General features: G+C 59.4%; 39 protein-coding genes and 2 pseudogenes (1 of these 41 only partly in view). 29 read left to right on the plus strand and 12 right to left on the minus strand.

From position 1 onward, the window contains the following. The 5 genes in view from ASD02_RS11825 to ASD02_RS11845 are tightly spaced (at most 53 nt apart) and all read left to right on the plus strand, a layout consistent with a single transcriptional unit that may run on beyond the window. Positions 1-943, plus strand: the final stretch of a protein-coding gene (locus ASD02_RS11825; RefSeq protein WP_244494206.1) for a TonB-dependent siderophore receptor. Its footprint begins 1,106 nt before the window's first position; only the last 943 of its 2,049 coding nucleotides appear in the window; the start codon falls outside the window, past its left edge; it ends in the stop codon at positions 941-943. A gap of 4 nt (positions 944-947) precedes the next feature. After that, positions 948-1,844, plus strand: coding sequence for an iron-siderophore ABC transporter substrate-binding protein (locus tag ASD02_RS11830; RefSeq protein WP_057209713.1), 897 nt, complete (start codon positions 948-950; stop codon positions 1,842-1,844). Next, positions 1,841-3,805, plus strand: a complete 1,965-nt coding sequence (gene fhuB / locus ASD02_RS11835; protein WP_057209712.1) for a Fe(3+)-hydroxamate ABC transporter permease FhuB — start codon at positions 1,841-1,843, stop codon at positions 3,803-3,805. The genes ASD02_RS11830 and fhuB overlap by 4 nt, the downstream gene beginning before the upstream one ends. Then, the gene (gene fhuF / locus ASD02_RS11840; protein ID WP_082523719.1) at positions 3,802-4,521 is read left to right on the plus strand and encodes a siderophore-iron reductase FhuF; all 720 of its coding nucleotides are present in this window, start codon (positions 3,802-3,804) and stop codon (positions 4,519-4,521) included. Before fhuB ends, fhuF begins: the two co-directional genes overlap by 4 nt. A 53-nt stretch (positions 4,522-4,574) precedes the next feature. Next, complete coding sequence (locus ASD02_RS11845) at positions 4,575-5,390, plus strand: ATP-binding cassette domain-containing protein (protein WP_057209708.1); 816 nt, start codon at positions 4,575-4,577, stop codon at positions 5,388-5,390. Between the two features lie 242 nt (positions 5,391-5,632). Here ASD02_RS11845 and ASD02_RS11850 read toward each other — a convergent pair whose 3' ends face one another. Continuing rightward, positions 5,633-5,842, minus strand: a complete 210-nt coding sequence (locus ASD02_RS11850) for a hypothetical protein (protein ID WP_057209705.1) — start codon at positions 5,840-5,842, stop codon at positions 5,633-5,635. Further along, positions 5,839-6,939: an LLM class flavin-dependent oxidoreductase gene (locus tag ASD02_RS11855; RefSeq protein ID WP_057220896.1), complete on the minus strand. Its 1,101-nt coding sequence runs from the start codon at positions 6,937-6,939 to the stop codon at positions 5,839-5,841. The genes ASD02_RS11850 and ASD02_RS11855 overlap by 4 nt, the downstream gene beginning before the upstream one ends. A 437-nt stretch (positions 6,940-7,376) precedes the next feature. Here ASD02_RS11855 and ASD02_RS11860 point away from each other — a divergent pair, with 437 nt between their 5' ends. Continuing rightward, positions 7,377-9,002: an ABC transporter substrate-binding protein gene (locus ASD02_RS11860; protein ID WP_057209721.1), complete on the plus strand. Its 1,626-nt coding sequence runs from the start codon at positions 7,377-7,379 to the stop codon at positions 9,000-9,002. A 66-nt stretch (positions 9,003-9,068) separates the two neighbouring features. Next, on the plus strand, positions 9,069-10,295 hold the full coding sequence (locus ASD02_RS11865; protein ID WP_057209702.1) for an acyl-CoA dehydrogenase family protein: 1,227 nt from the start codon (positions 9,069-9,071) through the stop codon (positions 10,293-10,295). Positions 10,296-10,858: 563 nt separating this feature from the next. Here the strand turns inward: ASD02_RS11865 and ASD02_RS11870 are convergent. From ASD02_RS11870 to ASD02_RS11885, 4 genes and pseudogenes are all read right to left on the minus strand, one after another. Then, positions 10,859-13,192: a glycosyltransferase family 4 protein gene (locus ASD02_RS11870; protein ID WP_057220883.1), complete on the minus strand. Its 2,334-nt coding sequence runs from the start codon at positions 13,190-13,192 to the stop codon at positions 10,859-10,861. Beyond that, positions 13,189-16,311: pseudogene (locus ASD02_RS11875) on the minus strand (glycosyltransferase). The gene ASD02_RS11870 and the pseudogene ASD02_RS11875 overlap by 4 nt, the downstream one beginning before the upstream one ends. Before the next feature lie 59 nt (positions 16,312-16,370). After that, complete coding sequence (glf, locus tag ASD02_RS11880; protein WP_113567105.1) at positions 16,371-18,605, minus strand: UDP-galactopyranose mutase; 2,235 nt, start codon at positions 18,603-18,605, stop codon at positions 16,371-16,373. Between the two features lie 147 nt (positions 18,606-18,752). After that, positions 18,753-19,928: a glycosyltransferase gene (locus ASD02_RS11885; protein ID WP_225906345.1), complete on the minus strand. Its 1,176-nt coding sequence runs from the start codon at positions 19,926-19,928 to the stop codon at positions 18,753-18,755. 826 nt (positions 19,929-20,754) lie between these two features. Here ASD02_RS11885 and ASD02_RS36975 point away from each other — a divergent pair. After that, the gene (locus ASD02_RS36975) at positions 20,755-21,327 is read left to right on the plus strand and encodes an MOSC domain-containing protein (protein WP_234908113.1); all 573 of its coding nucleotides are present in this window, start codon (positions 20,755-20,757) and stop codon (positions 21,325-21,327) included. A gap of 454 nt (positions 21,328-21,781) precedes the next feature. Here ASD02_RS36975 and ASD02_RS38970 read toward each other — a convergent pair whose 3' ends face one another. Then, complete coding sequence (locus ASD02_RS38970; protein ID WP_162249752.1) at positions 21,782-22,087, minus strand: hypothetical protein; 306 nt, start codon at positions 22,085-22,087, stop codon at positions 21,782-21,784. Positions 22,088-22,158: 71 nt separating this feature from the next. On the opposite strand from ASD02_RS38970, the gene ASD02_RS11900 reads away from it, so the two are divergent. Further along, on the plus strand, positions 22,159-22,422 hold the full coding sequence (locus ASD02_RS11900) for a hypothetical protein (RefSeq protein ID WP_156407939.1): 264 nt from the start codon (positions 22,159-22,161) through the stop codon (positions 22,420-22,422). 264 nt (positions 22,423-22,686) lie between these two features. Here the strand turns inward: ASD02_RS11900 and ASD02_RS11905 are convergent, their stop codons facing one another. Then, entirely contained in the window at positions 22,687-23,925 is a 1,239-nt protein-coding gene (locus tag ASD02_RS11905) for an FAD-dependent oxidoreductase (RefSeq protein ID WP_057220884.1), read from the minus strand. 24 nt (positions 23,926-23,949) lie between these two features. Then, positions 23,950-24,774 carry a M55 family metallopeptidase gene (locus tag ASD02_RS11910; RefSeq protein WP_057213648.1) on the minus strand — a complete coding sequence of 275 codons (825 nt, stop codon included), beginning with the start codon at positions 24,772-24,774 and terminating at the stop codon, positions 23,950-23,952. Positions 24,775-24,885: 111 nt separating this feature from the next. On the opposite strand from ASD02_RS11910, the gene ASD02_RS11915 reads away from it, so the two are divergent. From ASD02_RS11915 to ASD02_RS11955, 9 genes are all read left to right on the plus strand, one after another. Beyond that, a complete protein-coding gene (locus ASD02_RS11915) occupies positions 24,886-26,343 on the plus strand; it encodes a M81 family metallopeptidase (RefSeq protein ID WP_057220885.1) in 1,458 nt (485 codons plus the stop codon). A 315-nt stretch (positions 26,344-26,658) separates the two neighbouring features. Continuing rightward, positions 26,659-27,291, plus strand: a complete 633-nt coding sequence (locus ASD02_RS11920; protein WP_025430711.1) for an XRE family transcriptional regulator — start codon at positions 26,659-26,661, stop codon at positions 27,289-27,291. 91 nt (positions 27,292-27,382) lie between these two features. After that, entirely contained in the window at positions 27,383-28,954 is a 1,572-nt protein-coding gene (locus ASD02_RS11925) for an ABC transporter substrate-binding protein (protein ID WP_244494207.1), read from the plus strand. Positions 28,955-29,096: 142 nt separating this feature from the next. Then, complete coding sequence (locus ASD02_RS11930; RefSeq protein WP_057220887.1) at positions 29,097-30,110, plus strand: ABC transporter permease; 1,014 nt, start codon at positions 29,097-29,099, stop codon at positions 30,108-30,110. A gap of 2 nt (positions 30,111-30,112) precedes the next feature. Further along, the gene (ddpC, locus tag ASD02_RS11935; RefSeq protein WP_057209688.1) at positions 30,113-31,021 is read left to right on the plus strand and encodes a D,D-dipeptide ABC transporter permease; all 909 of its coding nucleotides are present in this window, start codon (positions 30,113-30,115) and stop codon (positions 31,019-31,021) included. Next, complete coding sequence (locus tag ASD02_RS11940; RefSeq protein WP_057209719.1) at positions 31,021-32,040, plus strand: ABC transporter ATP-binding protein; 1,020 nt, start codon at positions 31,021-31,023, stop codon at positions 32,038-32,040. The genes ddpC and ASD02_RS11940 overlap by 1 nt, the downstream gene beginning before the upstream one ends. Further along, on the plus strand, positions 32,037-33,029 hold the full coding sequence (locus ASD02_RS11945) for an oligopeptide/dipeptide ABC transporter ATP-binding protein (protein ID WP_057220888.1): 993 nt from the start codon (positions 32,037-32,039) through the stop codon (positions 33,027-33,029). Before ASD02_RS11940 ends, ASD02_RS11945 begins: the two co-directional genes overlap by 4 nt. 356 nt (positions 33,030-33,385) lie before the next feature. Continuing rightward, positions 33,386-34,210 carry a creatininase family protein gene (locus tag ASD02_RS11950; RefSeq protein ID WP_057213664.1) on the plus strand — a complete coding sequence of 275 codons (825 nt, stop codon included), beginning with the start codon at positions 33,386-33,388 and terminating at the stop codon, positions 34,208-34,210. Between the two features lie 118 nt (positions 34,211-34,328). Further along, positions 34,329-35,891: an ABC transporter substrate-binding protein gene (locus ASD02_RS11955; RefSeq protein ID WP_225906352.1), complete on the plus strand. Its 1,563-nt coding sequence runs from the start codon at positions 34,329-34,331 to the stop codon at positions 35,889-35,891. Positions 35,892-36,006: 115 nt separating this feature from the next. Here the strand turns inward: ASD02_RS11955 and ASD02_RS11960 are convergent, their stop codons facing one another. Next, positions 36,007-36,396 (minus strand): nuclear transport factor 2 family protein, encoded by a 390-nt coding sequence (locus ASD02_RS11960; protein WP_057220889.1) that lies wholly within the window; start codon positions 36,394-36,396, stop codon positions 36,007-36,009. A 1-nt stretch (position 36,397) separates the two neighbouring features. After that, positions 36,398-37,483, minus strand: coding sequence for an aldehyde reductase (locus tag ASD02_RS11965; RefSeq protein WP_082555526.1), 1,086 nt, complete (start codon positions 37,481-37,483; stop codon positions 36,398-36,400). Between the two features lie 98 nt (positions 37,484-37,581). On the opposite strand from ASD02_RS11965, the gene ASD02_RS11970 reads away from it, so the two are divergent. Together ASD02_RS11970 and ASD02_RS39740 are read left to right on the plus strand one after the other, a co-directional pair. Continuing rightward, complete coding sequence (locus ASD02_RS11970) at positions 37,582-38,193, plus strand: TetR/AcrR family transcriptional regulator (protein ID WP_057220890.1); 612 nt, start codon at positions 37,582-37,584, stop codon at positions 38,191-38,193. A gap of 114 nt (positions 38,194-38,307) precedes the next feature. Beyond that, positions 38,308-38,489 (plus strand): annotated as a pseudogene (locus ASD02_RS39740) (hypothetical protein); the annotation flags it as partial. Positions 38,490-38,815: 326 nt separating this feature from the next. Here the strand turns inward: ASD02_RS39740 and ASD02_RS11975 are convergent. Next, positions 38,816-39,562 carry a FadR/GntR family transcriptional regulator gene (locus ASD02_RS11975; RefSeq protein ID WP_057213676.1) on the minus strand — a complete coding sequence of 249 codons (747 nt, stop codon included), beginning with the start codon at positions 39,560-39,562 and terminating at the stop codon, positions 38,816-38,818. Between the two features lie 471 nt (positions 39,563-40,033). Between ASD02_RS11975 and ASD02_RS36985 the strand changes: the two genes are divergently transcribed. The 9 genes from ASD02_RS36985 to kdgD all read left to right on the plus strand — a co-directional run bounded on the left by ASD02_RS36985 (position 40,034) and on the right by kdgD (position 49,700). Continuing rightward, positions 40,034-40,507, plus strand: coding sequence for a RidA family protein (locus ASD02_RS36985; protein ID WP_082555527.1), 474 nt, complete (start codon positions 40,034-40,036; stop codon positions 40,505-40,507). Positions 40,508-40,531: 24 nt separating this feature from the next. Next, positions 40,532-41,287 carry an amino acid ABC transporter ATP-binding protein gene (locus ASD02_RS11985; protein ID WP_057209677.1) on the plus strand — a complete coding sequence of 252 codons (756 nt, stop codon included), beginning with the start codon at positions 40,532-40,534 and terminating at the stop codon, positions 41,285-41,287. 15 nt (positions 41,288-41,302) lie between these two features. Next, positions 41,303-41,971, plus strand: a complete 669-nt coding sequence (locus ASD02_RS11990) for an amino acid ABC transporter permease (RefSeq protein ID WP_057209675.1) — start codon at positions 41,303-41,305, stop codon at positions 41,969-41,971. Positions 41,972-41,981: 10 nt separating this feature from the next. Beyond that, positions 41,982-42,632, plus strand: a complete 651-nt coding sequence (locus tag ASD02_RS11995; protein ID WP_057213682.1) for an amino acid ABC transporter permease — start codon at positions 41,982-41,984, stop codon at positions 42,630-42,632. A 41-nt stretch (positions 42,633-42,673) separates the two neighbouring features. Then, the gene (locus ASD02_RS12000) at positions 42,674-43,519 is read left to right on the plus strand and encodes a transporter substrate-binding domain-containing protein (RefSeq protein ID WP_057220891.1); all 846 of its coding nucleotides are present in this window, start codon (positions 42,674-42,676) and stop codon (positions 43,517-43,519) included. Between the two features lie 176 nt (positions 43,520-43,695). Beyond that, positions 43,696-45,786, plus strand: coding sequence for a hydantoinase/oxoprolinase family protein (locus ASD02_RS12005; protein WP_057220892.1), 2,091 nt, complete (start codon positions 43,696-43,698; stop codon positions 45,784-45,786). Positions 45,787-45,800: 14 nt separating this feature from the next. Next, positions 45,801-47,438: a hydantoinase B/oxoprolinase family protein gene (locus ASD02_RS12010; protein WP_057220893.1), complete on the plus strand. Its 1,638-nt coding sequence runs from the start codon at positions 45,801-45,803 to the stop codon at positions 47,436-47,438. A 71-nt stretch (positions 47,439-47,509) separates the two neighbouring features. Beyond that, the gene (locus ASD02_RS12015; RefSeq protein WP_057220894.1) at positions 47,510-48,712 is read left to right on the plus strand and encodes a pyridoxal phosphate-dependent aminotransferase; all 1,203 of its coding nucleotides are present in this window, start codon (positions 47,510-47,512) and stop codon (positions 48,710-48,712) included. Between the two features lie 82 nt (positions 48,713-48,794). Further along, entirely contained in the window at positions 48,795-49,700 is a 906-nt protein-coding gene (kdgD, locus tag ASD02_RS12020) for a 5-dehydro-4-deoxyglucarate dehydratase (RefSeq protein WP_057209666.1), read from the plus strand. The last annotated feature ends 186 nt before the right edge of the window (positions 49,701-49,886 follow it).

A 49,886-nucleotide genomic window follows, 5' to 3' on the forward strand; every position in this document is an offset into this window, starting at 1 on the left:
CTTCTACCAGGCGACACCGCTCGACGTGCGTTCGCCAAGCTATGGCGAACCGATCCGGCTGATCGCGCCGACGCTCGACACGACTGTCGACAGCGAGCTTTCCCAGCTTGGTGTCTACGTGCAGGACGAACTGGCGCTTGGAGGCTGGCGCGCGACGTTGGGCTTCAGACAGGATTGGACCAGCAGCGCGGGAACGTCGCTGAATGGACTGACACGCGTTTCACGTCCGCTCGACCAGGACGATCACGAACTGGCCGGCAGGGCCGGCCTCAGCTATATCTTCGACAACGGCATTGCGCCCTATGTCAGCTATTCGTCGTCCTTCGAGCCGGTGATCGGCGCAGGGCCGGACGGGAGACCATTCGAGCCGACCTCGGGAGAGCAGGTCGAACTCGGTGTGAAATACGAACCAACCGACTGGAACGGCTTTTTCACAGCAGCCGCCTACGACCTCAAGCAGAAGAACGTGCTTCGCACCATCGCCGGCATTTCGTCGCAGATCGGCGAGGTTAACGTCCGCGGCCTGGAACTCGAAGCCGTAGCGAGCATAACGCAAGGGCTCGATTTGCGGGCGTCCTACACCTACACGGATGCTAGGATCGCCTCCGGCGCCGATGACGGCAACCGCGTCGAAAACGTCCCGGAACACATGGCGAGCCTTTGGGCGAACTACACTTTCCAGGAGGGCACGGCGCTCGAAGGGCTCGGGATCGGGGCGGGCGTGCGCTATGTCGGCCAGCGCTATGGTAACAGCGCCAACACCTTTAACCTGGATTCGGTCGTACTGGCCGATTTCGCGCTCTCCTTTAAGAAGAATGGTTACAAGGCGTCGCTCAACGTTCAAAATGTCTTTGATAAGGACTATGTCGCAAGCTGCAGCTCCTTCGGCTGCTACTACGGCGACGGCCGCACGTTCATGGGGAAGCTGACCTATAGCTGGTAGCGAAATGAGAGAGCGGGCATTGGGTCCTTTTATCGGTCGCCGGGAGCTGCTTCTCGGCGCAGCGCTTTTGCTCGCCGCGCCTGATGTCAGGGCCGACATGCCCTTGCGCATTGCTGCGATCGACTGGGCGATGTTGGAGACGCTGTGCGTACTCGGCCTCATCCCGGTTGCGGCGACGGAACTCATACAGTTTCGAAGCAATGCGGTAGAGCCGGAGTTGCCAGCCGATGTCGTCGATCTCGGATTGCGCGGCTCGCCCAATTTCGAACTGCTTCACCTCCTGAGGCCCGATCTCATTCTCATCTCGCCGTTCTACGTGCGCCACGAGGCTGCGCTTAGCCGGATCGCGCCGCTCTTCTCCCTGCCATTTTACGTGCGGGGCGAGCCGCCCTTTGAAAAGGCGCTGGCAGCGGTCGAGGCGCTCGGCGAGCGTCTCGGGCGGTCTGACAAAGCGGGAGCGCTGCTGAAGGAGATTGCCGGCGAAATCGAAAGTTACCGGCAGACGCTGGCTCCCTTGGCGAATAGGTCTACCTACGTCGTCAATATCGGCGACGCGCGACATGTCCGCGTCTTTGGTTTCGACAGCATGTTCGGCGACATGCTCGTCCGGCTCCGCCTGCCGAATGCCTGGACCGATCGTTCACGGTTCACCTTTGCGGCACCTGTCCCGATCGAAAACCTGGCGGCCGATCCCGATGCGCGCATCGTCATCGTTTCCGAGGTGCCCGTCGAGGCGCGCAGCGGCCTTCGAAACAGCATCATCTGGAATTCGCTGGAGCCGGTCCGTCAAGGACGGGTCATCCAGCTCGCCAACGTCAACCCCTATGGTGGCGTGACCGCAGGCCTGCGGTTTGCGCGCCTCTTCGCCGAAGCGATTCTTACGGAGGATCAGCGCGGATGACGATGCGGACATGGTCCTTCCTGTCGGCTAGCGTGCTCGCTGGCCTCATCCTCTTCGCGCTGGCCGCATCGAACCAGGTCCCGTTTGCGCAATGGGGAGACCTGTCTGCCCCTCCCGCAGAGCTCGGCCTCGACAAGATCATCCTGGCCTACAGCCTGTTCCCGAGAGCGGCCGTCGCTTTGGTCGCGGGCGCAGCACTCGGTCTTTCCGGCGCGCTACTCCAGCAATTATTGCGCAACCCGCTCGCCGATCCATCGACTCTGGGCATCTCCGCGGGCGCTCAGCTCGCGATCGTCGCGGCGACGCTCTATGTCCCCGAAATCGTCGATGGCCACCGAACCTTGGTCGCGCTCGCCGGGGCCGCGGGGGCAGCGGCGATCGTCTTCGCGCTCGGTTGGCGTCGGGCTTTCGAGCCGGTGACGATGGTGGTCTCCGGCCTGCTTGTGGGGGTGACAGCCGCAGCATTTTCCGCGGCGATTACGCTCGCGCGGGGCGAGTACCTCATGTCGCTTGTGACCTGGAACGGCGGATCCCTCACTCAGCAGGACTGGTCAGTGTTCCAAAACCTTGGCTCGGAGTTGGTGCTTCTTGGCCTGCTTGCCGGCCTGTTGATCCGCCCGCTGATGGTCCTGGGCCTTGGTGACACGAGCGCACGTAGCCTTGGAGTCAATCTCGGCGGCATCCGTTTTGCCATTGCCGCGATCGCCACGGCGCTTGCCGGCTCCGTAGCAGCGGCCGCCGGCCTGGTAAGCTTCGTCGGCCTTGCCGCCCCGGCATTCGTGCGCGCCTGCGGTGCTCGCCGGCCGGCGATGATCGTAGCGCTGTCGCCGGTTGCGGGGGCGCTTTTCCTGTGGCTCTGCGACGGCATCGTGCAAACCGTTGCTCGCGCGTCGAGCGAGAACTTTCCGACGGGTGCGGTCACCGCACTCGTTGGCGGTCCCTTGCTGCTCTGGCTTCTGCCCAGGGTGCGAAGCATGGAAGTGCCGCACGAGGCGCGTGAAAACGTCCATCGCAGTCACCTGAAAACAGCATTCGCCGCCTTTCTGTTTCTCGTGCCGGTCCTTGTCGCGATCGCATTCTTCATCGGGCCGTCCGGACATGGCTGGAAGATCCTGAACTGGTCGGAAACGCTCGACCTGGCACCGCTTAGATGGCCTCGGCTCTTGGCGTCTGCCGCGGCGGGCGGCCTCCTCGCGGTGACCGGCGCGGTACTCCAACGCATGACCGGCAATGCGATGGCCAGCCCCGAAGTCGTCGGCGTAAGCGGCGGTGCCGGTCTTGGCTTTGCCGCAGCGCTGACCTTCGCGCCTGATGGCGGCACGGTCGCGGTCTTCACTGGCTCCGGGCTCGGCGCGCTCATAGCCATGCTGGCGGTTCTGGTGTTCGCCAGCCGCCGGCATCTGCCGCCGGAAAAGCTGCTACTTGCGGGCGTGGCCGTTGGTTCCTTCAGCTCTGCCGTTTTGTCGGCGCTGCTTGCGATCGGCGATCAGCGGTCGTGGCAAATTCTCTCCTGGCTTGGTGGTTCTGCATCCACGGCAACGCCGGCGACCGCAATATTCCTTTGCGCTCTCTCACTGCTCGTCCTTGTTGCCGCGCTGATATTGAGCCGCTGGCTCACGATCCTGCCCTTCGGTCCTTCGATCGCCCTGTCGCTTGGTCTTTCGGTGCGGTTGAGCCGCGTGGTTCTCCTGCTTCTCTCGGGTGCTGCGACGGGCGCCGCGTCCCTGCTCGTCGGCCCTCTGAGCTTTGTCGGGCTCGTCGCACCGCACATTGCTCTGCGCGCCGGTCTCGTCACAGCGCCGCAGCACCTGGCAGGCTCGTTCCTGCTCGGCTCGATCCTGATGGCCCTTGCCGATTTCGGCGCCCGCACAGCGACCTTTCCCTACGAGCTGCCGCTCGGCCTCTTCGCTGCACTCGTCGGCGCGCCCTACCTCATTTGGCTCCTGGGGCGGCAGAAATGATGGTGAACCAGCTTCCGACGCTTCCCACGCCGTTCGCGGATGCAGCCCTGAGCCACGCAGTGCCAACGGAAAATGGTAATCTCGTCAGTCTGGACAGCATTCTCAAGCCAGGGCCGATTGCGAACGCACTGGATGGCCTGTTGCAGCGGTGGGGACCGGGTGATCGCCGGGCCGCGGCGTCGCTGTGGACGCAAGGTTATTTCGGCCGGCTGCTCCGACCGGTTATTGCCTATGGTCTCGTTCACGACATCTGGTTTTCGTTGAAGTTGTCGGATATTTACGTCGGCCTGTCTGATTTGGAGACGCCTGTCCGGTTCGTGCTGAAACGCGCTGCGCCGGCTCCGGTGAGCGAGCACCTGGGGCGGATTGTCGAAGACAATGTAAAGCCCTTGATCGTGCGGATGGCGAGGGTGACAGCCACGTCCGAACGGGTGCATTGGAGCAACGCGTCCTACACGTTATGCCGCGCTTGCGGCCATGTCCGGGATCTCTGGCAGCAGGAGACGATGCCGGCTGATGTCGCGGTGCGCTTGCGTGAGATGGAGATGCATATGTCCGCCGTCCATCCGCTGTTCCGTCTGACGCACATGGTTCCAGATGCCGCGCGCGGTATCTGCCTCCAACGAAAGGTTTGCTGCATACGCTACAAGCTCGATGGCTTGAAGAAATGCGGCACAGCCTGCCCAATCAATGCCCCGACCTTTTGCCGTCGATAATATCTATCAATGAGACGAACAGCAGGTCCAGGGATCCGCACTGGAACGAAAAGATGCCGAACCACCTCACTGAAACTCCACCCATCGCCCGCGACCAGGCCGTCGTGACGCTTCATGATGTAAGCTTTGCGATTGGTGATCGCAACTTGCTGCATCCGCTGACGTTGCAGATCCCCGCAGGACACTCCATCGCGCTGATAGGCCACAATGGTTCCGGGAAGTCGACGCTGCTCAAGCTCATCGGGCGGCAGCTTGTGCCGACCTCGGGCCGTATCGATTTCGAGGGCAAGCCGCTTGCAGGCTGGGGCACACGGGCCTTCGCCCGGCGGCTCGGCTATTTGCCGCAGAGTACGCCGCCAGCACCTGGTATGCTTGCCCGCGAGCTGGTCGCACTCGGTCGCTATCCTTGGCACGGCGCGCTCGGCCGCTTCGGTTCGGCCGATAGGGCAAAGGCGGAAGAAGCAATCGAGGTCACCGGCATCGGCCCGTTTGTTAACCGCGAGGTCGACAGTCTGTCGGGGGGCGAGCGCCAGCGCGTGTGGCTTGCCATGCTCGTCGCGCAGGATGCCATCTGCCTGCTGCTCGACGAGCCGATCTCCGCCCTCGACATCGGTCATCAGCTCGAGGTGCTCGCGTTGACTCGCGATCTCTGTCGGGACAAGGGCATCACCATCATTTCGGTACTGCACGAGATCAATATGGCAGCCCGTTTCTGCGATCGCATCGTGGCACTCCATTCGGGCCGTCTCATTGCCGAGGGGACGCCTTCCGATGTGATGACTTCGGAAGAATTGGCGCGGATATACGACGTGCAGATGGATGTACTGGAACAGCCCGGCAGTGGGCGGCGCGTCGCGCTGGCACGGTAACCCCCAACGTTCGCTCGTGGCGTGAACACTCCCGGCCCTGCAGGGTCGGGCTTCGCGTCCACCGATGGCCATGGTGTTGGGCAGGAGGAAGGCGTTTGTCACTAGGCGGCTCGGCCTCACGCGCGCCTTCCTCGCCTGCAAAGGCGTGGACGACGCCAAAGCCGGCCAGCATCGGATGATCGCGCGACAGGGTCGTCAGCCAGTCGTTGGCTTCCCGTAACGCGGAAAGCGGCACGGTGCGTTCAAGGCTGAACAGGCTCTCGATCGTCGCGATGACGACCGCCAGCGATATGCCGACGGCCAAATTCGTCAACCAGCGCATGCGGAGTGGTGATCTTGCGATAGATCTCCGGTGAGAAGCCGCCGGTGGGCTTGGCGCATCTTCCGCCTGGTTCCCAAGCCGGCGGCCAGATATGGACATGGATGTCGACGATATCGAGCGGTACGGTCATTCGGCGGCTACCTTTCTGGCTTCGCGCTCGGCAATGCCGGCTTTGACGAGCGGCACTACGTCCCGTCCGTAGGTCACGGTGTCCTCGGTCGGGTAGAAGCCGCGCACGAGGAAGTTGGAAACGCCGGCATCGTAATAGTCGAGGATGGCGTCTGCCACCTGTTCCGGCGTCCCGACCAGAGCGGTCGAGTTGCCACCCGCCCCGCTTGCCTCGGCGACCTCGGTCCACAGCCGCTTGTCCAACACCTTGCCGCGTTTGGCAGCCTCGCGCAGGCGCACGGAGCCGACGTTCGAGGGTAGCTTCTCGCCGTTGCCGCCGGCCGAACGCGCTTTCTGTGACTTCACCTTCTCAAGGATATCGCCGGCCTTTGCCCATGCGGCATGTTCCGTCTCGGCCACGACGGTGCGGAAGGCGAGGGTGAAGCGGACGTCACTGGCCGACCGGCCATTGGCAATAGCGGCTGCACGCACCTTGGCGATTGTCTCTTTCGCTCCGTCCAGCGGTTCGCCCCAGAGCGCATAGATATCGGCGTGTTTGCCGGCGACCGCGATCGCGGCATCCGACGAGCCGCCAGAGGAGATCGGGATCCGCGGCTTCTGATAGGGCTTGACCTGGCTGAAGGCGCCCTTGAACTTGTAGAAGCGTCCTTCGTAGTCGAAGGGCTCGTCGCTCTCCCAGGTCTTCTTCAGCACCGACAGATATTCGTCGGTGCGGGCATATCGGGTGTCATGATCCTCGAAATCGCCATCGCGAGCCTGGTCGCTGTCGGAACCGCCGGTGATGATGTGCACCCATAGGCGACCCTCGGAGAACTGGTCGAGCGTTGCGAGCTGCCGGGCGCCGAGCGTCGGAGCCATCAGGCCAGGCCGATGGGCAAGTAGCGCCCCGAGCCGCTGTGTCTGGCCGAAGACGAAGGCGGCGATCTGGTTGTTGTCTGGCCACTGTGCGAACTGGCCGATCAACAGCCGGTCTATGCCGGCGGCTTCCGCTGCCTGCACGTGACTGCCAATATACGCCTTGTCGATGATCGGGCCGGTCGCCGGAACGATATCGGATCCCTCCCTGTTGGACGTGTGGCCGATGAATTCTGATGACATCGAAAACTCCTTGAAACTCACAGTCAGCGTTGCTCCTTAGTCTATTTAATAGATCGATAATGTCGATTGCGTTTTGGGTGCCGATCTTGGGATGAGTTTTCAACGGCTTGCCAATGTCGGGATTTTTCGTTCAACCTCCTGCCCTGGGACGGTGGCCGATGCGTCTGGTACCAGGACGCAGATGGACATGCCCGCCGATGATCGTCGCCGCCATTCATCAGAGGATGTCCAAACCTCGTAAATTCGAGAGAGCATGGCTCCGACGTGAGATATTCCGTCGCGGTGTCCCCGGCCGTGCAGCATTTTCCAAAAGCCAGCGTGACTTTAGAAATCTATTATCACCATAAATTTGATAGATTATATATCGTGAAACGGATCACCCAATGATGGGTGCACGAAAACAAACCAGCGCTCTGCGTCTGCTTGGGGATATCCTGATGACATCAACACCTATCAGCCCACCGAAACCGACACGCCGCGCCTTTCTGCTCTCGTCCGTTGCGTTGGCGGCCGTCGTCGCCGTCGGGGCTATTCCGGAGATCTCGTTTGCCGCGGAAGAGCCGACACGCGGCGGTAGCGTTTCGATCAATATAGGCACCGAACCGCCGGTCCTTGTTCTGATCGCCCACAGTGCGGGCGCTGCCTACTATATCAGCGGCAAGGCGACCGAAAGCCTGCTGACTTATGACCGTGATTTCAACCCACAGCCATTGCTGGCGACCGAGTGGACGGTCAGCGAGGACGGCCTGCGCTACTGGTTCAAGCTGCGCCAGGGTGTTCGCTGGCATGACGGCAAGGATTTCACCGCCGAGGATGTCGCATTCTCTATTTTGGCGCTCAAAGAGCACCATCCACGCGGGCGAGCGACGTTCGCACATATTCAGAAGGCAAACGTCCTCAATGCCCATGAAGTGGAACTGATCCTTTCCAAGCCTGCTCCCTATCTGCTCACCGCCTTTGCGAGCTTCGAGGCGCCGATCGTGCCGAAGCACCTCTACGAAGGCACGAAGATCGCGGAGAACCCGCACAATGTCGCGCCGGTTGGCACCGGACCCTACAAGTTCGTCGAATGGGTGCGCGGCAGCCACGCGCTTTTTTCGCGCAACGAGGACTATTGGGGATCTCCGAAGCCCTATCTCGACCAGATCATCTTTCGCTTCATCATCGATCCGGCGGCAGCGGTTGCCGCGATCGAGACCGGTGAAGTGCAAGTCTCCACCGCCAACTTGCCGCTGACCGATATCGAGCGCCTGAAGGCGAACCCCAATCTCGTCGTCGATACCGATCCGGCGCCCTATTCGCCGAGCATCGCCCGAGCCGAGTTCAACCTCGAGAACAAGTATCTGGCCGATATCAAGGTGCGTCACGCGATCGCCCATGCAGTCGACAAGGACTTCATCGTCAACACCGTCTATCTCGGCTATGCGACGCGACTGGACGGTCCCGTCAGCGCCGACCTTGCGAAATTCTACACGCCGGACCTTCCGAAGTACGAGTTCGATCCTGCCAAGGCGGAGAAGCTCTTGGACGAGGCCGGCTACGCGCGAGGCGCCGACGGTTTCCGCTTCAAGCTGTTCATCGATCCCACTCAGCCCTCCGGCCCACCCAAGCAGACGGCGGAGTATATTGCCCAGGCACTTGCCAAGGTCGGCATCAAGGTTGAACTGCGCACCCAGGACTTTGCGACCTTCGTGAAGCGGGTCTTCACCGATCGCGATTTCGATATCGCCATCGAAGGCATGAGCAATCTTTACGATCCGACCGTCGGCGTGCAGCGCTTATACTGGTCGAAGAACTTCAAACCGGGCGTGCCGTTCACCAACGGGTCTAAATATTCCAACCCGGAAGTCGACCGGCTCCTCGAGACCGCCGCCGTCGAAATCGATACCCGGAAACGGTTGGAGCTCTTCAACGCGTTCCAGAAACTGGTCGTGGAAGATCTGCCCACGCTCGACATCGTCACCCCGGCGGTGATCACCGTCTACGACAAGCGGGTGAAAAACCTCAAGCTGGGTGTCGAGCATCTCTGGGCCAACGGTTCCGACATCTATCTCGACGAGTGATCGATGGCACGGTGCAGTCTGCGGGAGATCCGGCTGCACCGGTTTCTTCAGTCTCGGAGTTGACGAGTGACGACACTAACCAATGTGCAGACTGCTTCACGCCCGACACGTGCGGAACTTCTTGCGCGCGTTCCTGGGTTCGCGGCGGAAGTCGCCACGGGCGCGGCCGAGCGCGACCTGTCGCGTGAACTTCCTTTCAAAGCCTTCGAGCGCTTTCGCCAGCTGGAACTTGGAACCCTGCGGATTCCGGTGGCGCTCGGGGGTCCAGGCGGTTCGGTTGCCGACTATATCGAGATGATCGCGGCGATCGGCGCTGCCGATTCCAATGTTGCGCATGCGCTCCGGTCGCACTTCAACTATGTCGAAAACGTCATTCTGAGTGAACCGCGGGAGAGGGATGCGGGTGCGATCGAGCTGATCCTCTCGGGAAAGCTCTTCGGCGGCGCCCACACCGAACAGGGTACCGCTCGGCCCGGCCAGGTGACGACGACGATCGTCAGGCAGGGCGATACCTATAGGCTCAATGGCCGCAAGTGGTATGCAACGGGAACGGCATTCTCCGATTTTGCCTCGTTCAGTGCGCTGGACGAGCACGGGCAGGCGGTCGGCGTTCTCTTGCCCGTCGATAGACACGGCATCACCATTCTCGACGATTGGGACGGAATGGGTCAGCGGCTGACCGCCAGCGGTGGCGTGATCCTCGAAAATGTCGAGGTGTTCCCGCACGAGTTTACCCGGCGCTCGCTCGACAATCTTGTCGGCCGCCATTGCTCGACATTGCGCCAGTTGCATCTCGCGGCAAGCGCTGCCGGTGCCGTCCGCAATGTTCTTTCCGACGGGCTTAGCTACGTCAGCCGCCAGGCGCGTTCCGCCGCCCACAGCATGGCGGAAACCGCGACCCAGGACCCCTTCGTCCAGCAGGTCATCGGCGAAATCGCCGCCAATTCGTTTGCCATCGACACTGCGGTGGCTGCGGCCGCCAGCGCCCTGGATCGGACGGTTGCGGTTTTAAACCGGGGCAACGAAGCGGAGATCGAAGATGCCCTCATCGCAAGTGCGCTTTCAACCGCCCGCGCTCAGCTTGTCCTTGGCCAGCTTGGTCTGCGAAGCGCCGAGCGCTTGTTCGATCTGGGTGGCGGGTCAGCGACGTCCCGTAACAACAACTTCGACCGGCATTGGCGCAATATTCGCACGGTGCTCAATCACAATCCGCTGCTGCACAAGGCGCGCGTCGTCGGCGACTATCTCCTCAATGGTACGACCATCCATCTGAAGGAAGGGAAGGTCTTCTGAGGGGATTACTCCAATTGACCGCCACACCGGACATCAGCTGGAGGGGCAGTGCATCGCGCGCGGCAGTCGACGCCGGTTAGGCCCCGAAGGCTAGGCAGAAGAGCCCATAATGTGGGGGTATGCAAAAAATCCGAGCGAGGGAATTGCCGTCATCGATACGCAGCTTCAGTAGCAGGTGCGGATGATCGAAAGATTGCCGTTTGGATGCGGATACCGGACAGCGCGTCAATGTCGTGGCCATCTCCGGAGGAAAAGTAGGTCTAAATTCTGCGGCCGAATGGAGCGCGGCGTTTGACGATCGTTCCAAAGCGTTCAACCAGAGTGGCGCATTGTCGCCAAGGCGGCCTATTTGGGCAAACAAGACTTTGCTTTTGGCTGCTGTGGCGGAGTTCGAGCAGACCGTAGCGGCGATCCGAATCGAAGACCGCAGGCAGCATAGCGCGGACCTTTTTGGACCGAAGACTGCCCGAGAGCTTTGGAGTACTTCTTTATATTGAATTCTCAACTGAACCGACACGCCTCTTCCGGCAGTTCGGGACTACTGGAAGAGGTCCAGGGTGGCGTCAAATTGCCAATGGTCCCTTCGTTTGGCTAATGTCTTCCAGGCAGGCCCGTTTCATTGAATCCCCAGGTATGTGTTCGATAAAGGCCTCGGTCACCTTTATTTCATGCCCAATCTGGCGTGCCAGGGGAGAGTAAAGCGTGCGTCCCAAATCCGTCGGTTCCATCGACAGCAATCCGTTCTCGCATGGCCGATCGTCGTCCCATCCCAGATGGTCCAGGATTGGGTAAAGACACACGCCCTCCACAGGTACTCCCGCCTTCATTGCGGCTCGTGTCTCTTCCGCCACATATTCGAGCCAATCCGGACGACGCTCACCCTCAATGCCGGTTTCAGCAATCAGCATCGGTCTTCCGTAACGGGCATAAGTTTCGACAAGGATTTTCCCGAGCGGCTTGTGGAGCGGGTGGTCGACGTCAATGTGAGAGCCGCCGTGGACCCATTGATTGTTGTGATAGTAGTTGACGCCGATGATATCGAGGTATCGTTCTGCGCCGCCGAGCTGCGGCCACAGGCGGCCGGCGATCATGTCCCACCCCTGGAATTGAGAGAGCCGATGCCCCTCGGCAGCGCCGCGGTCCTGCGGTCGATCAGGTGCTGCGACAATATTGATGACGGGGTCGCAATGGACGAATCGCGCGCGAGGGTCAACGCCCAAAATGGCTTTCATAGAAGCAAGTGATGACCGTGCGAGTTGCGCCTTCAACTCAAAACCCCTGCGCGTTGCCCACGGGTTGAGGTAGCCAACCTCGCCGCCAGCCCAGGACAAGAATGAGATTTCGTTAACCGGCGCATAAAATGGGGGAGCTTCGATTTCCTCTCGCATTACTTTGGCGACGGCGCCGGCAAAGAGGGCAAAACGTTCGACGAAAGCGGGCGACCAGATGTCGATATGATCCGGCCAACCGTAGTGGAGTAGATCCCATACGACCTGGGTGCCAGTGCGCCGGTTGGCCCGAATCATCGGCAACGCACTGTCCCACTCGTATCGTCCCGGCGATGGCTCGATGAGATGCCACCGCAATCCATCACGGACAGTGCGCATTCCGAGCGCATGCAGTTGGCGATAGTCGTTCTCCACGTAAAGGTCGTGTTTCGTTGATGCAATTACGTCGAGCCTTCTGTCGGGCTGCCCCTTGCTCCTGGCTCGGATTCGATGCGTCGAGCATTCGAAACCGGCTTGGAAAAAAGACGAAAACAAACCGGTTGGACCGCGTGCAATTCTCTCGGCGAGTACGTCGGCGAGCAATTTTTCCCACTGGGGAATGACCGCCTCCACGCTATAAAACTCTTCGACATGGGCGCGAAGCCGTCGGCCGAGCCGGGTGCGCAGGGTGGGCGAGTTCGCGAGAAGCATGATCTTTTCGGCGACCGCCTGCGGATCATCGTGCGGCACGAAGTACCCCGTGACGCCATGTTCGATTTGCTGGATCGAGCCATTATCCGCTGTTGCGACCACCGGGAGGCATGCGGCGCCTGCTTCTGCGAGGACATGAGGCATGCCTTCGCCACTAGAAAGCCAGACCAACATGTCGATCGAGACCAAGATGTCCGACACATCGGCTCGATCGCCGAGGAATGTCAAAGCGGAATCCAGCGCAAGTCCGTGGGTTAGGGCGCGCAATAGCTGCGCATATTGCGGAAAGAATGCATCCGGGCCGCCAACGATCAGGAAGCGAACATGAGGGCAATGGTCACGAACGATCGAGGCTGCACGTATGAACGTCTCGACGTTTTTCTTCGGATCGAGGCGTCCCACCCACCCGACGAGGATCTCGTCATCCGAAAATCCAAGCTGACGACGCATTGCGGATCGCCTCACCGGATTGAACTCCTTCAAGTCGACCATGGATGGGATTTCAATGGCGTGATGTTCTCGTCCAGGCATTCTGGAGGCTGCTGCCTCGCGGATGGTACGACATACCCCTACATACCGGCTGGTGAAATGCTTCGGACCACCCAATGCTTCTGAAACCAGTCCGCCATGCTCGATCAAGGGCGGACGCAAGTGAAGGCGTTCAAGAGCTGGGTAGAGGTCGGCAACGTTTTGACAGGAGACGACGATATCGTAGGACGGGATCTTGTCGGCGAGGTAGACGACGGTATCCTCCAACGAAAGCCCGTAGGGCGTCGTGTCCACTTCGACGCCCATGGCACGAAGCTGCTCGTGCGTTTGCTCGGGCATGTCGTCCTTTCGCAGACATGCAACAACTTCGATCTTGTAGAGGGAATGGTCGAGGTTGGCGGCAAGCAGGCGGACCTCCGTCTCTTCCCCGCCAACGACAAGCCATCCAAAGACGAAAAGCACGGTTTTCGGGCGCTCGGGCTCCTTCATTTCTGCACCTCGAATACAATCTGCAGGAACTCGAACTGCCGCGCCAAAACGCTTGAAAGAAATGCTGGAGCATCGTTGAATGGCACCACGTGAGTAATCAGATGTTCCTTGATCAGGGCGCCTTCATTGCGCAATAGCTTGATCGTCTCTTCGGCGAGACGACGCCGATCCCAGTGAGGAGAAAGCCCGCGAGGAACACGATTGATTTGCGCGCAAAGGATGTTCAGTCCGTTATGGTGGAATTCCTCGCCCAACCGCAGCGCGTCTGCGCCCGACTGGTAAAATGCGAGATCAATCACGCTTGCCTGCGGCCTTAGAGCTTTCAAGGCGACGTTGAGGCTTTCCGAATGCGCCCGTGTCTGGAAGACCAAATCGGCGCCCCGGTCACCACCGCCGTTGTGCCATCGTGCTTTTGCATACTGCCAAGCGTGATCCTCACTCATCCCAAGAATGCCTAAGGCCTCCGCTTTGCCGCGACGAAACTTCGACGGGTCGGCGATGACGATCTCCGTTGCACCAAGCGACTTGGCAAAGAGCGCAGTCAACAGGCCGACGGTCCCGGCTCCGACAACGAGAATCCGTCGCCCGGCCAGGCCGCTTCCGAGCGAAGGAACAAAGGTCCCGAAAGAAGCCGCATCGGCATGCAAGATGCCATTGGCGGCGATGGGACCCATTTGTGCGACGAATATCCCAAGAATGGGTTCAATCGCGGGGGGAAGAGGAACGAGAAGATCGTGATACGGGTTGGCTGTGTGGCCGGTCTTATGCGCGTAGGTCGTCGCCACGACATCGCCTTTTGCATAGCCCACAGACTTGCTGTCGGCGACGCGTGCCACTTCCATGTAGCCAAGAAATGGAACCGGATACTGAAGTCCAGGCTCGTTGGAAATGAATGAACACCGATCATTGTCGAAGCGGGAGAAGAAGTACGGGTTGGTGTTTTTGAGAAACGTCAGCTCGGTACCGGCAGAAAAGCCGGTGAACAGCGTCTCAAGTTGCACCTCCTCGTCGCCGGGGGGCCCCTCCTCATAGTCCAGGAAGTACAATTCGCCAGGGCCCGAGACACCAAGCGACCGAATAGTACGGCTCGTCATCGTTGGAACCTCCTAGAACGTGTTGAGATCGATTGGCAGGCCACTCTCCGCTGACCTGGCGATCGCCAGGGCAATGCGGTGGGTCGAGAGCGCCTCTTCATATGCACAGCGGATCTCATTGTCGCCGCCGCGTATCGCATCGACGAACGCACGATCCTCCAACCACACAGGATCTCTTTCCGCGCGGCGCACAGGGCGGCCTTCTCCGACATCCACCATGATGTCGCGATCCGTCAATTGAATCGCCAATCCGTCGGCAAACAGGTTCAGTCCTATGTGATGTCCCCACCGTAAAGCGCATGTGGAAGCGATGTTGCCGATGGCACCGGATGCGAATGCGAGGCTGGCTGTGCTTGAAGTCGCGACGTCGAGTTCGGGAAAATCGTCACGCCTCCTGTGTGCCGCCTGTGCGAACACGCGCGTGACATCGCCAACCAGGTAGCGGGCGAGATCGATGATGTGGGTGGCTTGTTCCACCATCTGGCCGCCTGAGGTCTCCTTCTTCCACCACCATTGCGGAGGGGGCGTCTGATCCAGCCAATAGCCGGAAAGGAGTTGGGCTGGGTTTTCGCTCAAACGCCAGCGCGCTTCCTGAACGATATCCAGATACCGCCAATGGTAACCGACCGCTGTGATCAAACCAGCGTCGGCGATAGCGGCAGCCAGTTCCGTGGCAAGCTCAAGGTCCAGTGTGATCGGTTTCTCGACAAAGAACGGAATCCTGCGGGCAATCAGTTCACGCTCGACCTTACCATGGGCGAACGGCGGGATGCAGATATAGGCGGCATCGATCTCCTGGTTCGCCAGCATCTCTGGACACCCCGGGAAGGCTTTGGCGCCAAACTGAAAAGCGGCTTGCCTTGCCCGATCGAACTCCGGGTCGCAGAATGCGACGAGGTGCACGTCGTCGAATCCCGCCAGAACTTCAAGGTGGCGTCTTGCGATTCCGCCCACCCCGACAAATCCGATACGCGTACGTTCCATGGGTCTGTACCCTCTCTGCATGCCCATTTCTGTTTTGGAAGTGGCTCGATAGATTTCTTCCGTTTGCGCGACCATCCTGGCTGCTGTGAAAAGTCGTTCGAACCTCGCTCGTTCTGCCCGTCCTGTGCGGGCTGCCGCGATCGGGTCACTCATGACCGAGCAAATTGCCTCAGCCAAAGCATGGGGCCGCCCCGGCTCCACGAGGTAGGGATGATCGTGCCCGAGAGCCTCGATGGTTCCCCCGATTGCCGTGGCGACGACAGGAACCCCCGCCGACATCGCCTCAAGAACGACCAGCGGAAGCCCCTCGAACCGAGAGGCCAGAACGAAGAGATCCGCCGAGGCCAGCAGGGACGCGATATCATCCCGCTGTCCGGCAAATCGCACCGCCTCTTTGATGGCGAGCTCGGCCACCAGATCTCTGACGGCAGCCATTTCGGGGCCGCTGCCAACCAGCAGTAAAACCGCATCTGGATATCTTGCCAGCACAGCCGGCATTGCTCGCACGAGCGTCGCGTGATCCTTTTGCGGTGAAAAACGGGCAATCGAGACGAGTGTTCTTGCCGAGGGCGAGCCCCACTGCGCGCGCGCGTCCTTGCCATCGTCCAGAGACAAGATGCCATTGCGAATGACGCAGATCTTGTCGGGGTCAATGTCGGCCTCCAAGAAGGTGGCCCGTGAGGCATCAGAGACGACGATCAGTCTCGCCACAGCACTGAGGCCCTCCCGAAACTCCGATTTCTGCCTCTCATCGGTAAGGAGAAATGGCAGGTGCTCCGTTCGTATGACGGGAATGCCGGCTGCCTTGCCCGCATGGGCCAGTGCATGTCCTTCCCATCCGATCCCGGCGTGAATATGCAGCAGCTCCGTGCCGCTTGATCGCAGCCAATGGCCGAAACTATGGATGTCGCCGAGGGCTTTTACCGCGAGTCCCAAGGCGATTGCCTTCTCCACGAATGCGCCATCGCCGAGTGGCGCGGCCACCGTAATGTCGTATCGGTCGCGCAGCCGTTCGCCGAGCACCAGCATGTGGGCTCCCATACCGGAGGGATCGCAACTTTCCGTTGCGAGTACCAGTCTCCGCCTCTGTGGGAGCGGGCTCACCGGACACCCAACCCGGCGTTCACCTTTTCTTTGTTTTGCAATCTCTTAAATGCCGTCAAGGCCTGTCCGACGACCTGATCCATATTATAGTAGCGATAGGTGGCCAGCCTTCCGACGAACGTCACGTCCGTGCGCGAACGCGCAAGCTCAGCATATTGGCTGAAGAGTTTCTGATTTTCTGATCTGGGGATTGGGTAGTACGGATCGCCTTGCGAACAGGCATATTCAAAGCAGGCAGACGTCTTCGGATGGATTTGTCCGGTGATATGTTTGAATTCAGTCAGCCGTGTGTAAGGTACGGCTTCGGAAGGAAAGTTGACCACGCCGACAGGTAGCAGGCGCCGCTGATCGTACGTCACGTGCTCGAAGCGCAAGCTCCTATAGGGAAGACGGCCAAACTCGTAATCGAAGAATTCATCGATTGGTCCGGTGAATATCACGTGGGCGTCCGCAAACCGGGGACGAATATCGCGAAAATCTGTCTCCAGCAGGATCTCGATGTTTTCGCCAGCCAGCATGTTCTCGAACATGTCCGTGTAGCCGTTCTTCGGCATCGCTTGAAAAATGTCCTGGAAATACCGGTCGTCAGTGTTCGTGCGGGTCGGAATTCGCGCCGTCACTGCCTTGTCGAGCTGCGAAGGGTCCAGTCCCCATTGCTTGCGGGTGTAGCCTTCGAAAAATGTCCGATAAAGATCCGTTCCAACCTGGGCGATAACCACGTCCTTCGAGGTGCGGATCTCTTCAGTTGGCTCGGCCTTCCCGGCGAGGTATCGCGCGGCGGCAGCGTCGTCCTCAAGATCAAGGCTGTACAATTGGTTTAGGGTCGTCCGGTTGATGGGTATCGGCAACAGCTTGCCGTCTACCTGGGCTAGCACCCGGTGCTCGTAGTGCCTCCAGGCCGTGAAGCGCGACAAATAGTTAAAGATCGCTTCGCTATTGGTATGGAAAATGTGCGGTCCATATTTGTGAACCAGGATACCGTTTTCATTGTAGAAATCGTAGGCATTGCCTCCGATGTGGGGGCGCCGGTCACATACAAGAACTCTCTGCTTGCCCTCGTTGGCAAGACGCTCGGCCAAGACCGCCCCCGCAAATCCCGCCCCGACGATCAGGTAATCAATTCGGTGGTGCCTCGAGCTCTTTCGTGACGTCTTTCCCACGTGACGCAAAAGGGGCCCCGGCGCCCGCACAGCAGGATCCAAGACCTCATGAATTAGCCGATCCATACGACGGTGAGTGTCATCCCAGGAAAGTGTTGCCAGTCGTTCGTCGACGACCTTCAGCCAGTCCCCATGCTTGGGTCCCAATTGAAGCGCTGCCTCGCACGCCTGCACGAAGGCCGCGGCATCGGCTGCGACGAATAAGCCATTGATGTCTCCGTATTGCCTCACGACATCTGTGATCGGCGTGCTAACGACGGGAAGTCCTGCGGCAAGGTATTCAGGTGTCTTCGTCGGACTGATGAAACGGGTGGCGTCGTTGCGGGCAAACGGCATCAACGCGACATCCCAGCCGGCAAAATACGCAGGGAGCCTCGCATAATCCTTCTGCCCCAAGTAATGGATGTTGGGTGCCCGCGGCAGTTCCTCCGGTGCGATTTTGGCGATCGGCCCGATGAATACAATTGACCACCACGGACGCTGATCGGCCAAGGCCGCGACGAGGTCCAGATCGAGACGTTCATCGATAACCCCGCAGAAACCGAGTATCGGGCGTGCAAACGGCGCTTGATCGTCGGGGATGTCGGATATTGCGCGCGCCGACTGGAAATGACCGACGTCGACGGCAGAAGGGAAGGGATGTATGTTATCATGGAGAAGCCGCTTGGCTTCATACAGGCTATAACCGCCCGTGAATACGACGTCGGCCCGGCGCATCAGCTCTTGCTCCAACTCGCCCACGAGCGGCGACGCAAATCTGAAATTCGCGAGTTCATCCATGCAGTCGTAGACGACAGCGGCGGCGGCGACATGCCGAGCCAATGGGAACATCATCGGCGTGTAAAACCACAGGATCGGCGGCTTTCGCCCGATGAGTTCGAGTAGGTCGTCAAGCAGCTCGGTCAATCCAGCCTGGCGCTCCGCTTCGCTCCAACGATCTGGCACTCTCGGGCGCACGGCTCTTACCTTCGAGCCGGCGAAGGAGTGAAATTCAAGATAGGGCAAATGATGATTGGTCGGGATAAACTCCTCGAAGAAGTATACGTTGCGCTCCCGCGAGAACCGCTGCATCAGATGTTGCGGCCGTTGCAGCACGAAATCCCACCGAAGATGGGAAAAACAGATTAGCGGTACATCAGAATTTCGGTGGATCTCATCTGTTGATAAAGAATTTGGCAATATATTCATAAATCAACCGCGCTTCAGACGTTCGAATGATCAAACGATCTCTGAGTCCCGCGCGCTCCTCTCTTGGTTTGAACGATGGGCTGCAATCAACTGTTGAAGTTTTCTGATCGAATGGTGCCACGTCCATTGACGCAGGACCGCCGCGCGAGGGGTAAAATCCTCAAGCCGCGTCAACATGTTGGCGATGCCCAGATGAAACCGGTCCGCTGTGGCCACGGCGCCGGTCTCTGGGGTGATATATTGGAGCCCGCAGCGCAACGCAGCATTGGCAAGAACGGGCAGATCGGCCAGCATGTATTCGGTGAGCACCGCTGGCGCTCCGTCATCGACACCGCAGACAACGCCCATGCGCGCTCGGTTCATCAAACGGTTGACCTCCGCGATGGGCACGGCCGGAGGTCCGACGAAATCGGCGTTCAGTCCGAGTTCGGCCGCGTCTTGACGCAATGCCGCTGCGTCCTCGCCATAACCGAATACGCAAAGCGTGCGCACGGTTCGTGGCAAACGGCTCAATGCTGCAAACAGAATGTCGTGACGTTTGTAGGGCTGAGCAGCGGCTACATAAATGACGTCGTAATCCTTCGGTCCTTCGATTGGATAAAACGTGGAGGGGGACGCGAACTCGGGTCCGATCGGAAGGATGGCGATCTGCGTCTCTGGATGGCGCGCGCGGATCTCGTCGCTCTGCTCTTTGGAAGCCGACAGGATGAGATCGAAGTGACGGCTTATGTTGGACGGAATTCGCAGGGCGGGCGCATCTATCGAGTTATAGATTTTGAAGCTGCGATGGCAGGGGAGAAGTATTTCCTCACTGACACCCAGCCCTAAGACGCAAAGGATGGTAGGAGCGCCATAAACCTCAATGTGAGCAAGCATATCATCAGAGGAGAACGGATGATCCGGGCCGTTCAAGATGAAGACGCGTCGCTTCAAATGCGCCTCAGCAGGACATTCATCGGGTGGGGCGTTGTTACGCCAGTGGCTCCAGATTTCCGCGCGATCAACCATTCCTTGAGCGAGGCACGCCAAAGGGAGACGCTCCAGATAGCCGCCCTCTACCACGATTTCATGGTCCCCAGACTGCCACTCCTCCTGCTCTTCCTTCAATCGCGTCGTCCAGGTCAGTAGACGTTCGGCCTTGGTGGGAACCGCAGAAGCAGGAGGCCAACCGTCCTGAAAATCGCTGATGACAACTACTTTCCGCATATCTGAGTTCACACGCATGTTTTCATGAGCGTCTTGTCGACGATCATGGGGGGATCGATTGGTTCTTAGGATTCCGTAGGTCGCGCTTTAACCAGCGCGGTGCGCATTTGTTCCGAAGCGAGGCAACTTCATGTGTTTTTATTCTAATATTCAAAAATGAGGGGTGAGGACGTGGGAAAAGGAGCCACTCGCGTCGCCGCGCTCTGGCTAGTCATTGTCCCCAACCCGCTTTGACAGGCTTACGGCGCCCACGTCCGCAAAGGGCGATTGATCACGCCCGTTTCACTTCGAAACTCCCGTGCGAATAACCCCTCAAATGATGGCGCCAGGCACTCGTCACAAATACCGCAGCCATCGGCGTCCATTCGCGAGGCCGAGCGCACTTCTTGACAACAAAGGCATACGGTTGTGTTTCCCGCGGGAACTTCATCACGCGCGGGCGGGATTACTTCGATCTCGGCGTCGGGAACGCCATTCGCTGCAAGCTCATCCATCTCGAGGCTCCATGTCGAGGACGCTACTTGAGATAGGAAGCCTCAAGACGAGCGGCAAGATGCTCGCGTGCGCGCTAAAATAGCCTTGGAGCGGGAAGGCTTGAACCATCACACAAGCCGCGCGTTAACTTGTCTACTGACGAGGTGATATCATGGCACGAACCTTTAAAAGCAACAGCAGCGCAGCGCACTTTCTTCACGTCGGCGTAGCAGTACTTGCGATGGTGGCCATCGCAATAATGATCGCAATGCTCTAAATGCCGGGCGGGATTCGAGAACTGAGAGTGCTGGCGGTGTGCACTGGGAAAGCGGAAGTAAGACCGGGCAACCGGATGAAAACCGGAATCAACAAACGTCCGACCCGCCACAGCCCGTTAGTTGGATGTGAAGGACTTGAAGGCGACGCTGTCTGCAACCGGAAGCACCACGGCGGCCCCGACCAGGCCATCTACATCGAGGGAGATGTGAGCCGTGCCTGGTGGGAAAAGAAACTGAACAGATCCATTGCCTACGGACTTTTCGGCGAAAATCTTTGCCTTGAAGGACTGGACAATCAAGTCGTAGCGGCCGGGGATCGTTTCACCACCGGCGATCTGGTGATGGAAGTGACAGCACCTCGGATGCCATGCCGAATCCTTTGCGAAAGAATGGATGACCCTTGTTTCTCAAAAATGTACATCAATGCTGCTCGACCCGGCTTCTATTGTCGTATCATCAAACCCGGCCGTATCGCTGCAGGAGCGTTGGTGAGGTACGAAGCGTTCGCGGGAGAGCGCATTTTGATGCCAGAAATGATGGTACACTATGGCAAGAAGGCATCGCCCGATTTGATCGAACGCTACCGGTCGGTACCGGTACATTACAAGCTGCGGGCTTCTCTCTCGGATGGCGTCATCAAGTTCTAGGCGAAATGATAATTGCCCCGGAATAGATGTCCGTTCTCAGCTACGCCCCGACTGACCCGGTGAGCCGCCAAGCGGACCACGTTAACGGAGAACGCGCCGATACCAGCTGGGTCCCATTCTCTGCGCCGCACTTTACGGACCTTGGATGTGCCGCGCTTAGCATCGGTCAATAAAGGCCGCCTCGGTTGCTTTCCAAGGAGCAGGCTCGGGAAATCGCTGGTTTAGATGGACCGATCCCCGTTCTCCGAAACGCCATAGCAGCTCGATCGCGCTGCTAATCCCTATCCGCGGCCCCCGGCAGACCTCCACGGCTATGAGCATCAGTAAAGCGAAGGGGCTGGCCAACAGTGATCGGCCAACAAAGTGCCGTGTGATTGCAAGAGCTTGGCAAAGACTGCCCGGTCCCGCACACAGAACTGTTTTCTGCCACCGCTCCACGCCTGAGCCGCATGGTTCAAACCCATTCTCCGGCTTGATGGCCATGGATGGCGAAGAGATCATTACGGTCCACCCGCGGGGAGGGTCGACGCACTGGCTCTCGCCGCCGGCGCATTCGCAGGGGTTGAGCGATCGTCAGCACAACCTTGCTGCCGGTCTTCGGGTGAGGCTGGCCGTTGGCGGCGCGGCATTCCGGGAGCTTTGGCCTGCCCTCGCAAGCGTTGCGGGCGCGTTCGATTAGGGAGGCGCGGAAGGCCTTCCATTCCTTCGAGTGTGTTCCGCCGCCGGGGTAGAGCTTCATGCGATCGGATCTGATCGGCATAAGAATGCCTCCCGATAGGGAACATTCCCGATGGCCGTCGGTTCACTTTCCAACAGGAAAGGAGTCAGATGATGAGCGATCCGAAGGAACAGAACTGGACATCGAGCCCTCCCGAGACGATTCCGTTGCCAGACCGGTCCGGCGAATTCCCTTTGCACGATGCCGACAATCCGCCGTCCGATCAGGGCCGCGTGCCGCCGGTTCCGAGCCGGGATGAAGCCAATATGGACCCGGATGAAGCGTTGCCGGAAGACAGCGAGGAGGAGATCCTCGACGACGACCCGGGGCGCGAAAAGACCCGTTTCGACGAAGAGCTTCCTAAGAGCAGCCGATAGGCGTTGCTGTCGGTTCGACATCACGCTGGTAGTTGACCCGGTCAGTTGGCCACGGCGCGGCAAAAATGCATGCGGGTCTCGTCAACAATGAATTGCCCTCGCGCAGGCTGCGATTGTCGCTCCGCCGGAGGGAGCCGAAAAGGAAAAGGCTCCGATGGAGTGGGCTTCGCTCTTCGAGCGGGAGGTGTTTTGAATCGGTCAACGTCGATGATCAACATCCCAAAATCCACCCCAACACAATCCGTCGTGGTCTTTGCGGCTGCGTTACGCCCAACCTCGCGCTGACGGCAGCAGGGGGAGAGTAAGGGGATGCGAGCGGCCCATTGCCATGAACTCTGCCAGGAGGAATGCGGTCGTCGGGCCCAATGTGAAGCCCTGATGGCCGTGACCAAAATGGAACCACAAGCCCTTATGCCGGGTCGGGCCGACGACAGGCAGCATGTCGGGTATGCAGGGGCGGGTACCCGACCATGGCGTCGGTTCGATGGGCTCGCCCAGCGCAAAAAGCTCGCGCGCAGCGCTGGTCGCGTGTCGAATCTGTCGCGAGGCAGGCGCTGATCCCGGCGGCGCAATATGCGCGCCGGTCAAAACCCGCCATCCCGCATTCATCGGCGCAATCAACGTGGAATTGTCGACATCGAGCATTGAGACGCGCGGCCCGTCCGGGCCTGAAAAATGCCTGTGATAACCGCGCTTGAACACCATGGGTATGCTATAGCCGAACATCTTCGCAAGCGGCGGCGACCATGGTCCCAGGGCAATGACCGCGTTTTCAGCGCCGACAACGCCATCCTCAGACAAGACCCGCCAACCGGCACCATTCTGCTGCAACGTCATGGCGTCACCCCGAGCCAGCGTCCCGCCGCGCGCCACGAAGAGAGCGGCGTAGCGCGCAACCAGTTCGCCCGGGTCACGGCAGGTCCAAGGCGAGGTCCAATGGACAGCACCCGCAAGCCGACGCAGCAGCGCGGGTTCGCTCGCCGCAAGTTCGTCCGCACCAAGCACATCTGAGGGCACGCCGTAGACACGCCTCAGCCGCTCCGCGGCCGCGGCAGCTGCTTCGAAATTCGCGGGCGTACGATAGACAGCGCGCCATCCCCGCCGCACGATCAGTTCACCAGCACCCGCGGGCTCGATGAAGCGCGCGTGATCGTCGCTCGCGCGCAGCGCGAGCTGGGAATAGGCAGCAATTGTTCTCGCGTAAGGCGCAGCCGCAGACTGTGTGAAATAGCGCCAGAGCGGCCCCGCCAGACGTCGCATATCGCCAAGCCGCCAATCGACGTCGTTGCCGCGCTTGAGCGCCACCCTGGCAATTTCGTTCAAGCTGCGTGGGAAGGCATAGGGCTCGACGGCTTCAGTTTGAATGATGCCGGCGTTGCCATAGCTTGTTTCCCGCCCTGGTGCCTGGCGATCCAGCAGCACCACCTGGTGCCCGCTCTCCTGCAATGCAAGCGCGGTGGAGACGCCGACCATGCCGGCGCCGAGGATAATGGAGGTGGTCATGGCGGGATTCCGTAGCGGAGTTGGTCAGAAAGTCAGGCGTGAATTGTAGCCGACCACGAATTGGATGAAGCGCGAGACGTCGATCATGTCGTCGCCCTGGTAGCGGATCGTATAACCGTCGGTGCGCTCGACGCCCTTGAGGTAAGAGAGATATTCGGCCGGCAGGCGATTTCGGAACACGATCTCCAGCGTCGGGTTTTCCAACTTGAACGGTTTCGCCGCGCCGGCTCTCGCCAGCGCCGCTTTGACGCCCTCGCGAATCCGGCGATGCGCGACGGCCGGCGTCAACGATATCGCCGATTGTGTGCTGTAAACCTGCTTGACCGGCACCGTCACGATATCGCCGATACGCGCTTTGATCTCGTCCAAGGCGATGTTGTCGCCTGAGGCGAGCAGGACCGGCACGTCGAAATGCCCGGCAATGGCAGCATTGATGCCGGCCTCCGGCATGACGACACCGTTGATCCGCACCTCGGCAAAGGCTGTGCCGCCGATCGTGTGCGACAGCACGCCACCCTGATGACTTGCCCCGGCATGGTAGCCGAGAAGCATCGCACCAACGAAGGAACCGAGCTCGACGCCCTGCATCATCATTAGCGGCCGCGGCCAGCTGCGGACGATTTGCACATAGTCGGGCAGACGGTCAATTAGGATACTCTCGCCATTTCCGTGGGAATCGCTGAGGATAACCTCTTCCACACCTTCCTCGTGAGCAGCCTCGCAGGCGTGAACGACGGTATCTGTCATCCAACGGCGCGCGTTTTCGTATTCGAAACCTTCCGGCATCAGCTGGTCGCGGCTGACGACCCCGACTATCCCCTCGATATCCGCGGAAATATATATGCGCATTCCTGCCTCCCCGGCCAGCCGCGCGATGGCGCGAATGATGCATTTGACTTTCCGACGATAAACATAGTTTTATGATTAGAAAATATCTTTCTTTGTTGGCGAGAGGCAAAAATGAAACTGTTTATTGCGGGGCTGGACACCGAAACCAATACGTTTTCGCCGATGCAGACGGGCCTTGAGGCCTTCCGGGAAAACCTGATCGCCTATGGCGACGCCACCAGCAGGCCGCTCACCTGCTGCTCGTCGCAAATGTCTGTCTGGCGCAATGGTGCCGACGAAGAAGCCTGGGACGTGGTGGAGAGCCTCTGCGCCGTGGCTGAGCCCGGCGGCAAGACCACGCGGGCGGTCTATGAAAGCTTCCGCTCCACCATCCTCGGCGACCTCGAGGCGGCGATGCCGGTCGACGCGGTCATGCTTGCCCTGCACGGCGCCTGCGTTGCCGAGGGCTATGACGATGTTGAGGGGGATCTGCTCGAGCATGTGCGCGGAGTGGTCGGGCCGAATGTCCCGGTTGCTGCCGAGCTTGATCTGCATTGCCACATCACCGATCGCATGCTCTCGAGCGCGACCATGATCTCCACCTACAAGGAGTATCCGCACACCGACATCGAGGAGGTCGCCGACCAATTGTTCCGGTTGATGAAGCGAACCCTTGCGGGCGAAGTGCGGCCGGTGATGGGCCTCTATGACTGCCGGATGATCAATACCTTCCACCCGCATCGCGCGCCGTTGCGCGGCATTGTCGACCGCATGAAGGCGATGGAGGGGCAGGATGGCATTCTCTCGGTCTCCTTCGGTCACGGCTTTCCCTGGGGAGACGTCGAAGATGTCGGCGCCAAGATGCTCGTCGTGACCGACAACGATACAGGGAAGGCGGCACGGACCGCGGAGGCCTTTGGCAGAGAGATATTCGATGCGCGTGAGGAAATGCGCGGCACCTACCTCGGTATCGATGACGCGCTGGATCGGGCCGTCGCCGCGAAGAGCGGACCGATCGTGCTGGCGGACGTCTCCGACAATGCCGGCGGCGGGGCGCCCGGAGACTCGACCTTCATCCTGCGCCGCATCATCGAACGCGGCATCGAGGACGTGGCGACCTGCCTCTACTGGGACCCGATTGCGGTGCGCATGTGCCGCGAGGCGGGAGAAGGGGCGACATTGGCGCTGAGGATCGGCGGCAAGGTCGGGCCGGCCTCCGGCGACCCCCTGGATCTGACCGTGAATGTCAGGCGCATCACCTCCGGCGTTACCCAGCGCTTCGGGCCGACGCCGCTCGGGATCGGCGACGCGGTGTGGGTTACGGCAGGCGGCATCGACATCGTGCTGAACACCGTGCGCACACAAGTCTTCCACCCGGAATGCATGACGGCGCTGGGCTTGAACCCGGCGCAGAGGAAGATTGTCGTGGTGAAGTCGAGCAACCACTTCCGCGCCGGCTTTGAACCGATCGCCAGCGAAATCCTCTATGTCGGCGGCCCCGGCGCCTTGCAACCCAGCTTTGAACAGCTGCCCTTCACAAAATTGAGACGCCCCTATTGGCCGAAGGTCGGCGACCCGTTCGCACAGTAGAAAGGATGCCATTTGGCGCGGCTCAGCGCGGCGAAGATTTGGCAGCCATTGGGTCGTGCCGGTGACGCCTGGGTGCAAGGGTGTCGCTCGGCGCTCTAGCACTTTGATTCTAGGGCATCTTATCCACCTTCGGCGATTCCACGTGAAAGCGGGATGCTCTAGTATGGGATTGCTTTTCAAGCCGATGTTGATTTCGGCCAAGTATTATAGGAAATGGTTTTCCTATCATGCCAGTCGGATTCTGCCCGCGTCGCGGGCTGAGCCGAGAGCGGCACGCGGTCCGGAACGGCTGCAGGTAAATTGGAGACGCCAACGATGACCGATGCGAAATCCAGCCTCGGCGATATCCTGAAGGAGATTCGCAACCGCAACCGCTGGACGCTGGCAGAGGTGAGCTCCATGACCGGGCTTGCGGTCTCGACCCTTTCCAAGGTCGAGAACAACCAGATGCAGCTCACCTACGACCGATTGATTCAGCTCGCCCAGGGCCTCAAGGTCGATATCGTCGAGCTTTTCGGGACCACGGCGGGTGCTGAGGAAGCCCCCAGTATGCTGGGGCGCCGCACTTATACCAGATCCGGCGATGGGCGGGAGATCATCACACAAAACTACGACTATCTCTATGTTTGTACGGAGATTTCGAAGAAGTCGATGGTTCCGATCGTGGCGGTGGCCCGGGCCCGCACGCTCGAGGAGTTCGGGCCGCTTATCCGGCACAAGGGCGAGGAGTTCTTCTACGTTATCGAAGGGGAACTCGAACTTCATACCGAGATCTATGCGCCCTTACGGCTCAAGAAAGGCGATTCCTGCTATTTCGATGCCATGACGGGGCACGCCTATCTCAGCGTGAGCGAAGAACCTGCGCAAATCCTGTGCGTTTGCTCGACCCCGGAAACCGAATTGGTCTCCACCTTGGCGAACGCACAAACGACCAAGCTCACAAGCTAATGTAACTAAAAACGAGTACGATAAGAAAAAATATTGCACTTAGGAAAATCGTTTCCTACTCTAGTGCTGCGGTCGGTGCCGGGAGGGCATCGTGCGCCGCAGTTCTGGGGAGGACTACGAGATGAACGCTTCCAAGTGGAAATCGATTGGCGTCGCCTTGCTTCTGGCATCAACGCCTCTTTCCGGCGCGATCGCTGCGCAGGACGTGCTGGTACTGGCGCGAGCGGAAGATCCGCCGACCGCCGATCCTGGCGTCGAAATCAGCAACAGCGGCTACACACTGATTTACGCTGCCTATGAAAGGCTCGTGGCCTACAAGGGTGCGACAACGGAGGTCGGCCCCGAACTGGCTGAAAGCTGGATTGCCGACGACGCCGGCCTCGTGTGGACCTTCAAGCTCGCCAGCGGCCACAAGTTCGATGACGGCACACCGGTCGACGCCGCTGCGGTCAAATTCAGCTTCGATCGATTGATGAAGCTGAAGGCGGGACCCTCCGACGCGTTTCCGGTGCTGAAGGAGGTCGAGGTCGTCGATCCGCAGACGGTGAGATTCCATCTGACGGCGCCATTTGCGCCCTTCATCTCGACACTCGCCGTCTCCGGTGCGGCGATCATCAATCCCAAGGTGATGGAGCACGAGAAGGACGGCGACATGGCGAAGGCCTGGCTTGCGGAGCACTCCGCAGGTAGCGGCCCATACCGTATAGCTTCCTGGGAGCGCAACCAGAGCATCGTGCTCGATCGCAACGAGCACTACGCAGGCACCAAGCCGGCGCTGAAACAAGTGGTCGTCCGCATCGTCGGCGACGTCTCGGCCCGTCGTCTTCAACTGACCAACGGTGATGCCGACATCATCGAGCAGATCCCGCTCGATCAGGCGGAGGCGCTGCAGAAGGACGCCTCCGTCGTGGTCGAGAGCAATCCCAGCATGTATGTGAACTACATCTACATGAACAACCGCCAGCCGCCGCTGGATGACGCCAGGGTTCGCCAGGCGATTTCCTATGCGGTCGACTATCAGGGCATCATAGACGGCATCATGCTCGGCCAGGCCAAGCAGATGCGCGGCGCGGTGCCGAGCGGCATGTGGGGGCACGACCCGAAGGGTTTCCAGTACACATATGATGTCGAGAAGGCCAAGGCCCTGCTCGCCGACTCCGGCAAGAGTGACATTCGCCTGACCTACACTTTCTCTCAAGCCGATCCTGCCTGGGAGCCGGTCGGGCTTGCATTGCAGGCGTCTCTTGCGGAAATCGGCATCAAGCTCGATCTGCAGGCGGTCGCCGACACGACCAAACGCGAACTGGTGGCCAACGGCAAATTCGATATGGCTCCCGGCGCCTGGACGCCTGATTTCGCCGACCCCTACATGTTCATGAACTATTGGTTCGACGCCGACAAAATGGGCGGTCCGGGCAACCGTTCCTTCTACGACAACACCAAGGTGACCACGCTCGTGAAAGAGGCGGGATCCATCGTCGACGAGGAGAAGCGCAAGGAACTCTATGCCGAAGCGCAGAAGCTCTCGACTGAGGACGCGCCCTATCTCTACATCATGGAAAAGAACGACATCTTCGCCCGCCGCGCCGTCGTGCAAGGCTATGTCTACAACCCCATGCTGATCCAGGTCTACAACTTCGGAACGATGTCGAAAACGGAATGACGGAGCCGGATCAGGCCGATCCCGCGGCCTTGACGGGCCTCATTCCACGCAACACCTGCCGCCCGCCTCAACGGCTGTGGCGGCAGGGTTTCATCGTTTCCCAAGCAAGGTCAGGGTTCTCCTGCCGGAAGGGCTGACGTCCATGGCTATCACCCGCATCATCATCCCGCGCCTGGTACTTTTGCTTTTCGTGGTGTTAGGCGTCGCCGTCATCACCTTCACGATCTCCCATCTCATCCCGGGAGATCCGGCGCGCATGATCGCAGGCGACCGGGCGAGCGCCGAAACGCTTGAAAACGTCAGGCGCAATCTCGGCCTTGATCGACCTGTTGTCGAACAGTTCACCATCTATATCGGCAATCTGCTGCAGGGCGATCTGGGGACGTCCCTGCGGACCAATCGCCCGGTCGCCGGCGATATCCGCACCTTCCTGCCGGCGACGCTGGAGCTTGGAACGGTCGCGCTCTTCATCGCGATCTGTCTGGGTGTACCGCTTGGCGTGCTGTCGGCGGTCTACAAGGACGGTCCGATTGACCAGATTGCGCGCACTGTCTCCGTGTGCGGCATCTCGATGCCGGTATTCTGGTTCGGCCTTATCCTGATCTATCTCTTCTACGCCAAGTTTCAGATACTGCCCGGCAGCGGCCGTCTGGCCATGGGCATCGTTGCGCCCGAACGCGTCACCGGGTTCCTGTTGATCGACTCGTTGCTGCAAGGCCGCTTCGATGCCTTCCGCAGCGCCGTCTACCACATCATCCTGCCGGGCTTTGTGTTGGCCTTTGCCAATATGGGTGTGATCACGCGCCAGATACGCGCCTCGATGCTGGATGTCCTGCAGGAAGACTACATTCGCACTGCGCGCGCCAGCGGCCTGCGCAAGGGCATGATCATCTTCAACTATGCGCTCAGAAACGCGCTGATCCCTTCCATCACCCTGCTCGGGCTGGCACTTGGCGATCTTCTCTATGGCGCGGTGCTGACCGAGACGATCTTTGCCTGGCCCGGCATGGGCACCTACGTCGTCACCTCCATTCAGACGCTCGATTTTCCCGCCATCATGGGCTTCACGATCGTCGCTTCCATTGGGTATGTGCTGATCAATCTCCTGGTCGATCTCGCCTACATGCTCGCCGACCCCCAGATCAGGGAGGTCTGATCATGTCTGCCGTAATCCCCACCGAACCTGTCGCGGCGAGTTCCGCAATGCGCAGGACCAGGTCCCTATCCGAGCGGCTGCGTTATCTCTGGTACCTCAGCCGCCGGAGCCCGCTGACCCTGGTTGGCGCTGCCATCATCCTGCTCGTCCTCATCATGATCATCGCCGCGCCGGTGATCGCGCCCTACAACCCGGACAAGGTCTCGCTGACGGCGCGTCTGCTGCCACCGAGTGCTGCCCATTGGTTCGGTACCGACGAGGTCGGCCGCGACCTGTTCTCGCGCGTCGTCTATGGGGCAAGGGCATCCTGCGGCGCCGCCTTCATGATTGTCCTGATCTCGATGTCGGTTGGGGTGCTGATCGGCTGTTTTTCCGGCGTGGTCGGCGGACGGGTCGACACCGCCGTCATGCGGCTGATGGACGTCGTCCTTGCCTTGCCGGCGCTCGTGTTGGCCATGGCGCTGGCCGCGGCCCTTGGGCCCAGCCTCTTCAACTCCATGCTAGCCGTGGCGATCGTGCGGATTCCCGCCTATGTGCGCCTTGCCCGCGGTCAAACGCTGTCCTTGCGCGAGCAGGTCTTCGTAAAGGCGTCGCGCACTTTCGGTGCCTCGCCGCTCTACATTCTGCGCTGGCATATCCTGCCAAACGCCATGTCGCCGATCATCGTGCAGGCGACGCTCGATCTTGGCGGTGTTGTGCTGATCGCAGCCGCCCTCAGCTTCATCGGCCTCGGTGCTCAGCCGCCCACCGCCGAATGGGGCGCGCTCGTCAGCAGCGGCCGCAGCTACATGCTCGATCAGTGGTGGTACGCGACCTTCCCGGGTCTCGCCATTCTGATCACGGCCATGGGATGTAACCTCGTTGGCGACGGCATCCGCGATATGCTCGACCCGCGCTTGAGGGGCAGATGATGACGACCGGTATTGTTGAATCTCGCGGTCAGGCGCTGGCCATTCACAATCTGTCGCTGGAGTTCCCAACCTTCAGCGGGGCGATCAAGGCGCTCGACAATGTGTCGATCAATGTCGCAAAGGCAGAGATCGTCGGGATCGTCGGCGAGTCCGGCTGCGGCAAATCGGTGACGACCATGGCAGCAACCGGGCTGCTGCCCAAGGGGCGCTACAGGATCACCGGCGGCTCCGTCAGGATCTTTGGTCATAGCACCCTCGCCATGAACGAGAGCCAACTGCAGGATGTGCGCGGCAAGATGGTCTCGACCATCTTCCAGGAGCCGATGAACGCGCTCAACCCGACGATCCGCATCGGCAAGCAGCTGACTGATGTCATCATGCGTCACGAGGAGGCAAGCTTGACGGATGCCAGGCGCATTGCCCGGGATATTCTTGCCGACATGCTGATCGGCGAGCCCGAGCGGGTCATGAAGCTCTATCCGTTCGAGCTCTCCGGCGGCATGCGGCAACGGGTTCTGATCGCGATGGCATTCTCCTGCAATCCCGGGCTCATCATCGCCGACGAGCCGACGACTGCGCTCGATGTCACCGTCCAGGCCGTGATACTGCGGCTTATCCAGAACCGCGCCCGCCGGACCGGGACGTCGGTGATCTTCATCTCGCATAACGTCGCGGTCGTGTCGCAGCTCTGCGATCGACTTTACGTGATGTATGCCGGAAGGATCGTGGAGCAGGGCGTGACGCGAGCCATTCTCGACGCGCCGCAGCACCCCTATACCCAGGCGCTGCTGCGCTGCCTGCCGGAACGGGTGGCGCCGAAGCAGGAACTCGAAGCGATCACCGGCGCGGTACCGAACCTGATGCACCCGCCTGCCGGCTGCTATTTCCAGCCACGATGCAAGGAAGCGGTTGATCTCTGTCGATCCCGGTCTCCGCAGTTGGAGGGCGCCAATGGCCGACAGGTGGCCTGCTGGCGGCGTGGTGTCGGACCGGAAACAGAGCAGGGGAGCCCGCAATGACCGAAGGTATTGACACGATAACCCGGCCCGTTCTGGAAGTTTCCGATCTCAAAGTCCGCTTCCCCGCGTCCCGAGACTGGCTCGGTCGCCCCACCTCGCATGTGCACGCCGTCAACGGCGTCACCCTTGAGGTTCGCGGCGGTAGAAGCCTCGGCATTGTCGGCGAGTCCGGTTGCGGCAAGAGCACGCTCGCCCAGGCGATCATCGGGCTTGCGCCTTACGAGCAGGGCAGGGTGACGATCGACGGCCAGGATTTGCAGGCAACACAGGGAAAGCAAAAGCGCGATCTGCGGCAGAAGATGCAGATCGTTTTCCAGGATCCGCAATCCTCGCTCGATCGGCGGCTGCCGGTCTGGCGGCTGATCAGCGAACCGCTGCACATTCGCGGCGGACACAGCAATGCCGAGTTGCATGCGAAGGCGGAGCATCTGGCCGCTGCCGTCGGCTTGAGGCCGGAACATCTGGATCGCCTGCCCCACGAGTTTTCAGGTGGCCAGCGCCAGCGCATCGCAATCGCCCGCGCGATCAGCACGGATCCCGATCTCATGGTGTTGGACGAGCCGACATCGGCGCTCGATGTGTCGGTGCAGGCGCAGATCGTCAACCTGCTTTTGAAATTGCAGCGGGAGCGGGGGTTAACGTACCTCTTGATTTCGCACGATGTCGCGCTGGTGCGCCATTTTTGCGACGATGTCGCTGTGATGTATCTCGGCCAGATCGTTGAATCAGGTCCCGCCGACGAGGTTCTTGGCAATCCTCGGCACCCGTACACTCAAACGCTTCTGGCCTCAGCTCCGAGTTTCGCAAGCCCCTTGCCGACCCTTGCCGAGGTGCGGATCGGGGAGCTTCCAAACAACCGCAAATTGCCGGCCGGTTGCTTCTACAGGGAACGATGCGCCAAGGCTGCTGCTGGCTGCGAGGCACCGCAGGTTCTCCACCGCCTCGGCGATGGCCCGCGCCAGGCGAGGTGTCATCTGGCCGAGGGTTGAGACGCAGACGAGCGCTATAGGGCGTTCCGCCTTCCGTCCGCATGGGCGGCGCATGGCGGTTCGATGAATTGATGCTCGAGTAGGCATTTTAAGAAATATAATTTTCTTATCCGAAAAATAATTTGATTGATATTTCCGACTGTGCAAATTTGGAGCTGTTCGCTCGGCGGAGCGAAGGCGAAGCCCGACCCACTGCTTGCCGGAGATAACAGTGACGCGAACCAACGCAAATCGGCGCCCCTCTGTCGGCCGCCGTTTGGGCATGTTTCGGAATGCTGGTCCGACGCAGTCAGGCGTGTGGCGGTCCAGGCGCCTGCGATCCGGACATGAACGTGATCTGATGAAAGAGGCCTGACATGACGAAGGAAGTTGAATGGGCGCGCATGACCGCACCCAGCCTGCGCGAAATTGCCGGCAAGCCCGGGGCGCTCGCCATTCTGCCGATCGGCTCGCTGGAACAGCACGGCCCGCATCTGCCGGTTATTACCGATACCGCCAGCGCATCGGCGGCGGCCATTCGCGCCGCCCGTCTGGTTGCCGATGATATCCCGGTCGCCGTTCTGCCTGGCCTCTGGCTTGGCATGAGCGAACACCACCTGCCTTTCGGGGGAACCATCACGCTCGACTACGATACGCTCAGCCGCGTCATCCGCTGCATCGTGCGCTCGCTGAAGACGCTCGGCTTCCAACGGCTCTTCATCGTCAATGGACACGGCGGCAACATGGATCCGCTCGCGGTTGCCGTGCGTGAGCTGGCGGTCGAGTTTGCCATGCCGATCGTCGCCACGACGCCTTGGATGCTGGCGCCGGAGGAGGCGGGGAAAATCTTCGAGGTCGACACCGGTGCGCATCATGCTTGCGAAGGCGAGGCATCTGTCATGTTGGCAATCGTCCCGGACGCGGTAAAGACCGAGATGTTCGGGCAGGCATATGGCAACCAGCAACATCCCGTCGATGTGCCGGCGGACGTGTCGCGCTTCTATTCCTTCGCCGAGCGTGCGCCGGTCACCGGCACCTGGGGCGATCCGCGCAGTGCAACAGCTGACAAGGGCGAGCGCTTCCTCGACCTGCAGGCGGGTGAACTGGTGAAACTGATCCGCAACGATGTGCTCTGGACCGCGCCAGACCCTGTCTGGACGCCCGGTCGCGGCCTCGGCACGACGGCCGGCAAAGCCGATTGACCTGTGCGCGCGAGCCATTCGCCGGGCATCTCGCATTCCATTCCTGAGGGAGGATAAGCCAATGACTCTAAAATTCGCACGGACGCGCAAGACCGTTGTTTCTCTGTTTGCAGCAACGATGCTTTCGGGCGTCGCCCTGACACCGGCCATGGCAAAGACGCTCGTTTATTGCTCGGAGGGCGCGCCAGAGGGGTTCGATGCAGCGCTCTACTCGGCCAACAGTACTTGGGACGCTTCGGCGGAGACGATCTATGATCGCCTGACCGAATTCGAAAGCGGTACGACCAAGGTTATTCCGGGCCTCGCTGAAAGCTGGACAATTTCCGACGATAATCTCGAATACACGCTGAAACTGCGTGAGGGCGTGAAGTTCCAGTCGACGGATGACTTCACACCGACGCGTGATTTCAACGCCGACGACGTGCTCTTCACCTATAATCGCCAGTTGGACAAGAACGATCCCTGGAACAGCTATTTCCCCGGTGCCAACTGGGAAATGTTCAATGCCATGGACATGCCATCGGTCATCAAGGCCATCGTCAAGGTGGACGAAAAGACCGTCAAGTTCGTCCTGAAGCAGCCGGATGCATCGCTTCCGTCAAAGCTTGCCCTGAACTTCGGCTCGATCATGTCGAAGGAATATGCCGACAAGCTGGCGGCTGAAGGACGGCGCGAGGATCTTGACCGTAAGCCGGTCGGAACCGGGCCGTTCCGCTTTGTCGATTATCAGCAAGATGCGGCAATTCGCTTTGCGGCCAATGCAGACTATTGGGCAGGCGCGCCGAAGATCGACAACCTCATCTTCGCGATCACTACCGATCCCACGACACGCATGCAGAAGCTCCAGGCGGGAGAATGCCATGTCGCTCCATACCCGGCGCCGGCTGACGTGGCCGGGCTGAAGGCAAATCCGGACCTTACTGTTCTGGAACAGCCAGGTCTCAACGTCTCCTATCTCGCGATGAATACCTTGATCGCGCCGTTCGACAAGCTGGAAGTACGCCGCGCCATCAATATGGCGATCGACCGCAAGGCGATTGTCGGTTCCGTTTATCAGGGCATGGGACAGGTCGCCAAAAGCGTCCTGCCGCCGACGATGTGGGGCTATAACGGCAAAATAGAGGGCTACAGCTACGATCCGGAAATGGCAAAGAAGCTGCTGGATGGGGCCGGCGTCAAGGATCTGAAGATGAAGATCTGGGCTATGCCTGTCAGCCGTCCCTATATGCCGAACGCTCGCCGCGCGGCAGAGCTGATGCAGGCGGACCTTGCCAAGGTGGGCATCGGCGTCGAAATCGTTTCCTACGAGTGGGGCGAGTATCTGAAGAAGGTGCGCGACGAAGCGCGCGATGGCGCCGTCATCTTGGGCGGCACGAGCGACAACGCCGATCCTGACAATTTGCTCAGCTATTTCTTCAGCTGCTCTGGCGTTGGCGGCAGCAACAATGCCAACTGGTGCTACAAGCCGCTCGATGAGATCTTCCAGAAGGCGCGGACCAGCTCGGATCAAAGCGAGCGGACGAAACTATACGAAGAGGCACAGGCCATCATCAGCGATCAGGCACCTTGGGTTCCGATTGCCCACTCCACGGTTGTGCTGCCGATGTCGAAAAAGGTGAAGAACTACGTGATGGAGCCATTGGGCTCGCATCGCTTCGAGCAGGTCGACATCGAGGACTAACCCCGCAACTCTAGGCGACGCATGGCCCTTCCGTTGGTCCTGAAGGCCTGAAGCGGATCACTCGACCGCTTCTGGCTCGAAGGGCTTATGGGAACGGCTACCAGTCTCGATTTGACTAGCGGCTGATGGTCGTGGCCTGAGACCATACAACTATCCAGCGGCTGTTGCGCTCTTCATAAGTGTCTGTGTGCCAGTAGTCTGCGGCCGGCACGATCTGTCCGTTGAAGATTACTTCCAGGCGAGCGCGGTAGCGTATGACGGCGGCCGAGCCATAAAGACGGACGGCAATATCGCTTGGCTCCCATGCGCGGTATTTGATCTGGCCGGCGGCGATGGCACCGAGATATTCTTCCCGCGATAGAGCTACGCCGATGGGGGTAATTAACTGGAAGTCATCGGCATGAAGAGGTGCCGCCGCAGTGATATCGGCGGCGACGAGCGCACGCAATCGGCTGCGCTCGCTTTCACGGATGCGGTCTTCTTCGGTCTGAACATTGTTTATCATTCTAATCTCCTGGATGTTTCGTTGGCTCTTCGCGGCGAAAGTCAAATCCTCGGCCAGCGGTGCGGGCGGTCACCAGTCCTTTTTCGATCAGACTTTGACCGCAGGCGCGGATGGTTTCTTCTTCGGGACGCGGCCGCCATTGCAACACGCATTCTGCTTTTGAGGTGTCGATGCGGAGGTCCCTTCCAAGCTCATGCACGATCGTCCCCGCGTCGGCGTCGATGAGAGCCAGAATTCGAACCAACCAGTTTGGAAGTTCCGCAGTTGGTATCTGGGAAGTGTAGGCTGGAAAGGACTGGGCAAGTACGTGCGCAATGTCCCTCATCCAGAAGACGCGGCCTCCGACGATGAACCTGTGTCCAGTGGCCCCGGGCTCGACCATCGCACGGACATGGGCGAGCGCAACATCGCGAACGTCAGCGATTGCGCAACCGTAGCGCGGCAATCGCGTGAACTTGCCGTTCATCAATTTCCTGATTAGTCCGACGGACGTGCCGCAGTCATTGCCTAACAACGGACCAAGGATGAGACCCGGATTGATCACGGTCAAGGCCAGTTCATGTTCTTCGGCGAACGCCCAAGCGGCGCGCTCGGCCAGAGTCTTGGATTTGTAATAGGGTGTCGCGCGTTTGCTCTCTGTGTCCGTCCAGTCCTTTTCGCTGAACGGTGCACGCCCGCTGCCATGATTGGTGGCTGCGATTGATGAGGTGAGGACGACCCTTTTCGCCTTGCCTGCATGGGCCGCCCGCAACACGCGGAGAGCCCCTTCCTTTGCTGTCCGGATCAATCCTGTCTGATCGCGCACCGCGCCACTCGGAAATGGAGATGCGGTATGGATGATGTAATCGCAGTCCGAAACGGCTTCCGCCCAGCCGAGGTCGTGATCCAGATCGGCTTCGACGAAACCGAGATTTTCGGTGAACGGTTGAAAGCGGGACATCGTTGCAGGGGCTGACGCCATCCGTCTTAACGTTCCGCGAACACGATAACCCTGTTGCAACAGCTGCAGCGCCACATGCCCGCCAAGGAAGCCGCTGATCCCCGTGACTAGCACTGTGGTTTGTTGTGGCGGTCGCGCCTCTTTCATGATCGTGCTCCGATGTGAGTTCGGCTAATTGGACAAGTGGACTAATATTGTCCAATTGTCTCTTTGACATTTCAGACATGGGGCGTCAACATGTCCAGATGGAAAATGAAAATCGCAAATCAGCTTTAATTTTGGATTCTGCGCTCCCGGTGTTCGCCCGGTACGGCTTTCAGAAGACCACCATGGCGGATATCGCTCGTGCTACAGGGATTTCGCGCGCTTCCCTCTACCTTGCCTTCAACACTAAGGAGGAGCTTTTTCGGGCCGGCTCGGCGCGTGCACACGAACGGACAATGTCTGAGGTTGAGGCCGCGCTTGGCCGCACGGGAAATGTCGTGGACCGTATCGCGGCGGCGATCTCTGCCTTCCAGGAAGGACTGATCGCTCCGTTCAGCAAAAGCGATAACGCCAAGGAACTCTTCGACACCAATTTGAAACTGGCAAAGGATATAACGATTGCCGCCAGATCGAAGCTGCTTGACCTCCTGGCAAACGTACTGGCTGCAGCTCAAGCTCAAGGGGAGATCGACCTGAAGGCATTAGACGTATCACCCGCGGACCTCGCCGCGCTGATTGCGGCTGCGATGGATGGCATCAAACACAGCTTCAGCGCCGATGGGCGGTCGGATGACGCGTTGCGGCTATTGATGCGTGTTTTGAGTGTAGCGCTCAAACCAGAAGAAAAAAATGCCGATGGAACAACCGGATAACCCGTTCACGTTGGGGCAACGTGGGGGGTGGCCGGATGTACGCGCGCGAACGGTCTCTGGCAGAGCTGCTGTGGCCGCTTAGGATGGTCACAATTTTCCCGAGCTGCCGGCGGCGTCGGCAGTCGGCAACTCTTGCAGTCCTGGTTGGGTGGCAAACACAAATATGCTGCGTGTGACGCCGGGCACAGGGTCTGATCGGGGCAATCGCGGCCCAGTACGGCGCGCGCCCTGAATGGACTGATAAGAAACCAAAATCCATTGCAGCCCACATACCCGCACCGTCTGGTGCGCGATAATGCTCTTAAAAAAGAGTGCATTTCGGCCTGCGCGATTTTTTCTCATTGGGGCGCTGGCGGCTGCGCACGCTGTGAGCATTCCCGAATACCGCCGGATGGCGGGTAATTCCAGAAATACGGCCCCTGAGCAGGAGACATCAGAGGCCGTGAGCGATATGTTGCATTCAACGCCGCGGATTATACTCTCTTATTGCGTCGGCTACCAGAATCGATTGCTCAGTGCCAGGTGGTCGGCGGGATTGTGAGCCATTGTTTTCGTGCCGGTGTTTCTGGCCTGCCATTAGACTTCAATAGGGCTTGGCGCCGATTCAATGTAGCGCATCGGCTCATTGCGATTGGGCGAGATTGCTTAACGGGGAAGTTTCTCCGTCTGAAAAGCCGCGGTACCGAAGATGGCTCCGGTTTAGATGGGCGCGCATGGCTTCGCGGGCCTGTTCGGAGTTTCCGCTGCTGATCGCTTCGCAGATGGCCCTATGTTCTCGCACAGTGTTTTGAATGTACTCGGGCGTGATGAGCGCCGGATTGAGTTCCTTTGAGAATGCCGGTTGCGGGAGTATTTGAAGGCTCATCAAGTTGAAGAACTCTATAAAGGCACCATTATTCGTCGCCTCTGCGATCGAGCGGTGGAAAACAAAGTCCAGATTGTCGAGGGCGGTTTCGTCGTCGATCGATGCCTCGAATTGTCGGGCAGCATTCCAGATATTTGATTCCTGTGCCCAGGAGCGGCGGGTCGCCGCAAGACCGGCCGCATGAACCTCGAATGCCATTCGCAGTTCCAGAAGGTCGATGAATGACGTCTTGAGGCGGCGAAGCGGCGCCAGTGCCAGCTCGGAATCATAGCCGGTCAAATCTTCCGGCGTGGGCACATTCCGTACAAACACACCGACGCCATGACGCGCCTCTACTACTCCATCAGACCGCAATGCGGATATCGCTTCGCGAATGACGGTTCGGCTCACGCCAAAGCGTTGAGATAGGTCATTAAGCGATCCAAGCTTATCGCCCTTGTCGAGTTCACCCTCGATGATATGAGCCTTGAGTGCTTGTATGGTCCGACTTGTCAGTGTGTCCAAGATTCACCCGTTACTTAGCGTCACCTTTTACCGGTGCTTTTGACGATTAATAGGGTTTCGTTGTCCTTCTGACAAGATAGCACTACTTCAAGATGTGGTACTACCTGTATCGCGGTAATTGCACTCAAAGTGTGCGCACACAGGCTTCGATGAGCATATCGGCGAGCCTTATTCAAAGCTCTTTATGGGAAATGACTCAAAAATATTTTCGACGCTGATTAGCAACACGCACCGACAGAAACTTGAAAAGTCACTGTAAATAGCTGAATTAATACGATTATCGTCATGTAAATGCGTCAGCCTCTTGAGAGGTAGTATCTCTTGCGTCGGTATTGACATGAGATACTATTTCAATAATCTTTGGTCTCGGTAAGTGAGCCAGCGATACCTTGTCAGTCGAGACGAGGCGAATGGCTCCGGGAACGAAACAAGCGCTTTAAAGCGCTCGCAGAAAATCAGGTGGAATTTGCTATGGGTGTCGTCTCTGAACGCATCTCCAGGCTCGGCATCGTGTTGCCTTCTAATGCGCCGGCCTCCGGAAACTACGTTGCGCACCGGCTCGTGGGATCCCTTCTCTTTGTCTCAGGACAGATCCCGCGTATCGACGGTATCGAGCATTTCGTCGGCGTGGTGGGGCAGGACATCTCGCCTGAAGACGGCTATCAAGCCGCTCGTCTTTGCGCTTTGAACCTTGTGGCCCGGGTAAGTGCCGCCCTCGACGGGGACCTCGACCGAGTAATTGCGTGCGTGCAGCTTCGCGGTTTCGTGAACGCGCCGCCGCACTTCCAGGGACATCCCGCCGTAATTGATGGCGCTTCCGATCTTCTTGTCGAAATCTTCGGAGAAAATGGCCGCCACGTCCGTACGGCGCTCGGCGCCGGATCGCTTCCTCGCGGCTCATCCGTCGAGGTTGATGCCGTGTTTGAAGTCGCAATGAAATCCTGACGATAACAGGAAGGGGAACGAGGAATGAGCGAAAGCGCGAAGTCCGAAAAAGCCATAGATATGGTCGGCGTCAACAAATGGTATGGCCCTTTGCAAGTGTTAAAGGGCATAAATCTGAACGTCGCTCGCGGCGAGCACATTGTTCTTTGCGGTCCGTCGGGCTCTGGCAAGTCGACGCTTATCCGTTGCATCAACCACCTGGAGGAAATTCAGGAAGGCACAATCTTCGTCAACGGCACACGGCTCAACCAAAGCGGCGCGAATGCCGACCATATTAGACGCGACGTCGGTATGGTGTTCCAGCAGTTCAACCTTTTCCCTCATCTAACAGTGCTTGAAAACTGCATGCTGGCACAGCGGCGCGTTCGCAAGGCGTCGGGGGCAGAGGCCAAGGAAAAGGCCATGCGCCATCTTGAGCGCGTCCACATCGTCGAGCAGGCGCTGAAGTATCCAGCTCAGTTATCGGGCGGTCAGCAGCAGCGTGTCGCCATCGCACGCGCGCTCTGCATGGATCCAAAGATCATGTTGTTCGACGAGCCGACCTCAGCGCTCGATCCCGAGATGGTCAAGGAGGTGCTCGATACGATGGTGTCGCTCGCCGACGACGGCATTACCATGATCTGCGTCACGCACGAGATGGGCTTCGCCCGAGCCGTTGCGCATCGCGTCATCTTCATGGACCGCGGTGAGATCGTCGAAAGCGCTAAGCCCGACGTGTTCTTCAGTAACCCGAGCCATGAACGCACCAAGACGTTCCTCAGCCAGATCCTCAATCACTAGGGCAGAGGTGTATAGATGCAATATTCCTTCGATTTCGCCCCTGTTTTTGCCGCTTGGCCCATGTTTCTCGAGGGCGCCATTCAAACACTAAGGATGTCTGCCATCTCAATGGTTGCCGGCCTTTCGCTGGGCATTGTCTTCATGTTGATGCGCATGAGTAAACTTGCCGCCGTGCGGATGATTGCGGTCGGCTATATCGAGCTTATCCGCAACACACCGTTTCTCGTCCAGATCTTCTTTATCTATTTCGGCATGCCGACGCTCGGTATCAAGTTGGACGGCGAAGAGGCAGCGATCCTCGCAATGTCACTCAACTGCGCGGCATATGCCGCGGAGATCGTTCGCGGTGGCGTGCAGTCGATCCGGCCTGGCCAGATCGAGGCGGGCAGGGCGCTTGGCCTGCATACGATCGACATTTATCGTTTCATCGTTTTTCGACCGGCAATCCGTGCGGTCTATCCGGCGCTCTGCAGTCAGTTCATCCTGATGATGCTGAATTCGAGCCTTGTTGCGTCGGTCTCCGCGGAGGAACTGACCTACATGGCGCAGACGCTGGACGCCCAAACCTTCCGCAGTTTCGAGATCTATTTCGTCCTCGGTGCGGTCTACCTCCTGCTGTCCCAGTTCTTCTCTGTCGCATTGCAGCTGGTCGGCAGAACCTACTTCTCCTATCCGACAAAGTGAGGCCAAATCGATGATCCGTGAATTTGGTTTCGGAGAGTTTCTATTCCTGTTGGAAGGTGCTCGCTGGACAGTCTTCCTCTCTCTTCTCGCGTTCACTTTTGGCGGAGCGCTCGGTCTCGCAGTAGCGCTCGGTCGTACCAGCAAATGGACAGTCCTGCGCGGCCTTATGGCAACCTACATCCAGATCTTCCAAGGGACGCCGCTCTTGGTGCAGCTGTTCTTCGTCTATTTTGGAATGCCGGTATTTGGCCTCAAAGTCGATATCTGGGTGGCGCTGACCGTTGGCCTGTCGCTGCACACCAGCGCGTTTCTCGGCGAGATCTGGCGTGGCAGCATCCAGGCCGTGGCGCCGGGTCAAAGCGAGGCCGCCCGCGCGCTTGGTATCGGCTATGTCTACCGCATGATCGACGTGGTCCTGCCTCAGGCCTTCCGGATCGGTTTGCCCGCCACCATCGGCTTCCTGGTGAACCTTATCAAGGGGACTGCTCTTGCTGCACTCTTAGGCCTGACTGAGCTTACCCGCTCGGGCCAGCTAATGGCGAACATCACGTTTCAACCACTGCAAGTCTACGGGGCGGTCGGGCTCGTCTACTTCTTTATCTGCCTGCCCCTGACATACTTCAGCGCAAGAGTCGAACGGCGCCTCAACGCCGCGAGATAACAAGAAGAACGCATGATCAAAACCAACCAGAGGTAACCAACATGTTCAATTCAGCACCGACCATTTCGCGTTCCAGGTTCCTGTCCGGTCTTACGGCGGTCATTCTGACGGCGACTGCCTTTACCAACACTGCAGGGGCTGTAACGCCGGAAGAGATCAAGGCAAAGGGCACGGCCGTCATTGGGGTTCAGATGGATCAGTTTCCCTGGGGCTTCATCGACCAGAACGGTCAAAACGAGGGTTTCGACATCGAGCTTTCCAAGCTGATTGCCCAGGAACTCGGCGTCGAGGTGAAGTTCGAACGCATCACCGGCCAGAACCGCATTCCTCTGCTCGTCAACGGCAATGTCGATTTCCTCGTGCCTTCTATGACCATTACGCAAGAGCGCGCCAAGGTCATCCAATATGTCATTCCCTACTCGTCGAACGACATCACCGTCTGGGCAAAAAAGGATGCTGAAATCAAGGGTAACGAGGATCTCGGTAAATACGTAATCGGCGTCAACCGAGGCAGCGTGTTCGAACCGGTTTTGGTCAAGGCTGCGCCGCCGGAGACAGAAATCAAGCGCTTCGACGATGATGCGACGACAGTGCAAGCACTGCTTTCAGGCCAGGTCGATGCGATCCTTGGGAGCGTCACATACGGCCTGGTAATCAAGGAAACAGGACACAGCGCCGAATTCGAGCGCAAGTACAAAGTTGCCGACAATTTCCAGGGAATGGCGGTGCGCAAGGGCGATCAGGATATGCTCGCCTACCTCACAGATTTTGTGACCCGGCATACCGCGGACGGATCGCTTGACGCGCTCTACAAGAAATGGATTGGCGTGGATCGCGCCGCGCTTCCGACGACATTGCCGGGTGTCGATTTCACCGGCAAGCAATAACGCTTAAGCTCTGCGCGTTGATTTAGCCGTCGCGCAGCGCACCCGAAACATCAACCACTGAAGAGCTTTTTGCCCCCGCCTGTCTGTGCGGGCGGGGAGTGCCGCCGCACGTCGAAAAACAAGCCTTCCCGGGCGCGGCGCAACAACAGCTCGTTTACGGAGCATGAGTGAAGAAAATGGCGAAAGATGGCAAGCAAATTAGGGTCGGCGTCGATATCGGTGGAACCTTTACCGATGTCGCGATGGAAGTGGGAGCCACGCTCCATTCGATCAAAGTGCTGACCGACTACTCGTTCCCCGAAAACGCAATCGTTGAAGGCATTCGACAGGTCGCTGAGGTCGCGGGCGTGGATCTCTCCGAGATCGATACGATCATCCACGGCACCACGCTCGCCACCAATGCCTTGATCGAGCGCCGGGGTGCGAAAACTGCCTTCATCACCACCAAGGGGTTCCGTGACGTCATCGAAATGCGCACGGAGAGCCGTTTCGAACAATATGATCTCGATATCGTACTGCCCGCACCACTGGTTTCGCGCAACGAGCGCTTTGTACTTGACGAGCGCATCGGCGCCGACGGTTCGGTGCTCAAGGCGCTGGACCTTTCCGAAGTCGATGCCCTCTGCGATCGCATTGTTGCTGCCCGTTATCAAAGTGTCGCGATTGGCTTCATACATTCCTACTTGAACGGCGCGCATGAAAAAACCGTTCGAGACCGGCTACTTGCCAAAAACCCGGACATCTCGGTGTCAGTGTCGTTCGAGGTCTCGCCGCAAATGCGCGAGTTCCAGCGCTTCAACACGGTGTGCGCCAACGCCTTCGTCAAGCCCCTGATGGCTTCCTATCTCAACCGCCTCGTTGGTCGCTTGACGGATGAGGGAACCCGATGCCCGATCTTTATGATCCATTCTGGCGGCGGGATCATCAGCGTCGAAAACGCCATCGAATTCCCGGTTCGCCTTCTTGAATCCGGTCCCGCAGGCGGCGCAATTTTCGCCGCTCATATCGCCAGCAGCTACGGGCTCGACCAGGTCCTCTCCTACGACATGGGCGGGACAACGGCCAAGATCTGCCTGATCGAAAAACAGACGCCCAAGACGTCTAAGACATTCGAGGTCGCTCGCACCTGGCGCTTCAAGAAGGGCAGCGGCATGCCCATATCCATTCCGGTCATCGAAATGGTCGAGATCGGCGCCGGGGGCGGTTCGATTGCAACCGTCGACAGCATGCGCCAGATCCGCGTTGGACCCCACAGCGCCGGTTCCGAGCCAGGGCCCGCCTGCTATGGCCGTGGCGGTAAGAACCCGACCGTCACTGATGCCGATCTCATTCTCGGTCGTCTTGACCCCGACGAGTTTGCCGGCGGTGCAATGAAGCTCGATCGCTGTGCCTCTGACAAGGCAATGGATCAGGATGTGGCGTCTAAGCTTGAGACCAATGTTGCGACTGCTGCTTACGGGCTTAGCGAAGTGGTTGACGAGAACATGAGCAACGCCGCGCGAATGCATGCCGTTGAAAACGGCAAGGAGCTTTCGGAGTTCACGATGATTGCCTTCGGCGGTGCGGCACCCATCCATGCCGCCCGGCTGTGCGAAAAGCTTGGAATGTCGGATCTTTTGATTCCACCAGGAGCTGGTGTCGGCTCGGCAATCGGTTTCCTGAGGGCTCCATTCGGCTTTGAATCCGTTCGAAGCGCCTATAGCCGTCTAAGCCGCTTCGAGGCGAAAGCGATCAACACCACCATCAGCGACTTGATCGCTGAAGCGACATCCTTCGTGCGCTCAGGAGCGCCGGACGCGGAACCGGGTCTCGAATGCACTGCCTACATGCGCTATGTCGGTCAGGGCTGGGAAGTACCAGTCACCATTGAGGTGCGTGATTACATCGATAGTGACGGCGCACTGTTTCGCAAATTGTTCGACGAACAGTATGAGCAGTTCTTTGGTCGCGTGATTGACGGGCTTGATGTCGAGATCGTCAGTTGGTCGCTGCGTGCTACATCAAAGGTGATCCCGCCTGAGCGGATCGGCAAGACCGCTAAGGGAGCGGCAGCCCAGGTTCGGGGCACCCGTGAAATCTTCGACGTGCAGGAAGGCAACTTCCAGAGTGCCGCGATTGTCTCCCGCAATGACATGAAGCCAGGCGATTGGGTCGCCGGTCCGGCGGTCATCACCGAACGCGAAACCTCGACCATCATCACAGCGAGCCGCGAAGTCGTCATGCAGTCCGATGGCTGCCTGCTCGTGCGTGCCAAGCAAGCTGCCTGAACAGAGGGAAAACCATGAAAACCAATGCACTTTCTGACGTCCACATGCAGATCATGTGGAACCGGCTAATCTCCGTAGTTGAGGAGCAAGCGCTTACGCTGATCCGCACCGCGTTCAGCACCAGCGTGCGTGAGTCGGGTGACCTGTCTGCCGGTGTGTTCAACCGCGGAGGAAAGATGATAGCTCAGGCCGTGACCGGTACACCCGGCCACGTCAACGCTATGGCGGAAGCCGTCGGCCACTTCATCCGCGACATCGGCCCTGAAAACATCTTCGAGGGTGACGTCTATATCACCAACGACCCGTGGAAGGGCACGGGCCACCTGCACGACTTCACTGTCGTCTCGCCGAGTTTCCGGAAAGGGGATCTGGTTGGCTACTTCGCCTGCACCGCGCACGTAGTCGATGTTGGCGGTCGCGGTTTCGGGCCGGATGCCAACGAGGTCTACGAAGAAGGCATCTTCGTCCCGATCATGAAGTTTGCCGAACGCGGCGTTGTCAACAAGGACCTCGTCAACATCTTGCGCAACAATGTGCGCGAGAGTCATCAGGTGGTCGGCGATGTCTATTCGCTCGCAGCTTGCAACGAGATCGGCCATCGCCGGCTCATGGACATGATGGACGAATTCGGTCTTACGGATCTCGAAACCTTGGCGGACTTCATCTTCAAGCGCAGCTACGATGCGTCAATCGAACGGATTGCGGCCCTGCCGAAGGGTTCCTATTCCAACGTAATGCGGGTCGACGGCTATGGCTCGCCGATCGACATCGCCGTGCGCCTCGATGTGGCGAACGATCATATCCTTGCGGATTTCGAAGGGACCTCGCCGCCCAGTCCGAAGGGTATCAATTGCCCGATCATCTACTCCGCAGCCTATGCCTGTTACGGTCTCAAATGCTCGATCGCGCCGGAGATCCCGAACAATCACGCCTCCCTGCTACCGTTCCGCGTCACGGCTCCGCAAAACTGCATTCTCAATGCGCAACATCCCGCACCGGTCTCGGTGCGCCACGTCCTCGGGCATCTCGTTCCGGACGCCGTACTTGGCGCCGTGCACAAGATGCTTCCTGGTCGCGTACCGGCGGAAGGGGCGGGTGCCTTGTGGAACCTGCACGTCAGCGTGCGGCCGTTGCAGGGTGAAAGGGCGCCGGCTGATGGCGGCCAGCGCGCAGAAGTCCTGCTCTTCAACAGTGGCGGCGCCGGTGCACGTTCCACGCTTGACGGTTTGAATGCCACGGCATTTCCAAGCGGCGTGCACTCGATGTCGATCGAGGCGACAGAGCACGTCGGTCCGGTCATCTTCTGGCGTAAGGAACTGCGCGACGGTTCGGGCGGCGCCGGCCAGTTCCGAGGCGGCCTGGGGCAGGTCGTGGAAATCTCGCCGACCGAAGGTCACGAGATGCATTTCAACGCCATGTTCGACCGCGTCGAACACCCCGCGCGCGGCCGCAATGGCGGCGAGAACGGCGCTCCTGGCGCAGTGTTGCTCGACGACGGAACGCGCTTGGCCTCGAAGGGTCGGCAACATGTTCCCGCTGGTCGCCGGTTAATTCTCCAGCTTCCTGGCGGCGGCGGCTATGGCCTGGCAGACACGCGCGATCCAACAGCCGCTAAGCGGGACAGCGATTTCGACTACGTCCCTACCAGATAATCCTCCCGGGGGCCGGGCGGGGCGGAAGCTTCGTCCGGCTTTAAATGTCAATCAGTCCAAGGAAGCCGGAGATGAACTTCGAGAACAAGCGCGCAGCGGGCATAAAGTCATCGCCCAGCATGGCGATCGCAATGGCTGCGAAGAAATTGATTGCCGAGGGCCGCGATATCATCGACCTGTCGCTTGGCGAGCCGGATTTCGAGCCGCCGGCACACGTTGCTGAGGCGGCCTGCGAAGCCATTCGTCAGGGGCGGGTGCGCTATGGCGCGCCGGCGGGTATGGAGAGCCTGCGACAGGCGATCGTGAGCAAGTTCAAAACGGAAAATCAGCTGAACTATGCCGCTGACGAGGTGATGGTCGCCAATGGCGCCAAGCAAATCCTGTTTGACGTATTCCTCGCCACGCTTGAGCTTGGCGATGAGGTCATAATCCCGACGCCTTGCTGGGTGTCCTACGGCGACATCGTCTCGCTGCACGGAGGCGACCCAGTCTATGTGAGTTGCGGGCCCGAGGTCGGTTTCAAGATCGACCCTGAGCGGCTGGAAGCATCGATCACGTCCAAGACCCGATGGTTGCTGCTGAACTCGCCATCTAACCCCACCGGAGCTATCTATTCGGCGCAGGAGTACCGAGGACTTGCCGAAGTGCTCGCCCGCCATCCGCAGGTGTTGGTGCTTTCGGACGAAATCTACGAGCACATCCTGCTTAGGGAGGCACCCTTTATATCTTTCGCGTCGGCCTGCCCAGAACTGCGTGAACGAACGCTGATCGTCAACGGTGTGTCCAAGGCATATGCGATGACCGGCTGGCGCGTTGGCTATGCTGCCGGCCCAAAAGCGCTCATCGCGTCGCTTAATAAGATGCAGTCGCAGAGCGTAACGTCCGTCTCGACCGTAGCGCAGGCGGCAGCCCTCGCGGCACTAACCGGCGATCAGGCTTTCGTTGCCAAAGCTGCTCGAACCTTCGCGGACAGGGCGAAAATCATGTCGCAGAGGCTTGCAGGGATGGAGGGCATCGATTTCACTCCGCCGGAGGGCGCGTTTTACGCGTTCATCGGCGTGGGGAAGCTGTTCGGGCGGAAGCTAAGCGGAGAGGTGGTCGTAGACGACACAACGTTTGCCGCTCACCTACTCCAGCAGTTCGGCCTATCGAGTGTGCCAGGTGCGGCTTTTGGCGCGCCGGGTTTCATTCGTCTGTCAATCGCCGCCTCCGAGCGCGAGCTGGAACGTGCCTGCGAACGCCTGGCCAGCATGGTGCGATCGCTGAAAGCCTGAAGAGGCGCACACCCAATCCAATCAAAACAAATCAACTAGGAGCATCGCTATTCGGTGCTTCCTTCAAAGGAGGGCTACACCCATGAGAACTGAAGAATTGAAAAAGGTGCTTGGCGCCGGTCTACTTTCCTTCCCCGTCACGCATTTCGATGCGGAGGGAAAGTTCAATGCCAAGAGCTACGGTGAGCACGTCAACTGGCTCTCAGGCTACGATGCAGCCACGCTGTTTGCCGCGGGCGGCACGGGCGAGTTCTTTTCGCTCGCGCCAGAGGAAATCCCGCAAATCGTGCGCGTTGCCAAGGAAGCTGCCGGCAAGACGCCGATTGTTTCAGGCTGCGGCTATGGCACGAATATGGCCGCCTCCATTGCAAGGTCTGTTGAAAAGGCCGGGGCCGACGGAATTCTCCTCCTTCCGCACTACTTGATCGACGCTCCGCAAGAGGGACTCTACCAACATATCAAGGCCGTTTGCCAATCCACCGGTATGGGCGTGATGGTCTACAATCGCGACAATTCCGTGCTCCAGGCCGATACGCTCGCGCGGCTTTGCGACGAATGCCCCAACCTCGTCGGCTTTAAGGATGGTACCGGGGACATCGCCCTTGTGCGCCAGATTACGGCGAAGATGGGTGACCGATTGACCTACCTTGGCGGTATGCCGACCGCCGAGCTCTTCGCAGAAGCCTATCTCGGAGCTGGGTTCACAACCTACTCGTCCGCCGTGTTCAACTTCGTGCCCGGTCTGGCAATGGAGTTCTACAAGGCGTTGCGCGCCGGCGAACGCGCGAAGTGCGAAAAGATCCTTCTCGACTTCTTCTACCCCTTCATGGCGATCCGCAACCGCGCCAAAGGCTATGCAGTTTCGGCGGTAAAAGCGGGTGTACGCCTACAGGGCTTCGATGCTGGTCCTGTCCGCTCACCGCTTCACGACCTGACGGGGGAGGAAATGTCCATGATGGAAACCTTGATTGGTCAGCACAGGCGTTAATGGGTAAAACGGTCGCCCTTGTCCCGCATGATGAGGGCGACCCTATTCATTTTCTCGCAGGAGGTCCCATGACATTGCACCAGAACCTGATTGCCGGCGAATGGGTTGGCGGTGATGGCGTTGCCAATATCAATCCGTCCGACACCAACGACGTGATCGGGGAATATGCCCGCGCCTCGGCCGAGG

It is taken from the genome of Ensifer sp. Root1252, assembly GCF_001425885.1.
GTDB classification, from domain to species: Bacteria; Pseudomonadota; Alphaproteobacteria; order Rhizobiales; family Rhizobiaceae; genus Ensifer; species Ensifer canadensis.

Coding starts and splice junctions, on each gene's coding strand:
- ASD02_RS11830 (WP_057209713.1), top strand. CDS start 948: ATGAGAGAGCGGGCATTGGGTCCTTTTATCGGTCGCCGGGAGCTGCTT.
- fhuB (WP_057209712.1), top strand. CDS start 1,841: ATGACGATGCGGACATGGTCCTTCCTGTCGGCTAGCGTGCTCGCTGGC.
- fhuF (WP_082523719.1), top strand. CDS start 3,802: ATGATGGTGAACCAGCTTCCGACGCTTCCCACGCCGTTCGCGGATGCA.
- ASD02_RS11845 (WP_057209708.1), top strand. CDS start 4,575: ATGCCGAACCACCTCACTGAAACTCCACCCATCGCCCGCGACCAGGCC.
- ASD02_RS11850 (WP_057209705.1), bottom strand. CDS start 5,842: ATGACCGTACCGCTCGATATCGTCGACATCCATGTCCATATCTGGCCG.
- ASD02_RS11855 (WP_057220896.1), bottom strand. CDS start 6,939: ATGTCATCAGAATTCATCGGCCACACGTCCAACAGGGAGGGATCCGAT.
- ASD02_RS11860 (WP_057209721.1), top strand. CDS start 7,377: ATGACATCAACACCTATCAGCCCACCGAAACCGACACGCCGCGCCTTT.
- ASD02_RS11870 (WP_057220883.1), bottom strand. CDS start 13,192: ATGAAGGAGCCCGAGCGCCCGAAAACCGTGCTTTTCGTCTTTGGATGG.
- glf (WP_113567105.1), bottom strand. CDS start 18,605: ATGCAGCGGTTCTCGCGGGAGCGCAACGTATACTTCTTCGAGGAGTTT.
- ASD02_RS11885 (WP_225906345.1), bottom strand. CDS start 19,928: ATGCGGAAAGTAGTTGTCATCAGCGATTTTCAGGACGGTTGGCCTCCT.
- ASD02_RS36975 (WP_234908113.1), top strand. CDS start 20,755: ATGAAAACCGGAATCAACAAACGTCCGACCCGCCACAGCCCGTTAGTT.
- ASD02_RS38970 (WP_162249752.1), bottom strand. CDS start 22,087: ATGCCGATCAGATCCGATCGCATGAAGCTCTACCCCGGCGGCGGAACA.
- ASD02_RS11900 (WP_156407939.1), top strand. CDS start 22,159: ATGAGCGATCCGAAGGAACAGAACTGGACATCGAGCCCTCCCGAGACG.
- ASD02_RS11905 (WP_057220884.1), bottom strand. CDS start 23,925: ATGACCACCTCCATTATCCTCGGCGCCGGCATGGTCGGCGTCTCCACC.
- ASD02_RS11910 (WP_057213648.1), bottom strand. CDS start 24,774: ATGCGCATATATATTTCCGCGGATATCGAGGGGATAGTCGGGGTCGTC.
- ASD02_RS11915 (WP_057220885.1), top strand. CDS start 24,886: ATGAAACTGTTTATTGCGGGGCTGGACACCGAAACCAATACGTTTTCG.
- ASD02_RS11920 (WP_025430711.1), top strand. CDS start 26,659: ATGACCGATGCGAAATCCAGCCTCGGCGATATCCTGAAGGAGATTCGC.
- ASD02_RS11930 (WP_057220887.1), top strand. CDS start 29,097: ATGGCTATCACCCGCATCATCATCCCGCGCCTGGTACTTTTGCTTTTC.
- ddpC (WP_057209688.1), top strand. CDS start 30,113: ATGTCTGCCGTAATCCCCACCGAACCTGTCGCGGCGAGTTCCGCAATG.
- ASD02_RS11940 (WP_057209719.1), top strand. CDS start 31,021: ATGACGACCGGTATTGTTGAATCTCGCGGTCAGGCGCTGGCCATTCAC.
- ASD02_RS11945 (WP_057220888.1), top strand. CDS start 32,037: ATGACCGAAGGTATTGACACGATAACCCGGCCCGTTCTGGAAGTTTCC.
- ASD02_RS11950 (WP_057213664.1), top strand. CDS start 33,386: ATGACGAAGGAAGTTGAATGGGCGCGCATGACCGCACCCAGCCTGCGC.
- ASD02_RS11955 (WP_225906352.1), top strand. CDS start 34,329: ATGCTTTCGGGCGTCGCCCTGACACCGGCCATGGCAAAGACGCTCGTT.
- ASD02_RS11960 (WP_057220889.1), bottom strand. CDS start 36,396: ATGATAAACAATGTTCAGACCGAAGAAGACCGCATCCGTGAAAGCGAG.
- ASD02_RS11965 (WP_082555526.1), bottom strand. CDS start 37,483: ATGAAAGAGGCGCGACCGCCACAACAAACCACAGTGCTAGTCACGGGG.
- ASD02_RS11970 (WP_057220890.1), top strand. CDS start 37,582: ATGGAAAATGAAAATCGCAAATCAGCTTTAATTTTGGATTCTGCGCTC.
- ASD02_RS36985 (WP_082555527.1), top strand. CDS start 40,034: ATGGGTGTCGTCTCTGAACGCATCTCCAGGCTCGGCATCGTGTTGCCT.
- ASD02_RS11985 (WP_057209677.1), top strand. CDS start 40,532: ATGAGCGAAAGCGCGAAGTCCGAAAAAGCCATAGATATGGTCGGCGTC.
- ASD02_RS11990 (WP_057209675.1), top strand. CDS start 41,303: ATGCAATATTCCTTCGATTTCGCCCCTGTTTTTGCCGCTTGGCCCATG.
- ASD02_RS11995 (WP_057213682.1), top strand. CDS start 41,982: ATGATCCGTGAATTTGGTTTCGGAGAGTTTCTATTCCTGTTGGAAGGT.
- ASD02_RS12000 (WP_057220891.1), top strand. CDS start 42,674: ATGTTCAATTCAGCACCGACCATTTCGCGTTCCAGGTTCCTGTCCGGT.
- ASD02_RS12005 (WP_057220892.1), top strand. CDS start 43,696: ATGGCGAAAGATGGCAAGCAAATTAGGGTCGGCGTCGATATCGGTGGA.
- ASD02_RS12010 (WP_057220893.1), top strand. CDS start 45,801: ATGAAAACCAATGCACTTTCTGACGTCCACATGCAGATCATGTGGAAC.
- ASD02_RS12015 (WP_057220894.1), top strand. CDS start 47,510: ATGAACTTCGAGAACAAGCGCGCAGCGGGCATAAAGTCATCGCCCAGC.
- kdgD (WP_057209666.1), top strand. CDS start 48,795: ATGAGAACTGAAGAATTGAAAAAGGTGCTTGGCGCCGGTCTACTTTCC.